The 56,495-nt window shown below is 67.4% G+C and carries 50 protein-coding genes (1 of these 50 only partly in view); 34 read left to right on the forward strand and 16 right to left on the reverse strand.

Annotated elements, in window-relative coordinates; all coding sequences use genetic code 11:
* The 8 genes in view from L880_RS0103785 to L880_RS34785 are tightly spaced (at most 28 nt apart) and all read left to right on the forward strand, a layout consistent with a single transcriptional unit that may run on beyond the window.
* A protein-coding gene (locus L880_RS0103785) for a SidA/IucD/PvdA family monooxygenase (RefSeq protein ID WP_027474535.1) crosses the window boundary here: on the forward strand, positions 1-1,136 show its 3' portion. Its footprint begins 403 nt before the window's first position; the window shows 1,136 of its 1,539 coding nt (coding positions 404-1,539); its start codon lies off the left edge, out of view; the stop codon is at positions 1,134-1,136.
* Positions 1,133-2,107: an ABC transporter permease gene (locus L880_RS0103790; RefSeq protein ID WP_027474536.1), complete on the forward strand. Its 975-nt coding sequence runs from the start codon at positions 1,133-1,135 to the stop codon at positions 2,105-2,107. Before L880_RS0103785 ends, L880_RS0103790 begins: the two co-directional genes overlap by 4 nt.
* Positions 2,104-3,033 (forward strand): ABC transporter permease, encoded by a 930-nt coding sequence (locus L880_RS0103795; protein WP_027474537.1) that lies wholly within the window; start codon positions 2,104-2,106, stop codon positions 3,031-3,033. Before L880_RS0103790 ends, L880_RS0103795 begins: the two co-directional genes overlap by 4 nt.
* Before the next feature lie 5 nt (positions 3,034-3,038).
* Positions 3,039-4,076, forward strand: a complete 1,038-nt coding sequence (locus tag L880_RS0103800; RefSeq protein ID WP_031255858.1) for an ABC transporter ATP-binding protein — start codon at positions 3,039-3,041, stop codon at positions 4,074-4,076.
* Complete coding sequence (locus L880_RS0103805) at positions 4,073-5,110, forward strand: ABC transporter ATP-binding protein (protein WP_245614922.1); 1,038 nt, start codon at positions 4,073-4,075, stop codon at positions 5,108-5,110. Before L880_RS0103800 ends, L880_RS0103805 begins: the two co-directional genes overlap by 4 nt.
* Before the next feature lie 28 nt (positions 5,111-5,138).
* Positions 5,139-6,707 (forward strand): ABC transporter substrate-binding protein, encoded by a 1,569-nt coding sequence (locus L880_RS0103810; protein ID WP_027474540.1) that lies wholly within the window; start codon positions 5,139-5,141, stop codon positions 6,705-6,707.
* A gap of 3 nt (positions 6,708-6,710) precedes the next feature.
* Positions 6,711-8,033: an acyl-CoA thioesterase/bile acid-CoA:amino acid N-acyltransferase family protein gene (locus tag L880_RS0103815; RefSeq protein WP_027474541.1), complete on the forward strand. Its 1,323-nt coding sequence runs from the start codon at positions 6,711-6,713 to the stop codon at positions 8,031-8,033.
* An 11-nt stretch (positions 8,034-8,044) separates the two neighbouring features.
* Positions 8,045-9,136, forward strand: a complete 1,092-nt coding sequence (locus tag L880_RS34785) for a CMD domain-containing protein (RefSeq protein ID WP_084460979.1) — start codon at positions 8,045-8,047, stop codon at positions 9,134-9,136.
* Positions 9,137-9,164: 28 nt separating this feature from the next.
* Here the strand turns inward: L880_RS34785 and L880_RS0103825 are convergent, their stop codons facing one another.
* Positions 9,165-9,473, reverse strand: coding sequence for a HigA family addiction module antitoxin (locus L880_RS0103825; protein WP_425389161.1), 309 nt, complete (start codon positions 9,471-9,473; stop codon positions 9,165-9,167).
* Positions 9,474-9,475: 2 nt separating this feature from the next.
* A complete protein-coding gene (locus tag L880_RS0103830) occupies positions 9,476-9,994 on the reverse strand; it encodes a MarR family winged helix-turn-helix transcriptional regulator (protein ID WP_027474544.1) in 519 nt (172 codons plus the stop codon).
* 147 nt (positions 9,995-10,141) lie between these two features.
* On the opposite strand from L880_RS0103830, the gene L880_RS0103835 reads away from it, so the two are divergent.
* The 6 genes from L880_RS0103835 (at position 10,142) to L880_RS0103860 (ending at position 18,302) form a co-directional block, all read left to right on the forward strand.
* Complete coding sequence (locus L880_RS0103835; protein ID WP_027474545.1) at positions 10,142-11,188, forward strand: cupin domain-containing protein; 1,047 nt, start codon at positions 10,142-10,144, stop codon at positions 11,186-11,188.
* Positions 11,189-11,236: 48 nt separating this feature from the next.
* Complete coding sequence (locus L880_RS0103840; RefSeq protein ID WP_027474546.1) at positions 11,237-11,947, forward strand: fumarylacetoacetate hydrolase family protein; 711 nt, start codon at positions 11,237-11,239, stop codon at positions 11,945-11,947.
* A 10-nt stretch (positions 11,948-11,957) separates the two neighbouring features.
* On the forward strand, positions 11,958-12,599 hold the full coding sequence (gene maiA / locus L880_RS0103845) for a maleylacetoacetate isomerase (RefSeq protein ID WP_027474547.1): 642 nt from the start codon (positions 11,958-11,960) through the stop codon (positions 12,597-12,599).
* A 68-nt stretch (positions 12,600-12,667) separates the two neighbouring features.
* Positions 12,668-13,678, forward strand: a complete 1,011-nt coding sequence (locus L880_RS0103850; protein ID WP_027474548.1) for a Bug family tripartite tricarboxylate transporter substrate binding protein — start codon at positions 12,668-12,670, stop codon at positions 13,676-13,678.
* A gap of 269 nt (positions 13,679-13,947) precedes the next feature.
* Positions 13,948-16,794: a methyl-accepting chemotaxis protein gene (locus L880_RS0103855; RefSeq protein ID WP_281174754.1), complete on the forward strand. Its 2,847-nt coding sequence runs from the start codon at positions 13,948-13,950 to the stop codon at positions 16,792-16,794.
* Positions 16,791-18,302 (forward strand): chemotaxis protein CheW, encoded by a 1,512-nt coding sequence (locus L880_RS0103860; protein ID WP_027474550.1) that lies wholly within the window; start codon positions 16,791-16,793, stop codon positions 18,300-18,302. The genes L880_RS0103855 and L880_RS0103860 overlap by 4 nt, the downstream gene beginning before the upstream one ends.
* 41 nt (positions 18,303-18,343) lie before the next feature.
* Here L880_RS0103860 and L880_RS0103865 read toward each other — a convergent pair whose 3' ends face one another.
* Positions 18,344-19,147, reverse strand: coding sequence for an IclR family transcriptional regulator (locus L880_RS0103865; protein ID WP_027474551.1), 804 nt, complete (start codon positions 19,145-19,147; stop codon positions 18,344-18,346).
* Positions 19,148-19,276: 129 nt separating this feature from the next.
* Between L880_RS0103865 and L880_RS0103870 the strand changes: the two genes are divergently transcribed.
* Genes L880_RS0103870 through L880_RS0103880 form a run of 3 tightly spaced genes read left to right on the forward strand, consistent with a single transcriptional unit; the run spans position 19,277 to position 22,637 of the window.
* A complete protein-coding gene (locus L880_RS0103870) occupies positions 19,277-20,275 on the forward strand; it encodes a Bug family tripartite tricarboxylate transporter substrate binding protein (protein WP_027474552.1) in 999 nt (332 codons plus the stop codon).
* A 48-nt stretch (positions 20,276-20,323) separates the two neighbouring features.
* Entirely contained in the window at positions 20,324-21,823 is a 1,500-nt protein-coding gene (locus L880_RS0103875; RefSeq protein ID WP_027474553.1) for a class I adenylate-forming enzyme family protein, read from the forward strand.
* A gap of 22 nt (positions 21,824-21,845) precedes the next feature.
* Positions 21,846-22,637, forward strand: a complete 792-nt coding sequence (locus L880_RS0103880) for a citryl-CoA lyase (protein ID WP_027474554.1) — start codon at positions 21,846-21,848, stop codon at positions 22,635-22,637.
* On the opposite strand, the gene L880_RS0103885 is transcribed toward L880_RS0103880, so the two are convergent.
* A complete protein-coding gene (locus tag L880_RS0103885; protein ID WP_027474555.1) occupies positions 22,610-23,203 on the reverse strand; it encodes a PadR family transcriptional regulator in 594 nt (197 codons plus the stop codon). The genes L880_RS0103880 and L880_RS0103885 overlap by 28 nt on opposite strands.
* A 127-nt stretch (positions 23,204-23,330) precedes the next feature.
* Between L880_RS0103885 and L880_RS0103890 the strand changes: the two genes are divergently transcribed.
* From L880_RS0103890 to L880_RS0103905, 4 genes are all read left to right on the forward strand, one after another.
* Positions 23,331-25,355, forward strand: a complete 2,025-nt coding sequence (locus L880_RS0103890) for an NADPH-dependent 2,4-dienoyl-CoA reductase (RefSeq protein WP_027474556.1) — start codon at positions 23,331-23,333, stop codon at positions 25,353-25,355.
* A gap of 19 nt (positions 25,356-25,374) precedes the next feature.
* A complete protein-coding gene (locus L880_RS0103895; RefSeq protein WP_043328411.1) occupies positions 25,375-25,815 on the forward strand; it encodes a nuclear transport factor 2 family protein in 441 nt (146 codons plus the stop codon).
* 98 nt (positions 25,816-25,913) lie between these two features.
* The gene (locus L880_RS0103900) at positions 25,914-26,162 is read left to right on the forward strand and encodes a type II toxin-antitoxin system Phd/YefM family antitoxin (protein ID WP_019576576.1); all 249 of its coding nucleotides are present in this window, start codon (positions 25,914-25,916) and stop codon (positions 26,160-26,162) included.
* On the forward strand, positions 26,159-26,578 hold the full coding sequence (locus L880_RS0103905; protein ID WP_027474558.1) for a type II toxin-antitoxin system VapC family toxin: 420 nt from the start codon (positions 26,159-26,161) through the stop codon (positions 26,576-26,578). The genes L880_RS0103900 and L880_RS0103905 overlap by 4 nt, the downstream gene beginning before the upstream one ends.
* 7 nt (positions 26,579-26,585) lie before the next feature.
* Here the strand turns inward: L880_RS0103905 and L880_RS36625 are convergent, their stop codons facing one another.
* From L880_RS36625 to L880_RS0103935, 6 genes are all read right to left on the reverse strand, one after another.
* Positions 26,586-28,118 carry a methyl-accepting chemotaxis protein gene (locus L880_RS36625; protein ID WP_043328413.1) on the reverse strand — a complete coding sequence of 511 codons (1,533 nt, stop codon included), beginning with the start codon at positions 28,116-28,118 and terminating at the stop codon, positions 26,586-26,588.
* A gap of 144 nt (positions 28,119-28,262) precedes the next feature.
* Positions 28,263-28,583 carry a type II toxin-antitoxin system PemK/MazF family toxin gene (locus L880_RS0103915; RefSeq protein ID WP_027474560.1) on the reverse strand — a complete coding sequence of 107 codons (321 nt, stop codon included), beginning with the start codon at positions 28,581-28,583 and terminating at the stop codon, positions 28,263-28,265.
* Entirely contained in the window at positions 28,577-28,831 is a 255-nt protein-coding gene (locus tag L880_RS0103920; RefSeq protein ID WP_027474561.1) for an AbrB/MazE/SpoVT family DNA-binding domain-containing protein, read from the reverse strand. The genes L880_RS0103915 and L880_RS0103920 overlap by 7 nt, the downstream gene beginning before the upstream one ends.
* A 159-nt stretch (positions 28,832-28,990) precedes the next feature.
* A complete protein-coding gene (locus tag L880_RS0103925; protein WP_027474562.1) occupies positions 28,991-29,881 on the reverse strand; it encodes a LysR family transcriptional regulator in 891 nt (296 codons plus the stop codon).
* Between the two features lie 6 nt (positions 29,882-29,887).
* Positions 29,888-30,199: a type II toxin-antitoxin system PemK/MazF family toxin gene (locus L880_RS0103930; RefSeq protein WP_245614924.1), complete on the reverse strand. Its 312-nt coding sequence runs from the start codon at positions 30,197-30,199 to the stop codon at positions 29,888-29,890.
* Positions 30,200-30,207: 8 nt separating this feature from the next.
* On the reverse strand, positions 30,208-30,423 hold the full coding sequence (locus L880_RS0103935) for an antitoxin MazE family protein (protein WP_027474564.1): 216 nt from the start codon (positions 30,421-30,423) through the stop codon (positions 30,208-30,210).
* 161 nt (positions 30,424-30,584) lie between these two features.
* Here L880_RS0103935 and L880_RS0103940 point away from each other — a divergent pair, with 161 nt between their 5' ends.
* From L880_RS0103940 to L880_RS0103990, 11 genes are all read left to right on the forward strand, one after another.
* Positions 30,585-32,084 carry a CoA-acylating methylmalonate-semialdehyde dehydrogenase gene (locus tag L880_RS0103940; RefSeq protein WP_425389162.1) on the forward strand — a complete coding sequence of 500 codons (1,500 nt, stop codon included), beginning with the start codon at positions 30,585-30,587 and terminating at the stop codon, positions 32,082-32,084.
* A gap of 101 nt (positions 32,085-32,185) precedes the next feature.
* Positions 32,186-33,346, forward strand: coding sequence for an acyl-CoA dehydrogenase family protein (locus L880_RS0103945; RefSeq protein WP_027474566.1), 1,161 nt, complete (start codon positions 32,186-32,188; stop codon positions 33,344-33,346).
* Between the two features lie 37 nt (positions 33,347-33,383).
* Positions 33,384-34,268, forward strand: coding sequence for a 3-hydroxyisobutyrate dehydrogenase (mmsB, locus tag L880_RS0103950; protein WP_027474567.1), 885 nt, complete (start codon positions 33,384-33,386; stop codon positions 34,266-34,268).
* Between the two features lie 116 nt (positions 34,269-34,384).
* Positions 34,385-36,598 carry a diguanylate cyclase domain-containing protein gene (locus L880_RS0103955; protein WP_084460981.1) on the forward strand — a complete coding sequence of 738 codons (2,214 nt, stop codon included), beginning with the start codon at positions 34,385-34,387 and terminating at the stop codon, positions 36,596-36,598.
* Between the two features lie 83 nt (positions 36,599-36,681).
* Positions 36,682-37,887, forward strand: a complete 1,206-nt coding sequence (gene dapC / locus L880_RS0103960) for a succinyldiaminopimelate transaminase (RefSeq protein WP_027474569.1) — start codon at positions 36,682-36,684, stop codon at positions 37,885-37,887.
* Between the two features lie 62 nt (positions 37,888-37,949).
* Entirely contained in the window at positions 37,950-39,107 is a 1,158-nt protein-coding gene (locus L880_RS0103965; RefSeq protein WP_027474570.1) for a PilT/PilU family type 4a pilus ATPase, read from the forward strand.
* Positions 39,107-40,279, forward strand: coding sequence for a succinyl-diaminopimelate desuccinylase (gene dapE, locus L880_RS0103970; RefSeq protein WP_027474571.1), 1,173 nt, complete (start codon positions 39,107-39,109; stop codon positions 40,277-40,279). The genes L880_RS0103965 and dapE overlap by 1 nt, the downstream gene beginning before the upstream one ends.
* Positions 40,276-41,199, forward strand: a complete 924-nt coding sequence (gene prmB, locus L880_RS0103975) for a 50S ribosomal protein L3 N(5)-glutamine methyltransferase (protein WP_027474572.1) — start codon at positions 40,276-40,278, stop codon at positions 41,197-41,199. Before dapE ends, prmB begins: the two co-directional genes overlap by 4 nt.
* A gap of 253 nt (positions 41,200-41,452) precedes the next feature.
* Positions 41,453-43,258, forward strand: coding sequence for a methyl-accepting chemotaxis protein (locus tag L880_RS0103980; protein ID WP_027474573.1), 1,806 nt, complete (start codon positions 41,453-41,455; stop codon positions 43,256-43,258).
* Between the two features lie 81 nt (positions 43,259-43,339).
* Positions 43,340-45,382: an ABC-F family ATP-binding cassette domain-containing protein gene (locus L880_RS0103985; RefSeq protein WP_027474574.1), complete on the forward strand. Its 2,043-nt coding sequence runs from the start codon at positions 43,340-43,342 to the stop codon at positions 45,380-45,382.
* Positions 45,383-45,440: 58 nt separating this feature from the next.
* A complete protein-coding gene (locus L880_RS0103990; RefSeq protein ID WP_027474575.1) occupies positions 45,441-45,929 on the forward strand; it encodes a hypothetical protein in 489 nt (162 codons plus the stop codon).
* A 36-nt stretch (positions 45,930-45,965) separates the two neighbouring features.
* Here the strand turns inward: L880_RS0103990 and L880_RS0103995 are convergent, their stop codons facing one another.
* From L880_RS0103995 to L880_RS0104015, 5 genes are all read right to left on the reverse strand, one after another.
* A complete protein-coding gene (locus tag L880_RS0103995; RefSeq protein ID WP_027474576.1) occupies positions 45,966-46,358 on the reverse strand; it encodes a VOC family protein in 393 nt (130 codons plus the stop codon).
* A 132-nt stretch (positions 46,359-46,490) separates the two neighbouring features.
* Complete coding sequence (locus tag L880_RS0104000) at positions 46,491-48,146, reverse strand: ABC transporter ATP-binding protein (protein WP_027474577.1); 1,656 nt, start codon at positions 48,144-48,146, stop codon at positions 46,491-46,493.
* Positions 48,143-49,231, reverse strand: coding sequence for an ABC transporter permease (locus tag L880_RS0104005; RefSeq protein ID WP_157462561.1), 1,089 nt, complete (start codon positions 49,229-49,231; stop codon positions 48,143-48,145). Before L880_RS0104005 ends, L880_RS0104000 begins: the two co-directional genes overlap by 4 nt.
* The gene (locus tag L880_RS0104010; protein WP_027474579.1) at positions 49,197-50,222 is read right to left on the reverse strand and encodes a microcin C ABC transporter permease YejB; all 1,026 of its coding nucleotides are present in this window, start codon (positions 50,220-50,222) and stop codon (positions 49,197-49,199) included. Before L880_RS0104010 ends, L880_RS0104005 begins: the two co-directional genes overlap by 35 nt.
* A 57-nt stretch (positions 50,223-50,279) precedes the next feature.
* The gene (locus tag L880_RS0104015) at positions 50,280-52,097 is read right to left on the reverse strand and encodes an extracellular solute-binding protein (RefSeq protein ID WP_027474580.1); all 1,818 of its coding nucleotides are present in this window, start codon (positions 52,095-52,097) and stop codon (positions 50,280-50,282) included.
* Positions 52,098-52,239: 142 nt separating this feature from the next.
* On the opposite strand from L880_RS0104015, the gene fabI reads away from it, so the two are divergent.
* Together fabI and L880_RS0104025 are read left to right on the forward strand one after the other, a co-directional pair.
* Entirely contained in the window at positions 52,240-53,043 is an 804-nt protein-coding gene (fabI, locus tag L880_RS0104020; protein ID WP_027474581.1) for an enoyl-ACP reductase FabI, read from the forward strand.
* A gap of 125 nt (positions 53,044-53,168) precedes the next feature.
* On the forward strand, positions 53,169-54,101 hold the full coding sequence (locus L880_RS0104025; protein WP_342669158.1) for a DNA ligase: 933 nt from the start codon (positions 53,169-53,171) through the stop codon (positions 54,099-54,101).
* A gap of 79 nt (positions 54,102-54,180) precedes the next feature.
* Here the strand turns inward: L880_RS0104025 and L880_RS0104030 are convergent, their stop codons facing one another.
* On the reverse strand, positions 54,181-56,451 hold the full coding sequence (locus L880_RS0104030) for an arginine/lysine/ornithine decarboxylase (protein WP_027474583.1): 2,271 nt from the start codon (positions 56,449-56,451) through the stop codon (positions 54,181-54,183).
* Positions 56,452-56,495 lie beyond the last annotated feature (44 nt).

A 56,495-nucleotide genomic window follows, 5' to 3' on the forward strand; every position in this document is an offset into this window, starting at 1 on the left:
TCCCGCGCCTGCAATGGGCCGACTACCTGCGCTGGTACCGCCAGGTGCTGGATCTGGAGGTGCTCAACCAGCACCGGGTGATCGATGTGCTGCCGCAGGCAGACGGCACGGTGCAGATCGAACTGCAAGACCAACGCCAGACACCTGCCCGCGCCCTGACCGTGCGGGCCCGTCACCTGGTGCTGGCCACCGGGCGTGACGGCCTGGGCGGCGCCTGGGTGCCCGCCTGGGCGCACCAGGTGCCGCGCGACCGCTGGGTGCATTCCTCCGACGTCTGGGACGGCGAGCGCATGCGCGGCCTTCGCGTGGCCGTGGTGGGCGGCGGCTCGTCGGCCATGGACGTGGCCGCCACGGCGCTGGAATCGGGCGCACAGCGGGTCGACCTGCTGATCCGCCGCGCTGATCTGCCGCGCATCAACAAGGGCAAGGGCGCCGGCCACCCGGGCATGGTGCATGGCTACCCGAGCCTGCCGGACGAGTGGAAGTGGCGCTTTCGCCACTACATCAATGTGCAGCAGGTGCCGCCGCCGCACGGCAGCACGCTGCGGGTGTCGCGCCACGCCAACGCCCACTTCCACCTGGGCACGCCCATCCACGGCGTGAGCCAGCGCAGCGACGGCTCGCTGCGGGTGGACACGGCCAAGGGCCCGCTGGCGGCCGATGTGCTGATCTTCAGCACCGGCTTTCGCACCGACTGGAGCCTGCGCCCCGAATACGCCCGCCTGGCGCCCCACGTGCGCACCTGGCAAGACCGTTTCACCGCCCCGGCCGGGCAGGAAGACAGCGAACTGGACCAATCGCCCGACCTGGGCCCGCTGTTCGAGTTCCAGCAACGCACGCCGGGCAGCCTGCCGGGCCTGGAGCGGGTGCACTGCTTCTGCTATGCGGCCGCCCTGTCGCAAGGCGCAGGTGCCGGCGACATCCCGCAAATCAGCGAAGGCGCCCAGCGCCTGGCGCGCGGCCTGGCCGCGCAGTTGCTGAGCGAAGACGCCGCACAGCACTTTGCCGCCATGGAAGCCTACGCCGACCCCGAGCTGGACGGCCAGGAATGGACCCCGGCCCCGGCTCTGCCGCCGTATCAAGAAGTGGACGAGGCGAGCAGCGTTGCCAACACCGCCACGGCGACCCCGGCATGAGCGGCTGGCTGCTGCGTCGCGTCGGCCAGGCCGCCTTGGTGGTGCTGGCCATGACGGTGATCGTGTTCGTGGGCCTGCACGCGGTGGGCAACCCGGTCGACATCCTGATCGGTGACGACCTGAACCAGCAGGAACGCCTGCAGGCCATCGCCCGCCTGGGCCTGGACCAGCCGCTGTGGCGGCAGTACCTGGCCTTTGTCGACGGCGCCCTGCATGGCAGCCTGGGGCGCAGTTTTGTGTACCAGGAAGACGCCTTCCACCTGATCCTGCAGCGCCTGCCCGCCACCCTGGAGCTGGCGGTGTCGGCCCTGCTGCTGGCGGTGCTGATCGGTGTGCCCCTGGGGCTGGTGGCCGGCATGTGGCCCGAGCACCCGCTCTCCAAGGCCTTGATGGCGGGCTCGATCGTGGGCTTTTCGCTACCCGCCTTCTGGGTGGCGCTGATGCTGATCATGGTGTTCAGCGTGCAACTGGGCTGGCTGCCGGCCAGCGGCCGCGGGGCCACCCGGGAGTGGCTGGGCGTGGCCTGGTCCTGGCTCACGCTGGACGGGCTGCAGCACCTGTTGCTGCCGGCCATCAACCTGGCGCTGTTCAAGATCTCGCTGGTGCTGCGCCTGACCCGGGCCGGCGTGCGCGAGGTGCTGCCGCAGGATTTTGTGAAATTCGCCCGCGCCAAGGGCCTGTCGCCCGCCCGGGTGCTGGTCTGGCACGTGCTGCGCAATACCCTGATCCCGCTGGTGACGGTGCTGGGCCTGGAGCTGGGCTCGACCATCGCCTACGCCGTGGTCACCGAAAGCATTTTTGCCTGGCCCGGTGCCGGCAAGCTGATCCTGGACAGCATCAACTCGCTGGACCGACCCGTGGTGGTGGCCTACCTGATGGTGGTGGTGCTGATCTTCGTCACCCTGAACCTGCTGGTGGACGTGCTCTACAAGCTGCTGGACCCGCGCGTGCGGCTGGAGGGCGCGGCATGAGCCTCATCCCATCCCAAGCGGCCGCCAAGCCCGCCGTACGCCCGCGGCGCGAGCACTCGATCTGGTGGCGCATGGCCGCCGACTTTGCGCGCTCGCGTATCGCCATGGCCGGCCTGCTGCTGCTGGCTGCCGTGCTGCTGGTGGCCCTGGTGGCCCCCTGGATCACGCCGCAGAACCCCTACGACCTGATGCAGCTCGACGTGCTGGACGCCCGCCTGCCCCCGGGCAGCCCGCAGGGCAGCGGCCAGTACACCTACTGGCTGGGCACCGACGGCCAGGGGCGCGACCTGTACTCGGCCATCGTCTACGGCCTGCGCATCAGCCTGCTGGTGGGCGTGGGCTCGGCGGCCGTGGCGGCGGTGGTGGGCACGCTGATGGGCCTGCTGGCCGCTTACGCGGGTGGGCGCATCGACGCGCTCATCATGCGCCTGGTCGACCTGCTGCTGTCTTTCCCCACCCTGCTGATGGCCTTGATGATCCTGGCCTGGACCGGCAAGGGCGTAGGCAATGTGGTGCTGACCCTGGTGCTGCTCGAATGGGCCTACTACGCCCGCACCGCCCGCGGCCAGGCCCTGGTGGAGGCGCGGCGCGACTACGTGGAGGCGGCGCGTGGCCTGGGTCTGCCCGACTGGCGCATCCTGCTGGGCCACATCCTGCCCAACTGCCTGCCGCCGCTGCTGGTGATCGGGGCGCTGCAGGTGGCCCGCGCCATCACGCTGGAGGCCACGCTGTCTTTTCTGGGCCTGGGGGTGCCGATCACCGAGCCCTCGCTGGGGCTGCTGATCTCCAACGGCTACCAGTACCTGCTGTCCAATGAATACTGGATCAGCGTGTTTCCGGGCCTGGCCCTGCTGGCCACCATCGTGGCCATCAACCTGGTGGGGGATCAGTTGCGCGATGTGCTCAACCCCCGCCTCATGAAGTGAACGCCATGGCTTCCAATCATTCGACAGACGCCGGCGACATCACGCTGGAGGTGCGCGACCTGCACACCTGTTTCCACACCCGCGAAGGGGTGCTGCCGGTGGTGGACGGGGTGTCCTTCACGCTGCGGCGCGGCCAGGTGCTGGGCCTGGTGGGCGAATCGGGCTCGGGCAAGTCGGTCACCGGCTTTTCCATCATGGGCCTGATCGACCCGCCCGGCCGGGTGGAAAGCGGGCAGCTGTTGTTCCAGGGCCGCGAATTGCGCGCGCTGAGCCCGCGCGAGCGGCGCAGCCTGCAGGGCGACCGCATGGCCATGATCTTTCAAGACCCCATGGCCACGCTGAACCCGGTGCTGGACATCGCCACCCAGATGATCGAGGCGGTGCAGGCGCACCGCCGCGTGAGCCGGGCCCAGGCGCGGCAACTGGCCCGCGACACCCTGGCCAGCATGGGCATTCCCAGTCCCGACGAGCGCCTGGACGCCTACCCGCACCAGCTCTCGGGCGGCATGCGCCAACGCGTGGCGATTGCCATCGCGCTGCTGCACGGGCCCGACCTGATCATTGCCGACGAACCCACCACCGCCCTGGATGTGACGCTGCAGGCGCAAATCCTGTCCGAGGTGCAGGCCCTGGTGCGTGAGCGCGGCACGGCGCTGATCTGGATCAGCCACGACCTGTCGGTGGTGGCCGGCCTGGCCGATCAGATCGCGGTGATGTATGCCGGGCGCATCGTGGAGCACGGCACGGTCGACCAGGTGCTGGACCACCCCCAGCACCCCTACACCCAAGGCCTGATCGGCAGCCTGCCCAGCGCCAACCAGCGCGGCACGCGGCTGCGCCAGATCAGCGGCATGGCCCCCAGCCTGCTCGACATGCCCGCCGGCTGCGCCTTTGCCCCGCGCTGCCCCCGAGCCAGCGCCACCTGCCAGCAAGCCCGGCCTGACATCAGCCAGCCGCGCCCCGAGGCGGCGGACCACGCCGTGCGTTGCCACCACCCAGGCGCCGCCCCTGCGGCCAGCCTCTCTCCCGAGGTCGCTGCATGAGCACACCGTCATTCAACATGCCTCTTGAGACTCCGCCGCCCCTGGTCGCCCTGCGCGACATCCGTCAGCACTTCGGCCAGCGCGCCCCGCGCGGCTGGCTGGGGCGTGGCCTGGACCGCCTGCTGCCGCCCGCGCCGCCCCGCATCACCCGCGCCGTGGATGGCGTGAGCCTCAGCGTGCAGCCTGGCGAGGTGGTGGGTGTGGTGGGCGAATCGGGCTGCGGCAAATCCACCCTGGGCCGCATCGCGGCCGGCCTGCTGCGCCCCACGGCCGGCGAGGTGCAGGTGCTGGGGCAATCGCTGGAGGGCCTGAACCCGGCCGAGCGCCTGGCCGCCCGGCTGCGCGTGCAGATGGTGTTCCAGGACCCCAACGCCAGCCTGAACCCGCGCCTGCGCGTGTCGCGCATCGTGGGCGAGGCGCCGCGCCACCACGGCCTGAGCGATGCCGCCGGGCTGGACGACTATGTCTGCGCCCAGTTGCAGCGTGCCGGGCTGGACCCCAGCCTGCGCCACCGCTACCCACACCAGTTCAGCGGCGGGCAGCGCCAGCGCATCGGCATCGCGCGTGCCCTGGCGGTGCAGCCGGCCATGCTGGTGTGCGATGAGGCGGTGGCCGCGCTGGATGTGTCGATCCAGGCCCAGATCCTGAACCTGTTCATGGACCTGCGCGACCAGCTGGGCCTGGCCTACCTGTTCATCAGCCACGATCTGGGCGTGATCCACCACCTGTGCGACCGGGTGGTGGTGATGTACCTGGGCCGGGTGGTCGAGACCGCCTCGGCCGAAGAGCTGTTTGCCCGGCCGGCCCACCCCTACACCCAGGCCCTGCTGGCCGAGATCCCCGACATCGCCCAGCGGCGCACCCGCTTCACCGCCCTGGCTGGCGAAATCCCCAGCCCGCTGGCACCGCCGCCGGGCTGCCATTTCCACCCGCGCTGCCCCCAGGCCACCGAGCGCTGCCGCACCGAAGCGCCCACGCTGCGGGGCATTGCGGTGCGCCATGAGGTGGCCTGCCACCTGCACGACACGGTCTGAACCACCCACCCCACCCGGAAAGACGCCCATGAAAACCACCCTCACCGCCTTGGCCCTGGCCGCCAGCCTGGCCGGCCATCTGGCCGGCGCGCAAACCCTGTCGATCGGCTACGCCGACCCCTTGTCCTCGCTGGACCCGCAGCTCAACAACCACGCGGGCGACCGCTCGCTGGCGCTGCACTTCTGGGATTCGATCATCAACTCGCGTGATGGCGGCAAGCTGGAGCCGGCCCTGGCCAGCAGCTGGAAGAGCCTGGACGAGCGCACCTGGGAGTTCAAGCTGCGCACCGACATCAAGTGGCAGGACGGCACGCCCTTCACGGCCGACGACATCGTGTTCTCGTTCCAGCGCGCCCGCAATGTACCGGGCAGCGTGGCCTCGTACACCGGGGCGCTGCGCTCGGTCGAATCGGCCACGGCGCGCGATGCCCACACCGTGGTCATCAAGACCAACACCCCCAACCCCATGCTGCCGCTGGAGATCGCCTCGGTCTACATCGTGAGCAAGCACGTGGGCGAAAAATCCAAGACCGAAGACTACAACGCCGGCCGCGCCATGGTGGGCACCGGGCCGTACAAATGGGTCTCACACGTGCCGGGCGACCGCACGGTGTTCGAGCGCAGCCCCGGCTACTGGGGCCCCAAGCCCGAGTGGGAGAAGGTGAACTACCGCTTCATCAACAATGGGGCGGCCCGCACGGCAGCCCTGTTGGCCGGCGATGTGGACGTGATCGACAAGGTGGCCGTCACCGATGTCGAGAAGCTGCGCAAGAACCCGGGCTTCAGCGTCTACACCTACCCGGGCCTGCGGGTGCTGCTGGTGCAGCCCAGCTTCCGCGCCGGGCCCAATGAGTTCATCACCGACAACGCCGGCAAGCCGCTGGCACAGAACCCGCTGCTCGATGTGCGGGTGCGCCAGGCCCTGTCGCTGGCCATCAACCGCAAGGCGATTGCCGACCGCATCCTGCAAGGCACGGTGACGGTGGCCAACCAGTGGATGCCCAAGGGCAGCTTCGGCTTCAACCCCGACATCCCCGAGATCGCCAACGACCCCGAGCAGGCCAAGAAGCTGCTGGCCGCGGCCGGCTTTCCGCAGGGCTTCCAGATCAGCATCCATGTGCCGGGTGACCGCTACCCGCAAGGCCCCGAGACCGCGCAGGCCGTGGCCCAGTTCTGGAGCCGCATCGGCGTCAAGACCAAGGTCGAGGTGGTGCCCTGGTCGGTGTATGCCGGCAAGGCCAACAAGAACGAATACGCGGTGAGCGTGCTGGCCTGGGGCAACGGCACTGGCGAGGCCAGCTACGGCCTGCTGAACGCCTTTGCCAGTGTGGACGCCAAGCGCGGCCGCGGCGCCTCGAACTGGGGCCGCTACAGCAATGAATCGGTCGACAAGTCGCTCGATGCCGCCACGGTCGAATTCGACGCCCGCCGCCGCGAGGCCATCCTGCGCCACTCGGCCAAGCTGGTGACCGACGATGTGGGCGCCATCCCGCTGTTCCATTACCAGAACATCTGGGCCGCCAAGAAGGGCCTGAAGGTGGTGCCGCTGCTGAGCGACCGCACCACCGCCATGCAGGTCAGCCGCGTGGGCAAGTAAGCCATGAGCACCCCCGCCCGCCTCCACATCAGCCCGGCCGAGGCGCTGATCGACGTGCCGCGCCAGATCCAGGTGCAGGGCCTGCGGCCCGGCGAAGCCATCACGCTGCAAAGCCGCACCGTGCGCGGGCCGGGTGTGGCCTGGGTGGCCACGGCACGCTACCAGGCCGATGCCGCCGGCCAGGTCGACCTGGGCCGCGATGCCCCGCTGCCCGGTTCGGCCTATGAAGGCGTGGACCCCATGGGCCTGATCTGGGCCCAGGCGCCCGAGCAGCCCGGCGCCTCGCGCGAGGTGTTTGGCACCGAGCCCGGGGCCGCGCTGCACACCCGCATCACCCTGCTGCGCGAAGGCCAGCCGGCCCTTGAGGCCTCTCTGGTGCAGCAACTGGCGGCCCCCGGCGTGCAACGCCGCGAGATCCGCGAGCAAGGCCTGGTGGGCAGCCTGTGGACGCCCGCCGGCCCGGGGCCGCACCCGGCGGTGCTGGTGCTCAACGGCTCGGGCGGCGGCATCAACGAAGCCCGGGGGGCGCTGTACGCCTCGCGCGGCTACACCGCCCTGGCGCTGGGCTACTTCAAGGCGCCGGGCCTGTCGGACTACATCTCGAACACGCCGCTGGAGTACTTCGAGACCGCCCTGCACTGGGTGCACCGCACCCTGCAGCCCGCCAACGGCTTTGTGGCGCTGAGCGGCCAGTCGCGCGGCGGTGAGCTGGTGCTGCTGCTGGGGTCGATGTTCCCCGAGTTGGTGTCGGCCGTGGTCGGCTATGTGCCCTCGGCCGTGGTGAACTGCGCCCAGAACGCCTGCGACCCCGCCCTGGGGCGCGAAGGCTGGGCCTGGCTGTACCAGGGCCGCCCGATACCCCATGTGTGGGAGAACAACCGCCATGCCACTTGGGCCCCCTGGGACGAGGGCCCCGAGCCGCGTCGGCACACGAATGCCTTGCTGACCTCGCTGCGCGACGCCGAGGCGGTGGAGCGCGCACGCATCCGGGTGGAACGCATCCGGGGCCCGGTGCTGCTGCTGACCGCGGGCGACGATGGATCCTGGCCCTCCAGCCTTTACGGGCGCATGGTGGCAGAGCACCTGGCGCAGGCCGGGCACCCCTGGCCGGTTCAACAACTGGACTGGCCCGGCGCGGGCCACAGCGTGCTGTTTCCGACCGTGCCCACCACCCAGCTGGTCTATGCCCACCCGGTGTCGGGCCGGCTCAGCACCACCGGCGGCAGCCCGGCCGCCAATGCGCAGGCCGACCAGGCCTCCTGGGCCGGCGTGCTGGCCTTTTTACAACAAGCCGTGGCGGCCCAGGCCGCCCACGCCCACCCCTGAGAAAGCCCCCTATGAGCACAGATCTGATCGACACCCTGGTGCCCCTGGCCCCGCAAGAGGCGCTGTATGCCACCCGCCACCAGCGCGACAAGGTGGTGGCCGCCACCCAGGGCAGCCACGAGGCCTTGTTCGACCCCGCCCTGCCCGGCCTCAGCCTGGGCGAACGGCTGCACGTGGCCTTGTCCATGGCGCAGACCGTGGGCCATGAAGGCCTGACGGCCCACTACGCCCAGGCCTTGCGCCAGCACGGGCCGGTGCAGGACTCGGGCCGCCTGGCCGCCGCCCGTGCCTTTGCCCACACGCTGACCGTGAACCCGGTGGCCGGCGACCGCGAGGCCCTGCTGAGCCTGCCGGCGGCGGGCTTCTCCACCCCCGAGGCGATTGCGCTGGCCCAGCTGATCGCCTATGTGAGCTACCAGGTGCGCGTGCTGGCCGGCCTGCAGGCCATGAAGGCCTTGGGCGCCACCGAGGCCCAGCCCCCGGCGGCCGACGAGGCCCCCTTTGTGCACCCGGCCAACCTGCCGGCCCCGGGCGAACCGCTGAACATCAAGGGCTTCACCAGCGCCACCCTGGGCTGGAAGGCCTGGCTGCCCGTGCTGGACCTGGCCCAGGCCACGCCCGAGCAGTTGGCCGTGCTCGACAGCAGCCACCCCAAGGCGCGCAGCTCCGACTACTACCTGCTGCTGAGCCAGCAGCCGCGCATCCTGCAGGAACGCTCCACGGTGTTCAACGCCATCATGTACGCCCCGGGCGGCCTGTCACGGGCCGAACGCGAGCTGGCCAGCGCCGTGGTGTCACGCGTGAACGGCTGCGTCTATTGCGCCTCGGTACATGCCCAGCGCTTTGAGCAGCTGACCAAGCGCAACGACGTGATCGCCCAGGTGTTCGAAGACCCCGACACCGCCGGCACCACACCGCGCGAACGCGCCATCGTGCGCGCCTCGATCGCCCTGACCCGCGCCCCCGCCGATTTCGGCCCGGCCGCCATCCAGTCGTTGCGCGACCAGGGCCTGAGCGATCTGGAGGTGCTGGACATGCTGCACGCGGTGGCCATCTTTGCCTGGGCCAACCGGCTGATGCTGAACCTGGGGGAGCCGGTTTGAGGGGGCGGTGAGTCTCGCTGTCGCGAGCTCACGCCGAGTGCGTTTCAGCGGCCACTGAATGCCGCTGGATGCTGGCCAGCACGTCGGCCATGTCCTGCCGGGCGAGCGTCAGGTCGTGATCCGTCTGCAGGTTGATCCAGCTTTGGGCATCGGTGCCAAAGAATGCCGCCAGACGCAGGGCGGTGTCGACCGAGATGCCGCGCAAACCCTTGACGATCTCGTTGATGCGGCGAGGGGGCACGCCAATCGCCTTGGCCAAGGCGTATTGGCTGATGCCCATCGGCTCCAGATAGTCATGCAAAAGAATCTCACCCGGATGGGGCCAGGGAATCTGCAAGATTATCTGGTGACTGCCGCTGAAGACCGCGCCCCCACCGCCGGCTCCAGCGGCACGCTGGGCGCGCGGCTGTATTCGTTGTTGCCGTCCACCAGCACCTTCAGCATCTCCATGAACTGCCCCCGTTGCTCAGGCGGCAGGGGCTCGAGCATGCGGGCCTGGGCGCGCAGCATGCCGGGCTGCACCTCGGCCAGCAGGGTGTCGCCCTCAGGGGTGAGGGTCAGCAGGCGCACACGGCGGTCGGTGGGTGAGGCATTGCGCAGCATCAGGCCACGGGCTTCCAGCCGGTCGATCACGCTGCCGATGGTGGAGGTGTCAAAGCCGATGGTGCGGGCCAGCGTGCGCTGATCCAGCTCGGGTTGGCGCTGCACGGCGGCCATGGCCGCGTACTGCACCGGGGTCAGGCCGTGCTCTTGCGTCTCTTCAAGAAACACCGCCACGGCGATCTGCTGCAGGCGGCGGATGTGGAAGCCGGGCAGGTCTTCCAGTTCGGGACGGGGGCTGGGCTGGGCAGCGGGCATCGGGAGAGGTACCTAGGGTTTGCACGAATGATCTGCGTCAAATTCTAACCCTACACTTTTCGTCAGCACACTGTTGATCAGTATGCATTTGAAAGAGTTGCGGCCTCTTGAAAACAGGCCGCCCACCTGCCCTGCCCGGAACCCGCCATGAACGAACTTGGACGCCTGGAAGACCTGCCCCAGGACTACCGCGACGCGCTGAAAGCGCAAAACCTGGTGCCCTTGTGGCCCAGCCTGCGGGCCGTGCTGCCGCCGGGCAAGCCCAGGCCCCAGACCCGCGCCACGGCCTGGTCTTACCAGGCCCTGCGACCGCTGCTGCTGCAGGCGGGCGAACTGACCCCGATCGAGAAGGCCGAGCGCCGCGTGCTGGTGCTGGCCAACCCGGGGCATGGTCTGGAAAAAATGCAGGCCAGTGCCGCCATGTACCTGGGCATGCAGCTGCTGCTGCCCGGCGAATGGGCGCCCTCGCACCGCCACACGCCGAACGCGGTGCGCATGATCGTTGAGGGCGAAGGCGCCTACACCACGGTCGATGGCGAAAAATGCCCCATGAGCCGGGGCGACCTGATCCTGACGCCCACCGGCCTGTGGCACGAGCATGGCCACGACGGCGACCAACCGGTGGTGTGGCTCGATGTGCTGGACCTTCCGCTGGTCTACTACATGGAGGCCTCCTACCACGTGGATGGCCCACGCCAGGCGGTGAAGCCGGGCCACGGCGAGCGCACCCATGCCCGCGGCGGCCTGCTGCCCACCCCCGTGTTTGAACGCAGCAGCAAGGCCTACCCCATGCTGCGCTACCCCTGGGTCGAAGCGCGTGCCGCGCTGCAGGCCTTGGCCGAAGACCAGCCGGCGCTCGAGGCCGTGCAGCTCACCTACACCAACCCAGCCACCGGGGGCCATGCCGAAAACATCCTGGGCTTTTACGCCCTGATGTTGCGCCCGGGCCAGACCCTGGCCTTGCCGGCACGTTCACCGGCGAGCGTGTTCCATGTGATCGAAGGTGCGCTGGAGGTGCAGGTGGAAGACCCGCACGCCCCCCAGCACTTCCTGCTGGCCGAGGCCGACACCTGCTGCGCGCCGGGCTACACCCCCATCACCCTGATCAACCCCCGGGCCGATGTCCCTGCCTTTGTCTTCATGGCCGACGAGTCGCCCCTGCACCAGAAGCTGGGCGTCTACGAGGTGCGTTGAACACGCCCTTCATCTACTTCACGCAACACACCCACCCAACGATCCGCCATGAGCTCCAACCCCTCCTACCTCTGGAACCCACCTCCCGTGATGTCCCTGCCCGTGCAGGGCAGCACCCAGCGCCTGCCGATCAACCGCCTGTTCTTCGTGGGCCGCAACTACCACGCCCATGCGGTGGAGATGGGCAAGCCGGTCGACAAGAGCGTGGAGCGCCCCTTCTACTTCACCAAGGCCCCGCAGACCCTGGTGCAAAGCGGCGCCACCGTGGCCTACCCACCCGGCACGGCCAACTACCACTTCGAGATGGAACTGGTGCTGGCCATTGGCAAGCCGGGTTTTCGGGTGAAGGCGGAAGACGCCCATGATCTGATCTATGGCTACGCCCCGGGCCTGGACATGACGCGCCGCGATCTGCAACTGGTGGCGCGCGACAAGGGCCGCCCCTGGGACCTGGGCAAGGACGTCGAAGACTCCTCGGTGTGTGGCGAGATCGTGCCCCGGCCGGGCCAGGTGATCGAGCGCGGTGAGATCGCCCTGAGCGTGAACGGCGAAAGCAAGCAGCAATCCGACGTGGACAAGCTGATCTGGAACCTGCGCGAAATCATCGCCGACCTGTCGCAGTTCTACCACCTGCAGCCGGGCGACCTGATCTACACCGGCACCCCCGAGGGTGTGGGCGCCGTGCTGCCGGGCGACCGCATCGAGGGCCATGTGGCCGGCGTGGGCCGTGTGGCCCTGACCGTCGGCCCCGCCGCCTGAGCGAGCGCACATGAAGCTCTACAACTTCTTTCGCAGCGGCACCTCGCATCGCCTGCGCATTGCACTGAACCTGAAGGGCCTGAAGCCCGACTACGTGGCCGTGGACCTGCGCCGTGAGGCGCACCTGGCCCCGGCTTTCAAGGCCCTGAACCCGCAGGGCCTGGTGCCTGCCCTGGTGCTGGACGACGAGCAGGTGCTGATCCAGTCGCCCGCCATCATCGAATGGTTGGAAGAAACCCACCCCACGCCGCCCCTGCTGCCGGCCGACACTGCCGGCCGGGCCCGTGTGAGGGCCCTGGCAGCCATCGTGGGCTGCGACATCCACCCGGTGAACAACCGCCGCATCCTCGAAGCCCTGCGCCACCGCTTCGGGGCCGACGAGGCCGCCATCAACACCTGGTGCGGCAGCTGGATCGCCGATGGCTTTGATGCGCTCGAAGCCCTGCTGGCGGCCGACACCCGGCGCGGCCGTTTCTGCCATGGCGACGCGCCCACACTGGCCGATGTCTACCTGATTCCGCAGATCGAAAGCGCGCGCCGCTTTCAGGTGGACCTGACGCGCTGGCCCCTGATCAGCGCCATCGACGCCGCCTGCGCACCGCTGCCAGCCTTTGCCGAGGCGGCGCCGGGCCGCCAGCCTGATGGCGGCTGAAGCCGGCTGATTCCGGCTGAAGCCGGCCAGCCCGTCCCCTCATCCCAGACACAAGAAAAGAGACAAACATGACCCGCTCCACCTCACTCGCCCTCTCACGCCGCGGCGCCCTGGGCGCCACCCTGGCCCTGACCGGCCTGTGCCTGAACCTGCCGGCCGCCGCCCAGAGCGGCACGGACTTCCCGACCAAGCCCGTCACCGTGTTCACCGCCTTCGCCGTGGGCAGCGGCCCCGACGCGGTGCTGCGCCTGGTGGCCAACCGGCTTTCGATCCAATGGAAGCAGAGCGTCACGGTGGACAACCGGCCCGGTGGCGGCGGCTTCATCGCCATCGAGGCGGCGCGCCGTGCCGCGGCCGACGGCTACAGCCTGGTGCAGCTCGACAGCGAACACCTGGCCGCCCTGCCCTACCTCTACAAGTCGCGCAACTTCGACACCCTCAAGGCCTTCGACCCGGTGGCGCCGCTGTTTCGCACGCCGTTCATGGTGGCCGTGTCCGCCCAGTCGCCCTGGAAGAACATGAGCGACCTGCTGGCCGCCGCCAAGGCCAAGCCCGGGGCGGTCAGTTACGGGTCATGGGGGGTGGGCAGCCCGGGCCACCTGGGGGCCGAGTGGCTGGAGTCGCTGACCGATGTCCAGATGGTGCATGCCCCCTACAAGGAGGTCAGCCAGCTCTACACCTCGGTGGCCAACGGCGATGTGGCCTGGAGCTTTGCCAGCATCCCGTCGAGCCAGGGCGTGTACAAGGCCGGCAAGCTGCGCTACCTGGCGGTGGCCGCGCCCAAGCGCATCCCCCAACTGCCCGAGGTGCCCACCGTGGCCGAAGCCGGCGGCCCGGCGGGCCTGGACGTGAACTCCTTTGTCAGCCTGCTCAGCCCCAAGGGCGTGCCGGCCGCGGTGCGCGCCAAGATCCATGCCGATGTGCTCAAGGTGCTGGCCGAGCCCGAGGTGCGCGAGCGTTTCAACACCTTTGCCTTTGAGCCACTCAACTGGTCGGTGGAAGAGATCCTGAAGAACGCCGAGGCCAAGTCACAGCAATACCAGGCCCTGATCAAGAAGGCCAACATCAGCCTGGATTGAGGGCCTTGAGCCCACTGCAGTGCCTTTGTGGCCTGCCGCCACCGGCCTGAACGCCTCCATCACGGATTGAGCAGCGAAAATCGGCAAATCCCGCAATGGCTTGCGGGACCTGTCCGCCCAATGAACCCATCCAGCAGGAGTAAACAAACAAAAAAACATCATTGAGGATATTTTTATTGATAAATATGAAGTCATCTGATAGATTCGCTCCAAAATGAAGATCCAGGTGCGTGGCGTTCGCCCCTGCGCTGTGATCGAAGGAGCACCGAATGTTCAAGAACGCTTTCTACGACTTGCTGACCGAAAAGCTCATGCGGGGTGAGACCCTCAGCCCGGCTGAGGCCCGCGAGTTGATCAGCCTGGGCAAATCGATTGACCAGGCCCAGTCGCTGGCCGAATTTGACCGGGAGGGCTTTCTGACCGAAGCCAACGATCATTTTCTGGCCCTGTATGGCTATGAGCTGAACGCACTCAAAGGCCAGCACCACCAGGTCATGTGCCCACCCGAGCTGATCGAAAGCCCGACCTATGAGCACTACTGGAAAGAGTTGCACGCCGGCCGCTCGGTGTGCGGTGAATTCGAACGCATCGATGCACAAGGGCGTCGTCTGCACATCTACGGCATCGCTGCGCCCGTGCTGGGCCAGGATGGAAAACCCGAACGCTTCATCAAATTTGCCCACGACATCACCAGCACACGGCTCAAGGCGATCGAGGCCGAGACGCGCATGCGGGCGGTCGATCAGACCCAGGCGGTGATCGAATTCAACCTGGAGGGAGAGGTTCTCGAGGTCAACGACCTGTTCCTGCAGGCCATGCAGTGCAACCGGCACGAGGTCATCGGCCAGAGCCACAGCCTGTTTTGTGACAAGGCCTATGTGGCCAGCCCCGAGTACCAGGCCTTCTGGGAGGCATTGCGCGCAGGCCAAGCCCAGAGTGGGTCTTTCCGCCGCCGCGATCTGAAGGGCCGCCCCGTCTGGCTGCAGGCCACCTACACCCCCATCCTGGGCCTCGACGGCAAGCCCGTGCGGGTGGTCAAGTTCGCCACCGACGTGACCCAGACCAAGCTCAAATCGCTGGAAGACGATGGCAAGGTCAGCGCCATCACGCGATCGCACGGCACCATCGAATTCGACATGGCGGGCCATGTTCTGACCGCCAACGAGCAATTCCTCAGCCTGATGGGCTATGCGCTGGACGAGGTGGTCGGCCAGCACCACCGCATGTTCGTCGACAACGACAGCTTCAATCCTGCAGCCTACCGTGCCTTCTGGCAGAAACTGGGTCAGGGCCAGTTCGAGGGTGGCGAATACCTGCGCATCGGCAAGAACCTCAAGCGGGTCTGGCTGCGCGCCACCTACAACCCGATCTTTGACCTCGATGGCCAGCCGATCAAGGTGATCAAGTTTTGCAACGATGTGACGGCCGAGAAGCTGGAAGCCCTCGACATCCAGGCCCGCATGGACACGCTGCAAAAGACCACCTGCGTGATGGACCTGGACGCCCAGGGCGTGATCCTCAGTGCCAACCAGCCGATGCTGAACGCCCTGGAGCTCCAGCGCGAGGACCTGATCGGCCGACCCAAAAGCGGCCTGCTGTTCGATGAGGACAAGCAAAGCCCCGCCCGCCAGGCCCTGTGGCCCACGCTGCGCCGTGGCGAGGGCTGGTCCGGCGAGTTGCGACTGAAAGGGCATGCCGAAAAGGAAGTCTGGCTGGCCGCCACCCTGACCCCGGTGCTTGGGCTCGATGGCCAGTTGGCCAAGGTGATCGTGCAGGCCAACAACATCACCGAGAGCAAGTCCCGGCAACTGGAAGCCGATGCCAAGCTGGTGGCCATTGACCGGGCCCAGGCGGTGATCGAGTTCGAGTTGGGTGGCAAGATCCTGACGGCCAACAAGAACTTCCTCGACCTGATGGGCTATGCGCTGGAAGACATCCAGGGGCGCCCGCACCGCATGTTTGTGGAGCATGACACCGCCAACAGCGCCGAGTACCACCAGCTGTGGGAGCGACTGGCACGCGGCGAATACATCACCGATGTGTTCAAGCGCATCGGCAACCAGGGGCGTGAGGTCTGGATCCACGCCACCTACAACCCCGTGTTCGACGCCCTGGGGCGGCCGGTGAAGGTGGTCAAATTTGCCTCGGACATCACCGCCTCCAAGGTGAGCAATGCCGAGCACGAAGCCAAGGTGGCGGCCATCGACAAGGGCCAGGCCGTGATCGAGTTCGACCTGGACGGCAACGTGTTGACCGCCAACCGCAACTTCCTGGCTGCCATGGGCTACACCCTGCGCGAAATCCAGGGCCAGCCCCACAGCCTGTTCTGCACACCGGAATACACGCAAAGCCTGGAGTACCGCGATTTCTGGCTGCGCCTGGGCGAGGGTCAGTTCCTGTCGGGGCGCTTTCACCGGGTGGGCAAGTTCCAGCGGGATGTCTGGCTGCAATCCACTTACAACCCCATCCTCGATCTGAACGGCAAGGTGGTGAAGATCGTCAAATACGCCTTCGACGTCACCAAAGAGATCCAGCTGGAACAAAGCATTGCCAAGCGGGCTGACGAGATGAACCAGCGCATCGAAAGCCTGCTAACCAGCATCCACCAGGTCACCGACAACACGCGGGTGGCCGCCGAGCGCGCCACCGAGACGGCACGGGCCGCCGAGCTGGGCCACGAATCGCTGCGCAAGTCCATCAGCGCCATCGACCGCATCGAAGCCAGTTCGGCCAAGGTGGGTGAGATCGTGCGCGTGATCAGCGACATTGCCAGCCAGACCAACCTGCTGGCCTTCAATGCCGCCATCGAGGCAGCCCGGGCCGGCGCCCACGGCGTGGGCTTCTCGGTGGTGGCGGCCGAAGTGCGCAAGCTGGCCGAGCGCAGCGCCGGGGCCGCCAAGGAGATCGCCACGCTGATCGAGCAGTCCTCCCGCGAGGTCAACGAAGGTGCCGAAGTGAGCCGGGCCGCCTCGACCAGCTTTGAAGGCATCCTGGGCAGCGTGACCCACACCGTGAGCCGGGTGGAAAGCATCGCCCAGGCGGCAGAAGCCCAGGCCCTGCTGGCCGATGGCGTGGCGACCCTGATCCATGAGCTGACCGCAGCCGCCAGCGCATGACCGACACCGCCCCTGACCCGCTGCATGTGGGTGTGTTCCACCTGGCTGGCATGCAGTTGGCCCTGCACCAGCACCATCTCAAGGAGGTGGTCCAGAGTGGGCCCCTGAGCGCGTTGCCCACCGAGTGCCCCAGCATCCTGGGCGCCTTCTCGCTGCGAGGTGTGATGGTGCCGGTGATGGACCTGCGGCTGGTGCTGCAACCCGGGACCCAGCCCTTGCCCGCCCCTTACGTGGTGGTCATCGAATGGGAGCAGCGCCTGCTCGGTCTGGCAACCGATGGGGTGGTGGGCGTCTATGCCTTGCCGCCAGAGCAATTGCGCCGGCTGGCCCCGGCTCCGGCGAACGACTCGGTCCTGGAAGGTGGTTTTGAGCGCCCCGATGATGGCAGCCAGGTCAGCCTTTTGAATGTGCAAAGCCTGATCCGCCAGCCCCATCTGCCCATGACCTGGCCGACCGGCAGCGGGCTCGCCGAGTTGTCCAGACCGCAGGGGACCGGGTCAGCGCCCGCCCAGGCGAGCACCGCCGCCACGGCGCTTGAAAATGCCCAGCCCCTGATGCTGTTCCGCTGCCAGGGTATCCCCATGGCGGTGGGCACCGAAGCCGTCCACACCACTGTGGTGAACCCGGAGTTGCTGGATGTGCGCAACGCCTCAGGCGCCTTTCTCGGGATGATGCGCTTCAATGGGCGGGATATCCCCGCCGTGCACCTGGGGCTGCTGTGCGGCCTGAGTGCCCAGCCGGGTCACGAGGCGAGCACCGATCAGCAAGCCTTTCTGGTGCCGACTTCGGGCGGGCTGGTGGCCTGTGTGGTCGACAGCATCACCGATGTGGCGGCGGCAGACAGCGGTCAATGCGTGCCCCTGCCGCCCTACAGTCTGGCGGGCTCGCACTTGTTTGCAGGCACCCTGCCGGTGGAGGCCCTGGTGTCCAGCCAACGCCTGCAAGACCAGACCACGATCGGTTTTTTCATGCTGCTCGACGCCCCAGCCTTGCAGACCGATGCCCGCGTGCTCGACCTGACACGCCTGAGCCGATCGGGCGATCAGCACCCACGAGGGATCGGGCCCCAGGCCGCCCCATCTCGCGACAGCGGGCCCTTGCTGATCTACCACCTGGGCGTCGATGTGGCCAGCCCATTGCCGCAGATCGCGGAAATCCTGCCCTGGGAGGCCGGGGCCGCGGTGCATGGCCTGGGTCAGGGCAGCCTGCTGATGAGCCGGGGCCGCGCCATCCCGGTGCTGGAACTGGCCCCGCTGCTGGGCCTGCCGGCGGATGAAGCCCAGCACGACACGGGGCAGGTGCTGGTGCTCGACGATGAGGGTCAGTGGCTGGGCTTCAGGGTGCCGGCACTGGTCAACATCGAAGCTGGGCGCCTGCCCGGTGCCCAGCGTGACGACCGGGTCATGGTCGGCACCGCCCCGCAGGAGCGGGTGTTGCGCCTGGTCGACCTGCACGCGCTGGCCCGCAGCCTGCGCCGCCCCCAGCCCCAGCCCCGGCTGAGCGCCTGAGCGCCTGAGCGCCAGGCCACCCAGGCACCCGGCCGCCCCCTTCACAAGCCCCCGCTCAGGTGCTGCTGCAGGGCCTCCTGCATCACCCGGGCCATCAGTTGCTGGCGGGCCTTGGGCAGGCGGGCCAGGGTGGTGGCCACGCTGATGCCGGCCACCGGCTCGCCCAGGGCATTGCGCACCGCACAGCCCACGGCCAGCACACCGCGCGTGGCGTGGTTGCCCACCACCGACCAGCCACGCTCGCGGCTGGCGGCCACCAGCAGGCGCAGGCGCTCGGGGCTCATGCCGCCATAGGCCAGCAACTGGTCGGCATTGGCCGCGATGCAGGCTTCGACCTCGGCCTCGGGCAAGGCCGACAACAGCGCCAGACCGGCCGCCCCCACCCCCAGTGGCTGGGCCGTGCCCACCTGGATCACCAGGATCTGCACCGGGTGGGTGCCCACATGGCGGGCGATGCAGCGTGACTGAGCCCCCTCACGCACGATGGCAAAGGTGGCATCGCCGCCACTGGCACTGACCTGGGCCAGCACCGGCTCCAGGCGCACGGCCCAGTTGGCGCTGCCGGGCTGCGGCTGCAAGGGCGCGAGGCGCAACCCGGGCTGGTAGCGATAGCGGCCCTGCCGGGCCACATAGCCCGCATCGATCAAGGGCCCCAGCAAACGGTAGAGCGTGGCCCGCTCCAGGCCGGTGGCACGGCACAGATCCACCACCCGCAGGCCTTCACGGCCCGCCGCCAACACCTGGTCCAGCACCTGCAGCCCGCGACGCAGTGTGCGGTTGCCAGCCTCTTCGGACACGGGGCCGTCCTGCCCCTGCGGGCTTTCAAGCCGCTTTCGCGAGCTCATTTCGTCCATTGGCTGAACGTTTTCATGCGTGCGTTTGGTGGACATTCAGAACAATCCGGTGTTGAGCCCAGCCGCGAAGTGTGCCCCAGACGCACCAGCGGCCCTTTTTTGACCCCTTGGAGACAAGACATGAAACCCAAGCCCTCTCGCCGTCGGGCGATCAGCCTGCTCGCCCTGGCCTGCCTGCCCGCCCTGGCCATCGCCCAGCCGGGTTCCCCCCCTTCCGCTGCGGCCTGGCCCGTCAAACCCATCCGCCTGGTGGTGGGCTATTCAGCCGGTGGGGCCACCGACCTGATCGCCCGCCAGGTGGGCATGCGCCTGAGCGAGCAGCTGGGCCAGCCGGTGACCATCGACAACCGCACCGGCGCCAACAGCAACGTGGGGGCCGAGGTGGTCAGCCACGCCCCGCCCGATGGCTACACCCTGTACGTGTTCACCATCGCCAACACCATCAACGCCACGCTGTACCCGCGCCTGGGCTACGAGCCGCAGAAAGACTTCGAGCCCATCGGCCTGATGGCCAGCATTCCCAACGTGCTGGTGGTCAACCCCAGCCTGCCGATCAAGTCGGTGGAGGACTACCAGCGCTTTGCCAAGGCGTCCAAGGACGGCATCACCTTTGCCTCGTCAGGCAGCGGCTCGTCGATCCACCTGTCGGGCGAGATTTTCAAGATGCAAAGCCGACTGAACCTGCTGCATGTGCCCTACCGGGGCAGCGCCCCCGCCATCAGTGACCTGATCGGTGGGCAGGTGCAGTCGATGTTCGACAACATGCCCTCGGCCCTGCCCCATGTGCGCGCCGGCCGGCTGCGGGCCATTGCCGTCACCAGCGCCCAGCGCTCACCGCTGCTGCCGGATGTGCCCACCCTGGCCGAATCGGGCTACCCCGGCTTTGAGGTGCAGTCGTGGTTCGGCCTGGCCGCGCCCGCCGGCACCCCGGCCGCCGTGCTGGAGCGCCTGAACCAGGCCCTGAACAAATCGCTGGCCCAGCCCGAGCTGCGCCAGCGCCTGCAGGAGATGGCGGCCACGCCCCTGCCGGGCACGCCGGAGCAGATGCGCAACACCATCGCCAGCGAAATCAAGCGCTGGCGCGACGTGGTCAAGGCCTCCGGGGCCAAGGCCGACTGAACCCGTTCACGAGCCCCGTTCATCGATCCCTGTTCACGAGAACCCAATATGTACCCCATCGATTTTTTCTGGCGCGCCGCCCGGCGTTGGCCCGAGCGCATCGCCATCGATGCCCCGGATGAGCGCATCGCCTATGCCGAGCTGGCCCGCCGTGTGCGCGCCCTGGCCGCCGCCCTGCAGGCCGCCGACCCGCAAGAGCAAAGCCGGGTGGCGATCTGCGCGCACAACAGCGCCGCGCACATCGTGGCCTTGCTGGCGGTGCTGGCCAGCGGCAAGATCTGGGTGCCCCTGAACCCCAAGAGCACCGCCCCCGAGATCCGCCGCATCGTGGACGCCACCGAACCCAGCGTGCTGGTGCTGGACGAGGCCGGCACCGCGCTGCTGGGGGACGCCCCGGGCCACCGCATCGCCCTGGCCGGGCCTGAACTGGCCGCCCTGATCGAGCGCCACGCCCAGGCCGCCGAGCCACGCTTCAACCAGCCCGAACAGGCCACCCAGGCCATCAAGTTCACCGGGGGCACCACGGGCCTGCCCAAGGGCGTGATGCAGCCCTACCGCGCCTGGATGGCCAACATCGTCAACCAGATCCAGGCCTGGGGCTTTGACGAGCACACCCGCTATGTGGTGGCCGCCCCGATCACCCACGGCACCTCCACCTACCTGCTGCCGGTGCTGGCCCAGGGCGGCTGCCATGTGCTGCTGGCCCAGGGCGGCGCCGAGGCGGTGCGCCAGGCCTTTCGCGAGCGCGGCGGCACGGTGTGCTTCATGCCGCCCACCCTGGTCTACATGCTGATGGCTCTGCCCGGCAGCAGCCGGGCCGACTACCCGCAGCTGCGCCAGCTGATCTATGGCGGCGCCCCCATGCCGCCCGAGAAGATCCGCGCGGTGCGCCAGTTCTTCGGCCCGGTGCTGGGCACCACCTACGGGCAGACCGAGGCGCCCCAGATCCTGACCGTGATGCGCCCCGACGACTTCGAGGACGAGCGCCGCTGGGCAGCCGTGGGCCGCACGGCCTGGTTCAGCGATGTGGCCATCATGTCGCCCAGCGGCGAGATCCTGCCGCCTGGCGAGATCGGCGAGGTGGTGGCGCGCGGCGACCTGCTGATGAGCGGCTACTGGCGCCTGCCCGACAAGACGGCCGAAACCCTGGTGGACGGCTGGCTGCACACCGGCGATCGGGGCCTGATCGATGAGCAGGGCTACCTGTTCCTGAAAGACAGGCTGCGCGACGTGGTGATCACCGGTGGCTTCAATGTCTACCCGGTGGACGTCGAGAACGCGCTGGGCCAGCACCCGGCCGTCCACGAGTGCGTGGTGTTCGGTGTGCCGGACGACAAGTGGGGCGAATCGGTGCAGGCCGCGGTGCAACTGCGCCCTGACGCCGGCCCGCCCCCCGCCGAGGCCGAGCTGATCGCCTTTGTGCGTGAGCGCCTGGGCCCGGTGCAGACGCCCAAACGCATCCACTTCCATGCCAGCCTGCCGCGCTCGCCCGTGGGCAAGGTGCTCAAGACCGAGGTGCGCCAGCAAGCGCTGAGCCCCACCCCCTGAAACATTTGCCCAAGGAGACCCCATGACGAACCCCACTGCACAGAACACCCCGACCACCCACCTGTGCCGCCACACCCTGACCAGCCTGCACTACCGCGAGGCCGATCTGGTGCAAGACCTGATGGGCCGCAAAGGCTTCACCGAGGTGATGCTGATGCAGATCCTGGGGCGGCCGCTGCGCCCCGTGGATGTGCGCATCACCGACGTGGTGCTGGTGGTGCTGATGGAGCACGGCCTGACCCCCAGCGCCATCGCCACCCGCCTGATCTACATGAGCGCGCCTGAGAACCTGCAAGGCGCCGTGGCCGCCGGCCTGCTGGCCGTGGGCAGCTCTTTCGTGGGCACCATGGAAAACGGCTCGCGCCTGCTGGACCGCATCCTGGCCGCCCCCGACGCCCAGGCCGAAGCGCTGGCCATCGCCCGCGAGCACCGCGCGCGCAAGCAGGCTGTGCCCGGCTTTGGCCACCACCTGCACAAGCCGGTGGACCCGCGCGCCTACAAGCTGATCGAGCTGGGCCGGGCCGAGCCCGAGCTCAAAGGCACCCACCTGGACGCGCTGATGACCTTGTCCCAGGCGGTGGACGAGGTCTGGGGCCGCCCGGTCACGATCAACGCCACCGGCGCCGTGGCCGCCCTGCTGGGCGAGCTGGGTGTGCCCACCGCCGTGATGCGTGGCTTTGCCGTGATCTCACGCGCCGCCGGTCTGGTGGCCCACATCGTGGAGGAGCAGAAGTCGCCCTCAGGCCGCTTCATCTGGGACACGGTGGAGCACGCCATCCCCTTTGTTCACGAGGAAGCCGGGCCTGGCGTCTGATCTGCTGCAGGGGAGCCCGCGCCGGCCTCAGGCTCTGGCTCGTTGAGGATGGCCAGGGCGCGCTCTGAGAACTCGCACCACATCGATTCCATCAGGATGCCCGCCTGCAGCACCAGGTGTTGCAGGCGCTGGGCCCGCTGGTGGTCGATGCCGGGCGCAAAGTCACGCTGCTCGATGGCCTGGTACACCGCCAACTGAGCCTGGTGCAGGGCCAGCCGGCGGGTGATTTCGTGCTGCAGGCCACAGGGGCCAACCGCCGCATCGGCCCGCAGGCGCACCATCAGTTCCTCACGCAGCGGCCGCGGGTCGGCCGGCTCGGCCACCCAGCGGCGCAATTCCTCGCGCCCGGCCGCCAGCACCTCATAGACCTTGCGCCCGCCCCGGGCGCTTTCATCGGCACTCGACTGCACCCAGCCCGCCTCTTCGAGTCGGGCCAGTTCGCGGTAGATCTGCTGGTGCGAGGCCTGCCAGAAATAGGCCATGGATTTGTCAAAACGCGCGGCCAGGTCAAAGCCCGAACTGGGGCGCTCGATCAGGGCGGTGAGCAAGGCATGGGGCAGCGACATGGGGAAGATTCTGCCTCAAGCCGGCCAGGGCATTGGCTTTGCAAGCATTTGTGCAACCGGTTGCACAAAACCTGGCTTTGCCTCTAGAATTTTATGCAACCAGTTGCAATTAAAACGGAGACACCCGATGAGCCACCCCTACCCCCACCTGCTGCAGCCCCTGGACCTGGGCTTCACCACCCTCAAGAACCGCGTGCTGATGGGCTCGATGCACGTGGGCCTCGAAGAGGTGCCGAACGGCTTTGAGCGCATGGCCGCCTTCTACGCCGAGCGCGCCCGCGGCGGCGTGGCCTTGATGGTGACCGGCGGCATTGCCCCGAACGAGGCTGGCCGCCCCATGAAGGGCGGGGCCAAGCTCAGCACCGAAGCCGAAGCCCTGCACCACCGCACGGTGACCGAGGCGGTGCACGCCGCCGGCGGCAAGATCGCGATGCAGATCCTGCACTTTGGCCGCTACTCGTACCAGAAGAACCTGGTGGCCCCCAGCGCACTGCAGGCCCCCATCAACCCTTTTGTGCCGCAGGCCCTGACGGGTGAAGAAGTCGAACAGACCATCGCCGACTTTGTGAACTGTGCCGCGCTGGCCCAGCTGGCCGGTTACGACGGGGTCGAGATCATGGGCTCCGAGGGCTACCTGATCAACGAGTTCATCGCCGCCCGCACCAACCACCGCACGGACGAATGGGGGGGCGCCTACGAAAACCGCATCCGCTTCGCCGTCGAGATCGTGCGGCAGGTGCGTGAGCGCGTGGGCCCGAACTTCATCATCATCTACCGCCTGTCGGCACTCGACCTGGTGGAAGGCGGCTCCACGCTGGCCGAGGTGATCACCCTGGCCCAGGCCATCGAGGCCGCCGGCGCCACGATCCTCAACACCGGCATCGGCTGGCACGAGGCCCGCATCCCCACCATCGCCACCAAGGTGCCACGCGCGGCCTACGCCTGGGTGACACAAAAGCTCAAGGGCCATGTGGGCATTCCGCTGGTGGCCACCAACCGCATCAACACGCCCGAGGTGGGCGAGCAACTGCTGGCCGCGGGCTGCTGCGACATGGTCTCGATGGCCCGCCCCCTGCTGGCCGACCCCTTCTTTGTGCAAAAGGCGGCCGACAACCGCGCCGACGAGATCAACACCTGCATCGGCTGCAACCAGGCCTGCCTGGACCACACTTTTGGCGGCAAGATCACCTCCTGCCTGGTCAACCCCCGGGCCTGCCACGAGACTGAGCTGCTCATCACCCCCAGTGCCCAGCCGCAGAAGATTGCTGTGGTGGGCGCCGGCCCGGCCGGGCTGAGCTTTGCCGTCACGGCCGCCGAACGCGGGCACCAGGTCACCTTGTTCGATGCGGCGGCCGAGATCGGCGGCCAGTTCAACATCGCCAAGCAGGTGCCGGGCAAGGAAGAGTTCCATGAGACCCTGCGCTACTTCAAGCGCCAGCTCGAGCTGAAGAAAGTGGACCTGCGCCTGAACACCCGCGTCGACGTGGCCGGCTTGCAGGCGGGCGGCTTCGATCAGATCGTGCTGGCCACCGGCGTGGTGCCGCGCACCCCGGCGATCGAGGGCATCACCCACCCCAAGGTGCTGGGTTACCTGGACGTGCTGCGCGATCACCGCCCGGTGGGCCGCTCGGTGGCCGTGATCGGGGCCGGGGGCATCGGCTTTGATGTGTCCGAGGTGCTGACCCATTCGGGCGACAGCGCCAGCCAGAACCCGGCCAAGTTCTATGCCGAATGGGGCATCGACCCCAGCTATGCCCAGGCCGGCGGTCTGGCCCGACCGCAGGTCGAGCCCTCGCCCCGACAGGTGCACCTGCTGCAGCGCAAGGACAGCAAGGTGGGCGACCAACTGGGCAAGACCACAGGCTGGATCCACCGCAGCGCCTTGAAGGCGCGCCGCGTGGCCATGACGAATTCGGTGGCCTACCAGAAGATCGACGACGCCGGCCTGCACATCACCGTAGATGGCCAGCCCCAGCTGCTGCCGGTGGACAACGTGGTGGTCTGCGCCGGCCAGGAGCCCCAGCGCGAGCTGTATGAAGGCCTGCAGGCCGCCGGCTGCCGCGTGCACCTGATCGGGGGTGCCGATGTGGCCGCCGAACTGGATGCCAAGCGCGCCATCCACCAAGGCACCACCCTGGCGGCCCAGATCTGAAAACCAACAGGAGACCAAGATGATCAACACCCTGACCCAGCTGAACCCCGCCGTGCGGGCTTCCCTGGCCCGCTGGCACACCATGGTGCAAGCCAAAAACCTCAGTGGCCTGAGCGCCTTGCTGCACCCCGACGCGGTGTTCCGCTCGCCCATGGCGCACACGCCCTACGGGCCCGCAGCAGCACTTGAACTGATCCTGGGCACGGTGATGCAGGTGTTTGAAGACTTCGCCTACCACCGCGAACTGGCCAGCGAAGACGGTCTGAGCGTGGTGCTGGAGTTCAGCGCCAACGTGAACGGCAAGGCACTCAAGGGCATCGACCTGATCCAGTTCGACGCCCAGGGGCTGATCACCGAGTTCGAGGTGATGGTGCGCCCGCTCAGCGGCCTGCAGGCCCTGGGCGCAGAGATGGGGGCGCGACTGGCGGCGCACTTGCCGGCGCACAAGCTGAAGACCTGAGTCACTGAAGAGCTGACGGGCGGAGGGCACCTCAGCCACCTCGACAGTCACCTGCCGATAAACTATGACCCTTCTGGTCAGATCACAAGGAGGCGCCCATGTCTGTCTGGCAAGTGCAAGAAGCCAAAGCCCGCTTTTCCGAAGTCGTCAAGAAAGCCGAAACCGAAGGCCCGCAAGACATCACCTTGCATGGGCGGCCGGTGGCGGTGCTGCTGTCGCAAAAGCAGTACGAATCGCTCTCAGGCCGCGATCAGTCCCTGGTCGAGTTCATGCGGCAGGCCCCGTTTCCCGACCTTGAGCTGGATCTGACACGGCAACAAGACACGGTGCCGGAGACCCCCTGGTGAGTTACCTGCTCGACACCAACGTGCTGTCCGAATTGCGGCGGAAAACCCCAGAGCCGGCCGTTGCCGCCTGGATGTCACAGCGCCCTGCCCGCTCGCTGTTCCTGAGCGTGCTCACGCTGGGGGAAATCCGCAAAGGCATTGACAGCCTGCAAGACATTCCGAAACGGCAGGTCTTGAGCGACTGGCTTGAAGCCGACCTCCCCGCCTACTTTCAAGGGCGCATCCTGCCCGTTGATCAGCCCGTCTGCGAACGGTGGGGCCGCTTGCTGGCAAGGGCCGGTCGCCCCTTGCCGACCATCGACTCGCTGCTGGCAGCCACCGCGGCCACCCACGGCCTGTGCATGGTGACCCGCAACACCCGGGATTTCGAAGGCCTGGGGGTGGATCTGTTCAACCCCTGGCAAAGCCCGGCCTGAGCCCACCTCAGCAGTGAAAATGCCCCACCGTGCCGGTCAGCCGCTGTGCCTGATCCTGCAGGCTGGCGGCAGCGGCGGAGCTCTGCTCCACCAGGGCGGCGTTCTGCTGGGTCATCTGGTCCAGCTGCGACACCGCGCTGCCGATCTCGCCCAGGCTGCGGCTTTGCTGGGCGCCGGCCTCGGAGATGTCCTGGATCATGGTGCTGACCTGCCCCACCGCACGCACGATGTCGTCCATGGTGCTGCCCGCCTGTTGCACCAGCTGGGTGCCGTTCTCGACCCGGCTGCCCGAGTCGGCGATCAGGGCCTTGATCTCACGGGCCGCCTGGGCACTGCGGCCGGCCAGGCTGCGCACCTCGCTGGCCACCACCGCAAAGCCGCGCCCTTGCTCACCGGCCCGGGCGGCCTCGACCGCGGCGTTAAGGGCCAGGATGTTGGTCTGGAAGGCAATGCCGTCGATGACGCCGATGATGTCCCCGATGCGGCGCGACGAATCGTTGATATCGGCCATGGTGCTCACCACCTGGGCCATCACCGTGCCGCCCCGAGTGGCCACGTCGCTGGCCTGCAGCGCCAACTGGCGGGCCTGTTGGGCAGCCTCGGCGTTGTGCTGCACGTTGTCGGTCAACTGCTCCATCGATGAAGCGCTCTCCTCCAGGCTGGCCGCCGCCTGTTCGGTGCGGTTGGACAGGTCCAGGCTCCCCTGGGCCACCTCGTCGGCCGCCTGGCGGATGGTGGACGCCCCTTGCTGAACCTCTTGCACCACCTCGCGCAAGGAGCGCTGCATGGTCTGCATCTGGCCCAGCAGGCTTTCGGCCGGGCCATCGAGCACGATGGGCTGATCCAGCCGGCCGGAGGCGATGCCCTGGGCAATGGTGGCCGCGTAATCCGGCTCGCCACCAAGCTGCCGCTGCAGCACGCGGTGGGTGCGCCAGCCCAGGCCCAGCAACACCGCCAGCACCAGCCCGCTCAGACCCAGAAAGCGCAACAGGTAGCTGCGGTAGAGCGCGTCGATGTCATCGATGAACACCCCGTTGCCGATGACCCAGCCCCAACGCTCGTCCAGAATGGCCCCCAGCAACTTGGGCACCTCGCTCTTGTCGGTGGCAGAAGGCCGGGCCACATAGGCGGTCATGAACACCTGGCGGGCTTTGCTGAGGCCATCGCGGTAGATCTCGGAGGTCAAGCGGCCGTCTTCGGTGCGTGAACCCTTGTCGACCTGGCCCACACGCTTGGGATCGGCGTGCACCAGCATCACGTTGTCGAGGGTGCGCACAAACAGGTAGTCGTCCTGAAAGCGCATGCCTGACAAGGCCTCACGGGCCTGCGCCTGGGCCTGCTCGCGGCTCAATTTGCCCGCGCCTTCCAATTGCTGGTAGTGCGCCACCACGCCCTGGGCCAGGCGGGCTACCTTCAGGATCTGCTCCTGCTTGCCCTCCACCAGGGTCTGGCGCAGGGCCTGCAAGCCCATGGCACTGATCAAGGCCATGCCCAGCAGCGAGGCCAGGCTCATGAGAAGGATTCTCTGGCGGGTTTTCATGGCCGAGGTTCCTGTCTTCTTTTGGGGTGACACGCGCCGCAACACCGCGGCGCGTTGTCACAAGATGTCACGACCGAGGCCGCCTGTCCACTGGAGGCAAACCCTCACAGAGCGTCCACACAGCGGTCTTCAACAGCGCGAGCCCTACGCTGTGAACACTTCGCGCAGTGTGGACAACACTTGGGTCAAGGTCTCGGGCGACACGGCGCCCAGCCGCTTGACCAGACGCAGCTTGTCCACCGTGCGCAATTGATCCAGCACGATCAAGCCCTGGGTGCCGGCGTGGACCAGCGGCCCCCGAAACGGCGCAGCAAACCCCTTGGAAGTCATCGGTGCCACGATGACGGTGCGCAGGTGGTCGTTCAACTCGGCGGGGGACACCACCACACAGGGACGGGATTTCTGGATCTCACTGCCCACCGTCGGATCGAGGTTCACCAGCCAGATGTCTCCGCGCTTCACCAGTCCAGCTCCGCGTCTTGCGCGTTGCCGAACTCCCCCATGAGCAGTGAGTCATCGCCATGGGCTGCCACTGCCGCTGCGGCCTCCGACCAGCCTGCACGAACCGCCTTGCCCGGCTTGCGCAGGACGATGGCCCCGTTTTCCACCTCGATGCTGGCGGTGGCCAAGCCTTCCAGGCCCGCCTGGATCAACAAGGGCTTGGGCAAGACCACGCCTTTGCTGTTGCCGATGGTGCGTAGGGTGACTTCCATGTGCTTCTCCCGCCTTTGTTCACCGCGTCCATTTACCGCGTCTGTTCACCGCGTCTGTTCACCGCTTCAATTCAGTTGCAACAATGTCATTCCTTGAGCCACCCTGCCTCCAGACGCGGCATCGACAGCCAGCAGCCATGGATCGGGATCAGAACACTGTCAGGAAGGATTGATCCAATCCTGCAAACCCTGCACCGTGTCGCGCAAAAAAGCCCAGGTGGCCTGCATGCGCGCCTGGTGCTTGGCCTCGGCGGGCATGGACATCCAGAAGGTGCGGGTGAAACGCGCCTGCCCCGACAGCACAGGCACCAGCGCCGGGTCGCGTGCGGCCACAAAGGCAGGCAGCACGGCCAGGCCGGCGCCGGCCTTCACCGCCTCGTACTGGGTCAGGATGCTGGTGCTGCGCAGGGCAAAGCGCTCGGGGCGGTACAGCTCATCGAGCAACTGCAGCTCCTTGGTGAAAAGCAGGTCGTCCACATAGCTGATGAAGGTGTGCGAGCGCAGGTCGTCGCGGCTTTCGATGGCCGGCTGACGGGCCAGGTAGTCGCGCGAACCGTAGAGCTGCAGCACGTAGTCGGTCAGCTTGGTCACCACCACCGGGCCCCGCTTGGGCCGCTCCAGCGAGATCACGATGTCGGCCTCGCGCCGCGACAGGTGCACCAGGCGCGGCAGGGCCAGCAGGTCGATCGACAAGGCCGGGTACTGCCGGCTGAGCCGCGCCAGTTGGGGCGCCAGCACCACGGTGCCAAAGCCTTCGGTGGTGCCCAGCCGCACCTGCCCTGAAGGGCCTTCGGCCGCCGACAGCGAGGCGCGCTCCACCTGGGCCACAGCCGCCTCCATGGCCTCGACCTGGGGCAGCAGTTGCCGGCCGGCCTCGGTCAGCCGGTGGCCGCCGGCCTCGCGGGCAAACAAGGGCGTGCCCACCTCTTTTTCAAGCGCCTGCAGGCGCCGCGCCACCGTGGTGTGGTCCACCTCCAGTCGCCGCGCGGCATTCACCAGGGTGCCGGTGCGGGCCAGTTCGAGGAAATAACGCAGGTTGTTCCAGTCCATGGCGACTCAGGAGGCGATGCCTAAAAAAACGGCCAGCAAACGGTCCACGAGCACCAGACGCTCCGACTCCAGGCGACCAAAGACGGGCCCAAGCCGCTCACGCGCCACGGCCACCGGCTTGTCGATCATGACCTGCGATGCCTTGTTCAGGCCGTTTGCCAACGAAGGCTGCACATCCACTCGCAGCAAGGAAGCGTCGACGCAACTGCCGGTGATCGGCAGCACACAGATCGAACCATGCCCGGCAAAAAAATCCGACTGGATGACCAAGGCAGGCCGCGGTTTACCCAGATCGCCCTGCAAGGCGACCGTGACCAAGTCGCCTCTCACGCAGTCCAGCCCTCGGTGCTGGCAGAAGCCTCCAGGGATGCCTGCAGATCAGCTTCCTCCAGAACCTGCGCCACCAGGGCACTCTGACGCAGGCACTCCTGCGCAAACCCTTGTGCCCGTGTGTCAGGCACCCACAGTTGCACGGGGCGCAGGCCCGCCCGGCGCAGGGCCTCGCGGCGCTTTTGCACCCGTTCGTTCACGGATTGGCTCATGGGGAACTCCAGAGTTACATGTAACAGCCTAAAGCAATGCGGCATCGATCTCAAGCAATCTGCATTTTCGCAATGCTTGGGCGCATTTTTATGCATTGATAAAACAAATTCGCAACGCTAGCATGCGCCATCCAATCATGACTATGTACCAGGAGACCTCCATGACCGCCCCCACCGTCAAGCTGCTGATCAACGGCGAATTCGTCGAATCCAAGACCACCCAGTGGCGCAATGTGGTCAACCCGGCCACGCAAGAGGTGCTGGCCCGCGTGCCCTTTGCCACGCCCGACGAGATCAACGCCGCCGTGGCCAGCGCCAAGACCGCGTTCAAGACCTGGCGCAAGACGGCCATCGGGGCCCGGGCCCGCATCTTCCTGAAGTACCAGCAGCTGATCCGCGAGAACATGGCCGAGCTGGCCGCCATCCTGACCGCCGAGCAAGGCAAGACCCTGCCCGATGCCGAGGGCGATGTGTTCCGCGGCCTGGAGGTGGTGGAGCACGCGGCCGGCATCGGCAACCTGCAACTGGGCGAGCTGGCCAACAACGTGGCCGGTGGCGTGGACACCTACACCCTGCTGCAGCCGCTGGGCGTGTGCGCCGGCATCACCCCGTTCAACTTCCCGGCCATGATCCCGCTGTGGATGTTCCCGATGGCGATTGCCACCGGCAACACCTTCATCCTCAAGCCCTCCGAGCAAGACCCGATGGTCACCATGCGCCTGTGCGAGCTGGCCCTGCAGGCCGGCATCCCGGCCGGTGTGCTGAACGTGGTGCACGGTGGTGAAGAGGTGGTCAACGCCATCTGCGACCACCCTGACATCAAGGCCATCAGCTTCGTGGGCTCGACCAAGGTGGGCACCCATGTGTACAACCGGGCCAGCCTGGCCGGCAAGCGGGTGCAGTGCATGATGGGCGCCAAGAACCACGCCATCGTGCTGCCCGATGCCAACAAGGAGCAGACCCTGAACGCGATTGCCGGCGCCAGCTTCGGTGCCGCCGGTCAGCGCTGCATGGCCCTGTCGGTGGTGGTGCTGGTGGGTGAAGCCCGCCAGTGGGTGAACGACCTGGCCGACAAGGCCAAGACGCTGAAGGTCAACGCCGGCACTGAGAAAGGCACCGATGTGGGCCCGCTGGTGTCGTGTGCGGCCCGCGACCGGGTGGAAAGCCTGATCGAACGCGGTGTGGCCGACGGCGCCACCCTGGTGCTGGACGGCCGCAAGCCCCAGGTGCCCGGCTTCGAGCAAGGCAACTTCGTGGGCCCGACCATTTTTGACGGTGTGAAGCCCGGCATGGCCATCTACGACCAGGAGATCTTCGGCCCGGTTCTGTGCCTGGCCAGGGCCGACACCCTGGACGAGGCCATCGAGCTGATCAACAGCAACCCGAATGGCAACGGCACCGCCATCTTCACGCAAAGCGGTGCCGCGGCACGCAAGTTCCAGGAAGACATCGACGTGGGCCAGGTCGGCATCAACGTGCCGATCCCGGTGCCCGTGCCCATGTTCTCGTTCACCGGTTCGCGCGCCTCCAAGCTGGGCGATCTGGGCCCCTACGGCAAGCAGGTGGTGCTGTTCTACACCCAGACCAAGACCATCACCGCGCGCTGGTTCGACGACAGCACCGTCAGCCAAGGTGTCAATACCACCATCAGCTTGAAGTGAGACCACCCTGTTGGAACTTCCTCACAGGAAAACGCCGGGCCGCCCCAAGTTTTCCTGTCCCCCTCGGGGTAAAACCGTATTTTGGGTTCTGAAAGTCTTCCATGGATTTTGAACTGAGCGAAGAGCAGCGGGCCTTTGCACAAACCGCACGCGACTTTGCCGAGGCCGAGTTCGCGCCGCACGCGGCGCACTGGGACGAGGCCGGCATCTTTCCCAAAGAGGCCATCGCCAAGGCCGGTGAGCTGGGCTTTTGCGGCCTGTACGCCCCCGAGGCCGCGGGCGGCCTGGCCCTGCCCCGGCTGGATGCCACCCTGGTGTTCGAGGAGATGGCCGCGGTCGACCCGTCCACCACGGCCTTCATCAGCATCCACAACATGGCCACCTGGATGCTGGGCACCTGGGCCACGCCCGCGGTGCGCGAGCACTGGGGGCCCCTGCTGTGCAGCGGCCAGAAGCTGGCCTCATACTGCCTGACCGAACCCGGTGCCGGCTCGGACGCCGCCTCGCTCAAGACGCGGGCCGAGCGGGTGGGCTTCGAGTATGTGATCAACGGCGGCAAGGCCTTCATCTCGGGGGCGGGCAGCACCGACGTGCTGGTGCTGATGGCCCGCACGGGCGGGCCCGGCGCGGGTGGCGTGTCGGCCTTTGTGGTGCCGGCCGATGCCCCAGGCATCAGCTACGGCAAGAAGGAGCACAAGATGGGCTGGAACAGCCAGCCCACGCGCACCATCAGCTTCGACAATGTGCGCATCCCCACCGACAACCTGCTGGGCGCCGAGGGCGAGGGCTTCAAGATCGCCATGAAGGGGCTGGACGGCGGGCGCATCAACATCGCCACCTGTTCGGTCGGTGCGGCCCAGGGGGCCCTGACCCAGGCCCAGCGTTACATGCAGGAGCGCCAGCAGTTCGGCAAGCCGATTGCCAGCTTCCAGGCCCTGCAGTTCAAGCTGGCCGACATGGCCACCGAGCTGGTGGCAGCGCGCCAGATGGTGCGGCTGGCGGCCAGCAAGCTCGACGCCGGCGCCCCCGACGCCACCACCTATTGCGCCATGGCCAAGCGCTTCGCCACCGATGTGGGCTTCACGGTCTGCAACGAGGCGCTGCAACTGCATGGCGGCTATGGCTACATCCGCGAATACCCGCTGGAGCGCCTGCTGCGCGACGCCCGGGTGCACCAGATCCTGGAGGGCACCAACGAAATCATGCGCGTGATCATTTCGCGCCGCATGCTCGACGGCGACGCCCCGGACGCCATCCGCTGACCCCCGACAACACCACCACCTCGACGGAGACATCCACATGAAAATCGCCTTCATCGGCCTGGGCAACATGGGCGGCCCCATGGCCCTGAACCTGCTCAAGGCCGGCCACGCCGTGCAGGCTTTCGACCTGTCCAGACCCGCCTGCGACAAACTGGCCGCCGAGGGCCTGCCGATCGCGGCCAGTGCCGCCGAGGCCGTGCGCGGCGCGCAGGCCGTGATCAGCATGCTGCCCGCCAGCCAGCATGTCGAATCGCTGTACCTGGGCGAGGCCGGGCTGCTGAGGCTGTTGAGTCCGGGCACCCTGGTGATCGACTGCTCGACCATTGCCGCGGCCAGCGCCCAGAAAGTGGCCCAGGCGGCCGCGGCGCTCGGCCTGCCCAGCATCGACGCCCCGGTGTCGGGCGGCACGGGTGGCGCCATTGCCGGCACCCTGACCTTCATGGTGGGTGGCGACGATGCAGCCCTGGCCCTGGCCCGGCCCCTGCTCGAAAAAATGGGCGCCAACATCTTCCACGCCGGTGGCGCGGGTGCCGGCCAGACGGCCAAGATCTGCAACAACATGCTGCTGGGCATCCTGATGATCGGCACCAGCGAAGCCCTGGCCCTGGGCGTGGCCAACGGCCTGGACCCCAAGGTGCTGTCCGAGATCATGCGGCGCAGCTCGGGCGGCAACTGGGCCCTGGAGAAGTACAACCCCATGCCCGGCGTGATGGAGACGGCCCCGGCCTCCAAGGGCTATGCCGGCGGCTTCGGCACCGATCTGATGCTCAAGGACCTGGGCCTGGCACAAGAGAACGCCACCGCCGTCAAGGCCAGCACCCCCCTGGGCGGCCTGGCACGCAGCCTGTACGCCGCCCACAGCCTGGGCGGCCAGGGAGCGCTCGATTTCTCGAGCGTGATCCGCTTGTTCCAGAAGGCTTGAAGCCCCACGTGAGCGGCCTGGCGACGGAGCGCCAACAACTGTTCAATACAAGTCAAAGGCAGCGCTGACATCGAGGGTCCACTTCTAAAGTGGGCCCTCTTTCATTGCGCTGCCTCATGTCCGATCACCCTCCCCGCCCCCAGCCCGAAGCTGATATCGCCCGTCAGGACACGGTCCTGATGATCTGGATCACCGGCTTGCTGATGGTTTCGTCATGCCTGGCCATGAGCTATGTGTACGACACCCGGTTCTTCGAAGAGATCGCCCGCATCCGCCTGGCCATCCTGCTGGTGCTGCCCAGCTGCCTGCTGCTGGTCAACCTGGGGCAGAGCCAGGCAGCGGCCCAGGTGCTGATCTGGGGGCAATGGCTGATCTCTCTGGAGGTGGTGTTCCACAACGGCGGCCTGAACGGGCCCCTGATCCTCAGCTTCCCCATCCAGGTGGCTTGCGCCGCCTGGTTGCTGGGGCCCCGCAGTGCCCTGGCCGTGGCCCTGCTCAACACCGGCTACATGCTGGCCCTGCCGTGGTTCGAGGCACGGGGCTGGCTGCCCCGGCCGCGCTTTCAGCGCGAGCTGGCCCCCCACCTGGTGGTGATCACCAACATGGCCGTGGCGCTCACCGTCGCCTGGCTGTCACGGCGCAGCTACCAACGCCAGTTGCTGCAGGCCCAGGCCGCCCGCCAGGCCTGGCAGGCGCAAGATGAAGAGTTGCACAAACTGGTCAGCCTGATCGAGCAATGCCCCATCGGGATCGTGATCACCGACACGCAGCGGCGCATCGAGTACGTCAACCCGGCCTTCATCGGCCGGGCTGGTTTGAACGCTGTGGCGTTCCGCAACCTGCCGGCCGACCTGCTCTCCACCTCAGGCCTGAGCGCCCAGCAACGCAGCAGCCTGCAGCAGGCCATGGCCCAGGGGCAGACCTGGCGAGGTGAGCAATCCGTGCTGCTGCCCGACGGTCGCCGGGTGCTCGAAGACATCGAAATCGGGCCGATCCGGCGCGCCAATGGCGAGATCAGCCACTGGTTCGAACTCAAGAAAGACATCACCGCCAGCCGCTGGGCCGCCGACCAGATCGAGCGCCTGGTGTATGTGGACACCCTGACCGGCCTGCCCAACCGCGCCGCCCTGCAAGATCGCCTCCTGCTCCAGGCGGCACAGGGCCGTGGCTGGAACCTGCTGATGTTCAAGCTCGATGGCCTGGGGCAGCTCAATGAAATGCGCGGACCGCAAGCGGGCGATGCCTGCTTGAAGCAGCTCGCTCAGGCCTTGCGCCTGCACCTGCCCGAGGCAGGCTCTGATGTGTTTCGCCTGGGCGGCAGCGAATTCCTGACCCTGCTGCCGGCCCACCTGACAACGCCCGAGGTCGACGCCTGCGCCGCACGCGTGCACCAGGCTGTGACGGGCTACACCGGCCACCCCACACGTCCCCTGAGCGAGGTCCGACTGTTGCTGGCGGCCACCATGCTGACCGGCGACGAGGAAGACCCACTCACCCAGGGCCTGCGCCGTGCCAGCCTGGCCGTGCGCCAGGCCCGCCATGAAGCCCCGGGCCGCCCCTGCTGGTATGCCCCCGGGCTGGGCCAGCAGGCCAGGCAAAGGCTGTTGGCCCGCATGGATCTGGCTGTCACGGCCCTGGCCCCCTTGCTGAGCCTGGACCTGCGTCATCGCCAACGGCCCGACGGCCAGGGCTGCGGCCATTGGGCTGCGCTGCGCTGGGCCCCCGGATCGGGCCCGCGGGCGCCCCTGCAGGAGGTGGCGCGCCGGGCTGATCTGAGCTTTGAGCTCGATGAAGAACTGATCGCCCAGTTGGGCCGATGGCAGCAGCGCCAGGCCGCCCCAGTCAGGGATGGCCCCGGCGCACCGCCGCTGACACTGGCCTTGCTCACCCCTTTGCTGAGGCAGGACAACGCGGCGCAGTGGCTGCAGGACGGCCTGCAACGCCACCTGGTGCAGCGGCAGGGGCTGGGCCTGGCGCTGAGCACCCACGACCTGGGCTGGGCCGCAAGCGACCCCACCAGCGCCCTGCGCCGCCTGCACCGCCTGCGCGAAGCAGGCTTTCGCCTGTGCCTGCAAGATGTCGGGCTGGGCTACCCCGGTGTGCTTGAACTGCCCGCGTGGCCGGTGCATGAATGGCAGTTGGCCCCCAGCCTGCTGAGCCCACCCCAGGGCGATGGCACCGCCCAGGCCTTGCTGCAAGCCGTTCTGGCGGCTGCGCGGCGGCTCGCCATGCCGCTGGTGGCCGAGGGTGAGGTACCCGGCAGCCTGCTTGAGCAAGCCCCCCATCTGATCCGGCAAACCGCCCTCGGTCGGCCGACAGCGGCCCGTTGAAATGGGCCCGGTGCTCGGGCTCCAGGGTGATTTCAGGCCGGGTTCGGGCAGGGACAGGCGGCACTCCGGGATAATGTGGTTCCATGAACCCACTGCTCTCCAAACTGCAGCCTTACCCGTTCGAGCGGCTGAGGCAACTTTTTGCCGGCGTCACGCCCAGCCCCTACCACAGCCCGATCAGCCTGGGCATTGGCGAGCCCAAGCACCCCACGCCCGAGTTCATCAAGAGCGCCCTGGTCAACAGCCTGGAGGGCCTGGCCGGCTACCCGGCCACCGCCGGTGAGCCCCGCCTGCGCGAGGCCATGGCCGCCTGGGTCAAGCGCCGCTACGACCTCGACCTGAACCCGGCCACCCAGATCCTTCCGGTGAACGGCTCGCGTGAAGCGCTGTTTGCCTTTGCCCAGACCGTGATCGACCCACGCTGGCCCACGCCGGCGGTGGTCTGCCCCAACCCCTTCTATCAAATCTACGAAGGCGCGGCCCTGCTGGCCGGGGCCGACCCCTACTTCGCCCCCAGCGACCCCGCGCGCAACTTTGCAGTCGACTGGGACAGCGTGCCGGCCGACACCTGGGCCCGCACCCAGCTGTTGTTCGTGTGCTCGCCCGGCAACCCCACCGGTGCGGTGATGCCTCTGAGCGAATGGCAGAAGCTGTTCGAGCTCAGCGACCGCCATGGGTTCATCATTGCCTCGGACGAGTGCTACAGCGAGATCTACTTCCGCGACGAGCCCCCGCTGGGCGGCCTGGAAGCCGCCAAGAAGCTGGGCCGCGACGATTTCCGCAACCTGGTGGCCTTCACCAGCCTGTCCAAGCGCAGCAACGTGCCCGGCCTGCGCAGCGGCTTCGTGGCCGGCGATGCGGCCATCCTCAAGCAGTTTCTGCTCTACCGCACCTACCACGGCAGCGCCATGAGCCCGGTGGTCCAGGCCGCCAGCATCGCGGCCTGGAACGATGAAACCCATGTGGTCGAGAACCGGGTGCTGTATCGCAAGAAGTTCGCCCAGGTCACCCCCATCCTGGCCGGCGTGCTGGATGTGGCGCTGCCCGATGCCGGTTTCTACCTCTGGGCCCGGGTGCCCGAGGCGCTGGGCCTGAGCGACACCGGCTTCGCGCGCGAATTGCTGGCTCAATACAATGTGACGGTGCTGCCCGGCAGCTACCTGGCGCGTGAGGTGGGCGGGTTCAATCCTGGCACCCAACGCATCCGCATGGCGCTCGTGGCCGATGCGGCCGAATGCGTCGAAGCGGCGCTGCGCATCGTCAACTTCGTCCAGTCGCGCAGCCGCTGAACCCTGCGTCCTCGGGCTGCCACTCCACCCTGCACTTCGAAAGCCAGTCCATGAGCGCCAACATGAGCATGATGGAACGCATCCTGCGGTTGATGGGTGAAAAGGGTGCGTCCGACGTCTACCTGTCGGCCAATGCCCCCGCCCTGATCCGCATCAACGGCACCTGCGTGCCGATCAACAACCAGCTGCTGCCTTTTGACGCCCCGCGCAGCCTGCTGGCCGAGATCCTCCCGGCCAGCAACATGGAGGAGCTGCAGGAGACCGGTGAGCTCAACGTGGGCTACGCGCTCAAGGGCATCGGGCGCTTCCGCATCAGCGCCATGCGCCAGCGCGGCAGCGTGGCCGCCGTGATCCGCTACATCAGCCACGAGATCCCCAAGCTGGCCACGCTGAACCTGCCCGACATCCTGACCGAGCTGATCATGGAAAAGCGCGGCCTGCTGCTGGTGGTGGGGGCCACGGGCTCGGGCAAAAGCACCACGCTGGCCTCGATGCTGGACAACCGCAACGAGCACAGCACCGGCCACATCCTGACCATCGAAGAGCCGATCGAGTTTCTGTTCAAGAACAAGAAATCGATCATCAACCAGCGCGAGGTGGGCACCGACACCCAGTCGCTGCAGGTGGCGCTCAAGAACGCGCTGCGCCAGGCCCCCGACGTGATCCTGATCGGCGAAATCCGCGACCGTGAAACCATGTCAGCCGCGCTGGCCTATTCGCAGTCGGGTCACCTGGTGCTGGCCACCATGCACGCCAACAACAGCTACCAGGCCCTGAACCGCATCCTGAGCTTCTACCCGGTCGAGGTGCGCCAGACCCTGCTGGTCGACCTCAGCTCGGCGCTCAAGGCCATCATGTCGCAGCGCCTGCTGCGCAGCAACCACGGCGGCCGCATCCCGGCCTGCGAAGTGCTGCGCAACACCAAGCTGATCGCCGACCTGATCGAAAAAGGCGACTTCAACGGCATCCAGGAAGCCATGGAGAAATCCATGGCCGAAGGCTCGCAGACCTTCGAGGAAGACATCGCCCGCCTGATCCATGCGGGCCTGGTCGACCGCAAGGAAGGCATGGCCCATGCCGATTCGCCCACCAACCTGATGTGGCGCCTGCAAAACGACTTCGACCAGTCCGGCAAGGCCGCGGCCGAGGCCGCCAAGTCCCGGGCCGAGCCCGAGGACGAACCCTCATTCACAGAAATCGTCCTCGACGTGAAGCACTGATGTCCCGCACCCTGCACCTCACCGAACAACTGATCTCGCGCCCCTCCGTCACGCCCGACGACGCCGGCTGCCAGGCCCTGCTGCGCGAACGCCTGGAGGCCCTGGGCTTTGCCTGCGAAACCCTGGTCAGCGGGCCGGAGAACTTCCGCGTCACCAACCTGTGGGCCAAGCGCCCCGGCGCCACGCCCGACGCACCCACCCTGGTCTTTGCCGGCCACACCGATGTGGTGCCCACCGGCCCGCTGGAACAGTGGAAGAGCGACCCCTTCACCCCCACCCACCGCGACGGCCGGCTGTACGGGCGCGGGGCCAGCGACATGAAGACCTCGATCGCCGCCTTTGTGGTGGCCACCGAAGAGTTTCTGGCGGCCCAGCCCCAACCGAACCTGGCCCTGGCCTTGCTGATCACCAGCGACGAGGAAGGCCCCTCGGTCGACGGCACCGTCGTGGTCTGCCGCACCCTCAAGGAACGCGGCGAAAAGCTCGACTTCTGCATCGTGGGTGAACCCACCTCGGTGCAGCGCACCGGCGACATGATCAAGAACGGCCGCCGCGGCACCATGAGCGGCAAGCTCGTCGTGAAGGGCGTGCAAGGCCACATCGCCTACCCGCAACTGGCACGCAACCCCATCCACCAGGCCTTGCCGGCCCTGGCCGAGCTGGCCGCCATCGAGTGGGACCGGGGCAACGCCTACTTTCCCCCCACCAGCTGGCAGATCAGCAACATCCACGGCGGCACCGGCGCCACCAATGTGATTCCCGGGCAGGTGGTGATCGATTTCAACTTCCGTTTCTCCTCCGAATCCACCGCCGAGGCGCTGCAGCAGCGCCTGATCAGCGTGCTGGAGCGCCATGAGCTGGAGTACGAGTTGCAATGGACGCTGGGTGGCCACCCCTTCCTGACCACGCCGGGCAGCCTGGTGACGGCCATCCAGGGCGCCATCCGCGACGAGGTGGGCATCGAGACCGAGCTCTCCACCACCGGCGGCACCAGCGACGGGCGCTTCATTGCCCAGATCTGCCCTCAGGTGATCGAATTCGGCCCCCCCAACGCCACCATCCACAAGATCGACGAGCACATCGCCGTGGCCGACATCGAACCCGTGAAGAACATCTACCGCCGTACCCTTGAGAACCTGAATGCCAGCCTGGCAAGCGGGGCCGCAGCGTGAGCATCGCCAACCCGCCCCTAGCCCAGAACACTGTGCTGGGCCTGATCGAGCAGGCCCGGCAACAACTGGAAGCCGCCGGCGTGGCCTTTGGCCACGGCACCACCAACGCCTTTGACGAAGCCGCCTGGCTGGTGCTGTGGCAACTGGGCCTGCCCCTGGACAGCCCCCTGGGCGGCGAGCCCGAGGGCGAACCCTCGGTGGCCGATCAAGTGGTGCTGCCTGAAGACGCCGCCCGTGTGCAGGCGCTGATCGAGCGCCGCATCAGCAGCCGCCAGCCCGCGGCCTACCTGACCCGCGAGGCCTGGCTGCAAGGCGTGCCCTTTTATGTGGACGAGCGTGCCATCGTGCCACGCAGCTTCATTGCCGAGCTGATCGCCGACGGCAGCATCGACCCCTGGCTGGATGCCAACACCCACCGGGTGCTCGACCTGTGCACCGGCAACGGCAGCCTGGCCGTGCTGGCCGCCATGGCCTGGCCCGAGATCGTGGTGGAAGGCGCCGACCTGTCGCCCGATGCGCTGGCCGTGGCCCGCATCAATGTGGACCGGCATGGCCTGCAGGACCGCATCACCCTGAAGACCAGCGACGGCCTGAGCGCCCTACCCGGCCCGTATGACCTGATCCTGTGCAACCCGCCTTACGTCAACGCCCAGAGTATGGCCGAGCTGCCTGCCGAGTACCTGGCCGAGCCCGAAATGGCCCTGGCCGGCGGCAGTGATGGCATGGATTTCATCCGCCAGTTGCTGCGCGATGCCCCGGATCGGCTCAGCGAGCAAGGCGTGCTGGTGCTGGAAATCGGCAACGAGCGGGCCTACTTCGAGGCCGCCTTTCCCGACCTGCCCGTGTTCTGGCTGGAAACCAGTGCCGGCGATGACCAGGTGCTGCTGGTCACCCGCGAAGCCTTGAGCCCGGCGGACTGAGCCAGGTCAAGCCGCCCTGGCCGGGGCGGGCTAAGGGCAAAGCCGTAGGCAGTTGTCACAGGGATGTGTCAAACTTTGTCACATCTGACAACAACCAGAGACGAGCCGCCCCTCAACGCAGCTGGAACCCGCCCTAGCTTGGAGATCTCGGCTGCTGAGCCCTTGCGGGGGCGCCTCGACCAGACCGGCCAAGCCATCGGATTGCAGCCTGCGCGCTGGTGCACGCCCGGCTCAAGCCCATGAAGGACCGGCCATGTTCCACAGCATCCGCCACAAGCTGATCGCCACCAGCGTGCTCATCGTGAGCGCTGCCATCGTGCTGGTCAGCGCCGTCAGTTATTACTTTGCCCGCGGTTTCATCCTCGATGACCTGAACGAGCAACTGACGCGGATCAGCCAGTCCGAGGCGCGGCAACTGGGCCAGTGGGCCCTGGCGCAAAAGCAGATCGTCGAGGCCCTGGCGCCCGCCGTGGACAGCGCCGACCCCAACCCGGCCCTGCAGCAGGCCCTGGTGTCGGGCAAGCAAGACCTGGCCTACATCGGCAGCGCCGACAAGAAGATGGTGTCGGTGCCCAGCCGCAACCGCCCGGCCGACTACGACCCCACCTCCCGCGCCTGGTACAAGCTCGCCGACCAGAGCGGCAAGGCCATCCTCACCCCGCCCTACATCGCCGCCTCCAGCCAGAAGCTGGTCGTCACCTTTGCGTACCCGGTCAAGGCCGGTGGCCAGACCCGGGCCGTGACGGGGGCCGATGTCACGGTGGAAGACGTGGTCAAGGGCCTGGGCCAGATCCACCCCACCCCCAGCGGCTTCGCCTTCCTGCTCGACAAGGAAGGCCGCATCCTGGCCCACCCCGACAAGCAGCTGATCCTCAAACCGGTGGGCGAGCTGTCCAAGGCCATCACCCCCGATCTGCTGGGCCGCGCCAGCCAGGGCGAGCACGAGCCCGAGGTGGCCGACATCGGCGGCGAAGCCTACCTGCTCAAATCGGCCCCGGTGCCCGAGACCGACTGGGTGCTGGTGACCGCAGCCCAGCGCCGCGAGGCCTTGAGCCGGCTTGACCGCCTGCTGCTCAGCGTGGCGGGCGCCCTGGTGGTGGTCGGGGTGCTGGCCGGTCTGCTGGCCATGTGCACCGTGCACGCCCTGCTGGGCGGGCTGACCCGCGTGCGCAACGCCATGCGCCAGATCGGCTCGGGCACGGGCGACCTGACCCAGCGCCTGCCCATCAAGGGCCGCGACGAGATCGACGAGATCGCCACCGCTTTCAACGACTTCGTGGGCAAGATCGAGGCCGTGATGCGCGACGTCAGCCACACCAGCGAATCCATCGCCACGGCCTCCAGCGAGATCGCCCTGGGCTCGCAGGACCTGAGCAGCCGCACCGAACAGACCGCCAGCAACCTCGAAGAGGCGTCAGCCTCCATGGAGCAACTGACACAACTGGTCAACCACAGCGCCCAGAACGCGACCCATGGCCGCGATCTGGCCACCCGCTCGGTCGACATGGCCGACCGAGGCGGCCTGGTGATGGGCCAGGTGGTGGAGACCATGAGCGACATCTCGAACAGCTCACGCCGCATCTCGGACATCACCTCGGTGATCGACGGCATTGCCTTCCAGACCAACATCCTGGCCCTGAACGCGGCCGTCGAGGCCGCACGGGCCGGCGAGCAAGGGCGCGGCTTTGCCGTGGTCGCCTCCGAGGTGCGCTCGCTGGCCAGCCGCTCGGCCGAGGCCGCCAAGGAGATCAAGACCCTGATCGGGGCCAGCGTGGAGCGGGTGGAAGACGGCGGCCGCCTGGTCGGCGAGGCCGGACAGGCGATGACCGAGATCGTGCAGAGCGTGAAGCAGGTCACCACCATCGTGCAGGAGATCAGCGCCGGCACCACCGACCAGAGCCGCGGCATCGGCGAGATCAACGCCGCCGTGGCCCACCTCGACCAGATGACCCAACAGAACGCGGCCCTGGTCGAACAATCGGCCGCCGCGGCCGAAAGCCTGAAGGAACAGGCCGCCCACCTGGCCGCCGTGGTGGCCACCTTCAAGATCAGCCGCTGAGCCTGCGCCGGCAGGGCATGGCCCGGGCATGCGAAAATCGCAGGCTTTGCCTTCCAACACCGGCACCGGCCGGGCCTTGCCATGATCACGCTCAAGAACATCGTCTTGCGACGCAGCGCCAAAGTGCTGCTCGACAAGGTTTCCGTCACCCTCAACCCGGGGGAGAAGGTAGGCCTGGTCGGTCGCAACGGGGCCGGCAAGTCCACCCTGTTTGCCTTGCTGAACGGCAGCCTGCATGAAGACGGCGGCGATTTCTACATCCCCGCCCAATGGCGCATGGCCCAGGTGGCCCAGAACATGCCCGAGACCGACGAGAGCGCGACCGAATTCGTGCTTGACGGCGATACCCGGCTGGCCGAGCTGCGCGCCCAGTTGCGGGCCCTGGAAGCGTCGGATGCCTCGTACGACGACCACGACCACGGCATGGCCATGGCCCAGCTCTACACCGACCTGGCCGACGCAGGCGACCACGATGCCGTGCCGCGCGCCCAGTCGCTGATCCTGGGCCTGGGTTTTCAGAGCCACGAACTGGACCGGCCGGTGAACAGCTTCTCGGGCGGCTGGCGCATGCGCCTGCAACTGGCCCGGGCGCTGATGTGCCCCTCCGACCTGCTGCTGCTGGACGAGCCCACCAACCACTTGGACTTGGACGCCCTGGTCTGGCTGGAAGCCTGGCTCAAGCGTTACGCGGGCACCATGATCGTGATCAGCCACGACCGCGAGTTTCTGGATGCCGTGACCAACGTCACCCTGCACATCGACAACGCCCAATTGGTGCGCTACGGCGGCAACTACAGCGCCTTCGAAACCCTGCAGGCCCAGCAGATGGAGCTGCAGGCGGCGGCCTTCTCCAAGCAGCAGGACAAGATTGCCCACCTGCAGAAGTTCATCGACCGCTTCAAGGCCAAGGCCAGCAAGGCAAAGCAGGCGCAAAGCCGGGTCAAGGCCCTGGAGCGCATGGAGAAGATCGCGCCCATCCTGGCCAATGCCGAGTTCACCTTCGAGTTCAAGGAACCGACCAACCTGCCCAACCCCATGCTGGCCATCAGCGATGCGGCCTTCGGCTACCAGACCGACGAGGGCGACAAGTACATCCTCAGCGGCGTCAACCGCTCGGTGCTGGCTGGCCAGCGCATCGGCATCCTGGGCGCCAACGGCCAGGGCAAATCGACCCTGGTCAAGACCATCGCCCGCGAGATGAAGCCTCTGGGCGGCACCGTGACCGAAGGCAAGGGCCTGTCCATCGGCTACTTTGCCCAGCAGGAGCTGGACGTGCTGCGCAGCGGTGAGAACCCCCTGGAGCACATGATCCGCCTGGCCAAGGAGCTGGGTCCGAACGCCCGCGAATCCTCGCGCGAGCAAGACCTGCGCAACTACCTGGGCACCTTCAATTTCAGCGGCGACATGGTCAAGCAGGCCGTGGGCACCATGAGCGGCGGCGAAAAAGCCCGCCTGGTGCTGGCCATGATCGTGTGGCAGCGCCCCAACCTGCTGCTGCTGGACGAACCCACCAACCACCTGGACCTGGCCACCCGCGAGGCCCTGTCGGTGGCCCTCAATGAGTTTGAAGGCACCGTCATGCTGGTCAGCCACGACCGGGCCCTGCTGCGCTCGGTGTGCGACGAGTTCTGGCTGGTGGGCCGTGGCGTGGTCGGCCCCTTCGATGGCGATCTGGACGACTACCAGCGCTACCTGCTCGACGAATCCAAGCGCCTGCGCGAAGTGGCCAAGGAAACCCAGCGCACCCTGGAGGCCGAGGCACAGGCCAGTCAGGCGGCGGCTGCCGAGGCTGCCCGCGCCGCCGAAGCGGCTGCCCAGGCCAGCAAGACCCCGGCCCCGGCCATCGCCTCACGCGATCAGCGCAAGCTCGATGCCCAGGCCCGCCAGGCCCTGGCCGAAAAGACCCGCCCCCTGAAGAAAGAGCTGGAGCAGGTGGACCAGCGCATGGCTCAACTGGGCCAGGACAAGACCACCCTCGAAGAACGCCTGAGCACCCCCCTGCCCCCGGCCGAGATTGCTGAAAGCGGCAAGAAGCTGAAGGCCATCAGCGATGAGCTGGAGCGGCTGGAAGAGCGCTGGCTGGAGTTGAACGAACAAATCGAAACCCTGACGCAGGCGGCCTGAGGCGGGGGTATGGCTTCGGTCGTCGCACAATGGCGCCAGTGACCTGCCTGGAGCCCCCATGCCCGACAAGACCCTGGCCCTGACCCACGGCCAAGCCGACCTGCAGCGCGCCGTGCTGAACAGCCGGCGCTTGCTGAAAAAGCGCGCGCTCTGGGCCGCAGCGGTCGCCGCCCTGCCCGTACCGGGCCTGGATTTCGCGGTGGATGCCGCCTTGCTTTCGCGCCTGATTCCCCAGATCAGCCATGAGTTCGGCCTGTCGGGGGTGCAACTGGACCGCCTGTCGCCGGATCGTCGCGAGCAGGTGCAAAAGGCGGTCGCCGTGGTGGGGTCTTTGCTGATCGGGCGCTTTCTCAGTGCCGAGCTGATGCTGACACTGGCCGCCAAGGCCGGTCTGCGCCTGACCGCAGGCCAGGCCGCCCGCTATGTGCCCATTGCCGGCCAGGCCTTGTCGGCCGCCATGGGCTATGCGGCCGTGCGGGCCCTGGGCGAGCAGCACATCCGCGAATGTGTGCTGGTGAGGCAGGCGCTGCCACCAGCACCTGGATAAGCCGTCAAAGACGGCTGCGGTCAGCTCACCTGGCGCTTATTTGGGGCGGTACAGGGCACAGAGCTTGTGACCGTCCGGATCACGCACATAGGCCAGGTACATCGAGCCCATCTTGCCTTCACGCAGACCCGGTGGGTCTTCGATGGAGATGCCGCCATGGGCCACGGCGGTGTCATGGAACTGCTTGAGCTGTTCCGGCGAGTTGCACTTGAAGCCCAGGGTGAAGCCGTTGGACGCAGTGGCAGGCTGGCCGTCGATGGGCTCACTCAGACCAAAGGTGCTGCCGTCATGGCGGTAGAACAGGCGGGTCTGGCCGGTGGCGTTCACATTGCGCATCGGCTCGCCGGCGCCCAGCACGCCGAGCACCGCGTCATAGAAACGCTTGGACCGTTCGATGTCGTTGCTGCCGAGCATCACGTGGTTCAACATGGGAATCTCCTTTTGGTTTTCACGGGGGTGAGGGATGCTAGCGCAGGAAATCGGCCTGGCCGGGCCCGCTGGAGTCGCCTGCGCGGCAGGCGGCACTGGCCAGGGATCCACCGCCGCTCGGTCCAGCGCCACTCAGTCCAGCGCCGCGTGCACCAGCGTGCGGGTGTAGTCGCTTTGCGGCTGCTCCAGCACCTGGGCCACGGGGCCGGATTCGACCACCTGGCCGTCCTTCATCACCAGCACCTCGTGCGCCATGGCACGGATCACGGCGATGTCGTGGGTGATCAGCAGGTAGCTCAGACCGCGCTCGCGCTGCAGCTGCTGCAGCAATTGCAGCACCTGCTTCTGGATGCTCACATCGAGCGCGCTGGTGGGTTCGTCCAGCACCAGCAGGCGCGGGCCCACGATGAGAGCCCGGGCGATGGCCAGGCGCTGGCGCTGCCCGCCCGAAAATTCATGCGGGTAGCGAGCCAACAGGCCGGGGAACTGCGCCTCGCCCAAGCCCACATCGGCCAGCGCCTGGGCCACGCGGGCACGGCGTTGCGCCACGCTCAGGCCGGGCTCGTGCACCCGCAGGCCTTCGCCCACGATCTCCTCCACCGTGAGCCGGGGCGACAGCGATGAAAACGGGTCTTGGAACACCACCTGCACCTGGCGCCGCAAGGCCCGGTGGGCCGGCGTGTTGCGCGTGCCCAGGCCTTGCCAGCCCTGCTCGCCCGCGGCGCCAAAGCGCAGCGTGCCCTGGCTGGGCAGCAGGCCCAACACGGCTTGGGCCAGGGTGGACTTGCCCGAGCCCGACTCGCCCACCACGCCCAGGGTGCGGCCCTGGGGCAGGCTGAAGCGGGCCCCCTGCACCGCCACGAACTCACCGCGCCCCCACCAGCCGCGCCAACCCGGCAGGGCCACCGGGTAGACCACGCGCAGGGCCTCGGCCTGCAGCTCTGTGGGGGGAGCCGGCTCGGCAGGATCGGCCTCCAGCACATCGCGGCGGGGCAGGCTGTCGAGCAGCTTGCGGGTGTAGGCGTGCTGGGGCTGGGCAAACACCTCGTTGACGGCGCCCTGCTCCACCAGCACGCCGTTTTCCATCACCGCCACCCGGTCGGCAAAGCGGCGCACCATCTGCAGGTCGTGGGTGATCAGCAGCACGGCCATGCCGGTGCGGCGCTGCAAGTCGGCCAGCAGATCCAGGATCTGCGCACGCAAGGTCACGTCCAGCGCCGTGGTGGGCTCGTCGGCCAACAGCAGGCGGGGCTCGGTGGCCAGGGCCATGGCGATCATGGCGCGCTGGCGTTGGCCGCCCGACAACTGGTGCGGGTAGCTGCGGGCCCGCCGTTCCGGCTCGGGGATGCCGGTGTCGGCCAGGGCTTTCACGGCCAGGGGCCAGGCTTGTTGGCGGTTCAGGCCCTTCTTGAGTTGCAGCACCTCCACGATCTGCTCGCCCACCGTGAACAGCGGGTTGAGGGCGGTCATGGGCTCCTGGAAGATCATGGCGATGTCGTCGCCGCGCAGGCCTTGCAGCTCACGCTCGGGCAGGCTCAGCAGGTCGCGCATCGGGGCGCCGGGGGCGGTGTCGCGCAGCAGCACACAGCCCTGGCAGCGGGCATGGGCGGCCAGACGCAGCAGGCTCAGCGCGGTGACCGATTTGCCCGAGCCGGATTCGCCCACCAGGGCCAGTTTCTCGCCTGCGGCCAGGTTGAAGCTGATGCCATGCACCACCTCCTTGCCATCAAAGGCGATGCGCAGGTCCTGCACCTGCAACAGGGGTGCGTCCGTGGTCGGGGTGTTCATGCCTGGGCCTCCGCCTGACGCGGGTCGAGGGCATCACGCAGCGCGTCGCCCATGAAGGTGAGCAGCAGCAGGGTGATCACCAGCACGCCAAAGGTCGACAGCGAGATCCACCAGGCGTCGATGTTGCTTTTGCCCTGGCTCAGCAATTCACCCAGCGAGGGCGTGCCGGGCGGCACCCCCAGGCCCAGAAAATCGAGCGAGGTGAGTGCCAGGATGGCCGCACTCATGCGGAAGGGCAAAAAGGTGACCACCGGGGTCAGGCTGTTGGGCAGGATGTGGCGCCAGATGATCTGGGTGTTCGACACCCCCAGGGCGCGGGCGGCCTTGACGTAGTCGAGCTGCCGGTTGCGCAAGAATTCGGCGCGCACATAGTCCGACAGGCCCATCCAGCCGAACAGGCTGAGCAGCACCAGCAGCAGGGCCACACTGGGCGCGAACACCGCGCTGAAGATGATCAGCAGGTACAGCTCGGGCATGGAGCCCCAGATTTCGATGAAGCGCTGGAAGGCCAGGTCGGTGCGCCCGCCAAAATAGCCCTGCACCGCCCCGGTCAGCACCCCCAGCAGCACCCCCGACACCGTGAGCGCCAGGGCAAACAGCACGCTGACGCGAAAGCCGTAAATCAGCTGGGCCAGCAGGTCACGCCCCCGGTCATCGGTACCCAGCCAGTTGTCGCGGCTGGGGCCGGAGGGGTTGGGCTCCTTGGCGAAGTAGTTCAGGGTCTTGGGGCCGTAGGGGTTGGGCGCAAACACCGCCCAGTTGCCGGGCTGGGCCAGTTGCTGGCGGATGAAGGGGTCGAGGTAATCGGTGGGGGTTTCGAAGTCGCCGCCAAACACCTTCTCGGGGTAGTCGTTCCACATCGGGAAGTAGGTCTGGCCGGCATAGCGCACCACGAGCGGGCGGTCGTTGGAGATCAGCTCGGCGCCCAGGCTCATCAGCACCAGGGCCGCGAACAGCAGCAGGCTCCAGTAGCCCAGGCGGTTGCGCTTGAAGCGCAGCCAGGCGCGGCGCGAGGGGCTGAGGCTGGCAGGCGCAGACACGGTGGGTGATTCAATCGAATTTGACACGGGGGTCCACCCAGACATAAGACAGGTCAGAGATCAGCTTGGTCACCAGGCCGATCAGCGTGAACAGGTACAGCGTGCCCAGCACCACCGGGTAGTCGCGCCGGATCACGCTCTCATAGCTCAGCAGGCCCAGACCATCGAGCGAGAACAGGGTCTCGATCAGCAGCGAGCCGGTGAAGAAGGCGCCCACAAAGGCCGCCGGAAAGCCGGTGATGATGGGGATCAGCGCGTTGCGGAACACGTGCTTCCACAGCACCTGGCGCTCGCTCAGGCCCTTGGCACGGGCGGTGATCACGTACTGCTTGCGGATCTCTTCAAGAAAGGCGTTCTTGGTCAGCATCGCCGTCACGGCAAAACTGCCCAGCACCATGGCCGTCACCGGCAGTGCGATGTGCCACAGGTAGTCGGTGATGCGCGCTGGCCAGGTCAGATCGGCCCAGTTGCTGGAGGTCAGCCCGCGCAGCGGGAACCACTGCAACTGCCCGCCAAAGATCACCAGCAGCGCCACCCCCAGCACAAAGCCCGGAATGGCATAGCCTACCAGGATCAGCAAGGTGGTCACCAGGTCGAAGCGCGAGCCCGCACGCACGGCCTTGGCCACGCCCAAAGGCACGGCCACACCGTAGCTGATGAAAAAGGTCCACAGGCCCAGGCTGGCCGAAACGGGCAGCTTGTCGAGGATCAGCTGCCACACATCCTTGTTCTGGAAAAAGCTCTTGCCCAGGTCGAAGCGGGCAAACTGGCCCAGCATTTGCACAAAGCGTTCGGCTGGCGGCTTGTCAAAGCCGTACAAGGCCTTGATCTGCTCCAGCCGCTTCGGGTCCACCCCCTGGCTGCCCCGGTAGCTGCCGCCGCCCTCGGCGCCACGTTGGGCGCCCGCCTTGGCCTCGGCCAGGTACTGCTCGACCGGCCCCCCGGGCACGAACTGGATCACCGCGAAGGTCAGCAACAGCACCCCGAACAGGGTGGGCACCATCAGCAGCAGGCGTTTGACAATGTAGGCAAGCATGGGTGGGCTGGTGGGTGACGGGGGTCAGGGCTTCTGGGCGGGGTTTCAGGGCGGGTGTCAGGGTTGGGGTGCCGGCGCTGGCCGGGCCCACCAGGTGTCGATCACCCACTCTTCACCCGGCGCATAAGGCGGCATGGTGGCCGGGCCCTGCAGGCGCCAGGCATCAAACACCAGGCGATGGGTGACGGCGGTGTACTGCGGGATCAGGTAGTGGCCATGCATGATCACGCGGTCCAGGGCACGGCAGGCCGAGTGCAGCTCGGCCTCGCTCTTGGCGGCGGTCATGCGGGCGATCAGGGCATCGACCGCCGGGCTCTTGACGCCGGCCATGTTGCCCGAATCCTCGGTGTCGGCGGCCTTGCTGCCGAACAGGTCGGCGTACTCCTGCCCCGGGGTGTGGGTGCCGGGCACGGCCAGGGTGATCAGGTCGAAATCGAACTTCTGGATGCGCTGCAGGTACAGCGCAAAGTCTACCGAGCGGAAGTTGAGCTTGACGCCCAGCTTCTCCAGATTGCGCCCCCAGGAAGCAAAGGTGGCCATCTTGCCTTCACTGCTGTCCAGGTACTCCAGCACCAGGGGCTCGCCCTGGGCATTGCGCAGCGCGCCGTCGCGGTACTGCCAGCCCGCCTCGGCCAGCAGGGCCTGGGCGCGGCGCAGGTTGCCGCGCAGCGACTGCTCGCCATCCGTGCGCGGCGGCTGCGCCATGGGGCCGAACACGGTGGCCGGCAGTTGCGCACGCCAGGGCTCCAGCAAGGCCAGTTCGTCGGGGCCGGGGCTGCCGGTGGCCGCGCAGGCCGTGTTGCCGAACAAACCGGTCACGCGCTGGTAGCTGCCATAGAACAACTGGCGGTTCATCCATTCGAAATCGAGTGCCAGCCCCAGGGCCTGCCGCACGCGGATGTCATCCAGCGGCTTGCGCCGGGTGTTGAGGAAAAAGCTCTGGAAGCCCGAGGGCAGCTGGTGCTTGAACTCGCGCTTGACCAGCTCGCCCGAATCGAAGCGCTTGCCATTGACGCGGCGCGCCCAGTCGCCAGCCGAATAAAAGCGCATCAGGTCGAACTCGCCGGCCTTCAAGGCCTCAAGCCTGGCCGTGTTGTCCTTGTAGATCTTGACGGTGATGCGGTCGAAGTTGTCGCTGCCGCGCTTGACGTTGAGGTCGCGCGCCCAGTACTGCGGGTCGCGCACATAGCTGATGTCCTTGCCGAAGCGCACCGGGCCGATGCGGTAGGGGCCGCTGCCGATGGGGATGTCGGTCACCACCTCGCTGAAGCGCTTGCCGGCCCCCCATTGGTGGCTGAACACCGGCAGGCTTCCCACGGTCAGGGGCAGTTCGCGGTTGGGCTTCTTGAAGCGGTAGCGCACGGTGCGCTCGCCCAGCACGTCCAGGCCGGCCACGTCTTCGAGCGTGGTCTTGTAGGCGGGCGAGGTGTCCGGGCCCATCAGCATGTCGTAGCTGTACTTCACGTCGCGGGCCAGCACCGGGTCACCGTTGTGGAAGCGGGCCTCGGGGCGCAGCTCAAAAGTGGCGCTCAAGCCATCCGCGGCCACGCTCACATCGCCGGCCAGCAGGCCATAGCCCGTGCCCACCTCGTCCATCGCGCCGGTGAGCAGGCTGTCGAACATCAGCGCACTCAGGTAGGCCGGGGCCGAGCCTTTGAGGGTGAAGGGGTTGTACTTGTCGAAGGTGGAGGCGCGGCTGTTGCTGACCAGGCGCAGCTCGCCGCCCTTGGGCGCCTGGGGGTTGACGTAGTCGAAATGCGCAAAGCCGGCCGGGTACTTGGGTTGGCCCCACAGGGCGTAGGCCTGGCCGGCCCCGGCCGGGAAAGCACTCAACGCCGAAGCGGCAAGCAGGAAGCAAAAGCTCAAAGCACGCATGAGACAATTCTGCCCTAGTCCGGGTGCTGCTTCAGGCAACCGGGCCTCTGCCGGCGCCACCGCCACCAGGGGCCTGCCGAGCCGCCCCGGCCCATGAACCCCGCCCGGCACCGCTGCCCGGGCCCCGATCTGGAGAACAAAAATGGGATTTCTCACCGGCAAGAAACTGCTGATCACCGGCGTTCTGTCCAACCGTTCGATCGCCTATGGCATTGCCAAGGCCTGCCATGCCCAAGGGGCTGAACTGGCATTCAGCTATGTGGGCGAGCGCTTCAAGGACCGCATCACCGAATTTGCCGCCGACTTCGGCTCGAACCTGGTGTTCGACTGCGACGTGGCCGACGACGCCCAGATCGACAAGCTGTTCACCGACCTGTCTGCCCACTGGCCCCAATTCGACGGCTTTGTGCACGCCATCGGCTTTGCCCCGCGTGAGGCGATTGCCGGCGACTTTCTCGATGGCCTGAGCCGCGAAGCCTTCCGCATCGCGCACGACATCAGCGCCTACAGCTTCCCGGCCATGGCCAAGGCCGCCCTGCCCTACCTGAACGACAAGTCGTCGGTGCTGACCCTGAGCTACCTGGGCGCCCTGCGCACGGTGCCCAACTACAACACCATGGGCCTGGCCAAGGCCAGCCTGGAAGCCTCGGTGCGCTACCTGGCCGAGTCGCTGGGCAGCCAGAACCGTGGCCTGCGCGCCAACGGCATCTCGGCCGGCCCGATCAAGACCTTGGCCGCCAGCGGCATCAAGGGCTTTGGCAAGATCCTGTCGGTGGTGGCCGAGAACTCGCCGATCCGCCGCAACGTGACCATTGACGACGTGGGCAATGTGGCCGCTTTCCTGCTGAGCGACCTGGCAGCCGGTGTGAGCGCCGAAATCACCTATGTGGACGGTGGTTTCAGCCAGGTGGTCGGCGGTATCGCCGAGCCCGCCGTGGCCGGCTGAGCGCCAAAATCCAAGGCGGCCCCAGCGCCGCTCTGCCGCGCCCGGGCAGAAGCCCACCGCGCCCGTGCCCTGCCGGCACCGGTGCGGTGCCGATCGACACGGATCCCTTCGCACCGGACGCTGCCATGCCCTCTGCCTCTTTCCTCCCCCCAGCCTGCGGCCCTGCCGCTGTCTCACGCCATCCGGCCCGACGCCAGACTTTGCTGGCACTCGCAGCGCTGGGCTCGATGGCCCCGCAGGCCCGGGCTCTGAGCCCGCAACCGGCCCCCGGGCCGCTCATGAAGGCGGGCCGCTACCAGGCAGGCCAGCCGGTGGACGGCTTTCTCGTCAGCGAAAAACTCGACGGTGTGCGAGCGCGCTGGGACGGCCAACAACTCTGGACCCGCAGCGGCCGCCGCATTCTTGCACCGGCCGACTTCACGGCGGGCTGGCCCTCCCTGCCCCTGGATGGCGAGTTGTGGGCCGGCCGGGGCCAGTTTCTGCGCGCCGTGGCCGCCGTGCGCGAGGGCGCAGGCAGCGAGGCCTGGGCCGGTCTGCGCCTGATGGTGTTCGACACCCCCGACCCGGTGCGGCCCTTTGGCGGCCCGAACGGTCGTCTGGCCTTGTTGCAGGAGACGCTGACTGCGCCGCGCGCGTCGGCGCCGACGGGGCTCCAGGCCCTGCCCCAGCACCCGGTGAGTTCGAGCGCCGATCTGCAATCCTGGCTGGACGAGGTGGTGGCCGCCGGCGGTGAGGGCTTGATGCTGCACCGCGCCAGCAATCTGTACCGCTCGGGCCGCTCCAACGACCTGCTGAAGTACAAGCCCTTTCTGGATGCCGAAGCCCGCGTGGTGCAGATCCTGCCCGGCAAAGGCCAGTGGCAGGGCCTGGCCGGCGCCTTGCTGGTGCAGACCACCGACGGCCACCGTCTGCGCCTGGGCAGCGGCCTGTCGGAGGCCCAGCGGCGTGAGCCGCCGCCTGTGGGCAGTTGGGTCAGTTTTCGCTACCAGGGCCTGCACCCGGGCGGCATGCCGCGCTTTGCCAGCTTTGTGCGCGTGATCCCCGACATCGACCTCTGACGCGCCCCGCCATGCAAAAGGCCCTGGCCTCCATCTCGGAGGCCAGGGCCTTTTTCAGATGCGGCGCGGCCGCCTGGCCTCAGGCGCCTTCCTTGACGCAGTCGGCAAAGTAACGCACGTGGCCGCTGGCGTCTTCTTCCTCGACCAGACCGTGGATGTCGGTCTCGAAGCCCGGGCACTGGGCGTTGAACTCGCGCGAGAACTTGAGGTAGTCGACGATCTTCTTGTTGAACACTTCGCCCGGGATCAGCAGCGGGATGCCCGGCGGATAAGGCGTGACCAGGCTGGTGGTGATGCGGCCTTCGAGGTGGTCGATCTCCACGCGCTCGGTCTTGCGCTGGGCGATGTAGGCGAAAGCGTCCGAGGGCTTCATGGCCGGGGTCAGGTCGCTGAGGTACATCTCGGTGGTCAGGCGGGCGATGTCGTACTTGGCGTAGAGCTCGTGCACGTGCTGGCACAGATCGCGCAGGCCCATGCGCTCGTAGCGGCGGTTCTTCTGGCAGAACTCGGGCAGGATGCGCCACATCGGCTGGTTCTTCTCGTAGTCGTCCTTGAACTGCTGCAGCGCGGTCAGCAGCGAGTTCCAGCGGCCCTTGGTGATGCCGATGGTGAACATGATGAAGAAGCTGTACAGGCCGGTCTTCTCGACGATCACGCCATGCTCGGCCAGGAACTTGGTCACGATGCTGGCCGGGATGCCGGTCTTGGCGAACTTGCCGTTCAGATCCAGGCCGGGCGTGACGATGGTCGACTTGATGGGGTCGAGCATGTTGAAGCCGTCGGCCAGCTTGCCGAAACCGTGCCACTTGGTGGACTTGGCGTCGGCCTTGATGATCCAGTCGGTGGCGCGGCCGATGCCGTCGTCCACCAGCTTGTCGGGGCCCCAGACCTTGAACCACCAGTCCTTGCCGTACTCGTCATCGACCTTGCGCATGGCGCGGCGGAAGTCGAGCGCTTCGGCAATGCTTTCTTCCACCAGTGCGGTGCCGCCGGGCGGCTCCATCATGGCGGCGGCCACATCGCAGCTGGCGATGATGCTGTACTGAGGGCTGGTGCTGGTGTGCATCAGGTAGGCCTCATTGAACAGGTGGCGATCCAGCTTGGTGTTCTGCGAGTCCTGCACCAGCACGTGGCTGGCCTGGCTGATGCCGGCCAGCAGCTTGTGGATGGACTGGGTGGCATAGACCACGCTTTCCTTCGGGCGCGCGCGCTTCTTGCCCATGGCGTGGTAGGGGCCGTAGAAGGGGTGGAAGGCCGCGTGGGGCAACCAGGCCTCGTCAAAGTGCATGTTCTCGACGTAGCCGTCGAGCATGCCCTTGATGGTCTCGGTGTTGTACAGCACGCCGTCGTAGGTCGACTGGGTGATGGTCAGGATGCGCGGCTTGACCTTCTTGGCGTCCACGCCCTTGAGCAAGGGGTTGGCCTTGATCTTGGCCTGGATGGACTCTTTGGTGAACTCGCTTTGCGGGATCGGGCCGATGATGCCGAAGTGGTTGCGCGTCGGCTTCAGGAACACCGGGATGGCCCCGGTCATGATGATCGAGTGCAGGATGGACTTGTGGCAGTTGCGGTCCACCACCACCACATCGCCGGGCGCCACGGTGTGGTGCCACACCATCTTGTTGCTGGTGCTGGTGCCGTTGGTCACAAAGAAGCAGTGGTCAGCATTGAAGATGCGGGCCGCATTGCGCTCGCTCTCGCCGATGGCGCCGTTGTGGTCCAGCAACTGGCCCAGTTCTTCCACCGCATTGCACACGTCGGCGCGCAGCATGTTCTCGCCGAAGAACTGATGGAACATCTGGCCCACCGGGCTCTTCAGGAAAGCCACGCCACCCGAGTGCCCCGGGCAGTGCCAGGAGTAGGAGCCGTCTTCGGCGTAGTCGAGCAAGGCCTTGAAGAACGGGGGCTGCACGCCCTCCAGGTAGCTCTTGGCCTCACGGATGATGTGGCGTGCCACGAATTCGGGGGTGTCCTCGAACATGTGGATGAAGCCATGCAGTTCGCGCAGGATGTCGTTGGGCAGGTGGCGCGAGGTCTTGGTTTCGCCATAGATGTAGATCGGCACATCGAGGTTCTTGCGACGCACCTCGTCGATGAAGCTGCGCAGATTGACCACGGCCGGGTCCAGGTCGGGGCCTGGCGTGAACTCTTCGTCGTCGATCGACAAGATGAAGGCACTGGCCCGGCTCTGCTGCTGGGCGAACTGGCTCAGATCGCCGTAGCTGGTCACCCCCAGCACCTCGAATCCCTCGGACTCGATCGCCTGCGCCAGGGCGCGGATGCCCAGGCCCGAGGTGTTTTCAGAGCGGAAGTCCTCATCGATGATGACAATGGGGAAGCGAAATTTCATGCAGACCTCCGGGAGCGGGGATGGGGGCTAAAAAGGACGTGGAT

This window comes from Curvibacter gracilis ATCC BAA-807, from assembly GCF_000518645.1.
GTDB classification, from domain to species: Bacteria; Pseudomonadota; Gammaproteobacteria; order Burkholderiales; family Burkholderiaceae_C; genus Curvibacter; species Curvibacter gracilis.

What these genes read in the sequence shown, in the direction of transcription:
- L880_RS0103790 (WP_027474536.1), top strand. Translation starts at nt 1,133, where the DNA reads ATGAGCGGCTGGCTGCTGCGTCGCGTCGGCCAGGCCGCCTTGGTGGTG.
- L880_RS0103795 (WP_027474537.1), top strand. Translation starts at nt 2,104, where the DNA reads ATGAGCCTCATCCCATCCCAAGCGGCCGCCAAGCCCGCCGTACGCCCG.
- L880_RS0103800 (WP_031255858.1), top strand. Translation starts at nt 3,039, where the DNA reads ATGGCTTCCAATCATTCGACAGACGCCGGCGACATCACGCTGGAGGTG.
- L880_RS0103805 (WP_245614922.1), top strand. Translation starts at nt 4,073, where the DNA reads ATGAGCACACCGTCATTCAACATGCCTCTTGAGACTCCGCCGCCCCTG.
- L880_RS0103810 (WP_027474540.1), top strand. Translation starts at nt 5,139, where the DNA reads ATGAAAACCACCCTCACCGCCTTGGCCCTGGCCGCCAGCCTGGCCGGC.
- L880_RS0103815 (WP_027474541.1), top strand. Translation starts at nt 6,711, where the DNA reads ATGAGCACCCCCGCCCGCCTCCACATCAGCCCGGCCGAGGCGCTGATC.
- L880_RS34785 (WP_084460979.1), top strand. Translation starts at nt 8,045, where the DNA reads ATGAGCACAGATCTGATCGACACCCTGGTGCCCCTGGCCCCGCAAGAG.
- L880_RS0103830 (WP_027474544.1), bottom strand. Translation starts at nt 9,994, where the DNA reads ATGCCCGCTGCCCAGCCCAGCCCCCGTCCCGAACTGGAAGACCTGCCC.
- L880_RS0103835 (WP_027474545.1), top strand. Translation starts at nt 10,142, where the DNA reads ATGAACGAACTTGGACGCCTGGAAGACCTGCCCCAGGACTACCGCGAC.
- L880_RS0103840 (WP_027474546.1), top strand. Translation starts at nt 11,237, where the DNA reads ATGAGCTCCAACCCCTCCTACCTCTGGAACCCACCTCCCGTGATGTCC.
- maiA (WP_027474547.1), top strand. Translation starts at nt 11,958, where the DNA reads ATGAAGCTCTACAACTTCTTTCGCAGCGGCACCTCGCATCGCCTGCGC.
- L880_RS0103850 (WP_027474548.1), top strand. Translation starts at nt 12,668, where the DNA reads ATGACCCGCTCCACCTCACTCGCCCTCTCACGCCGCGGCGCCCTGGGC.
- L880_RS0103855 (WP_281174754.1), top strand. Translation starts at nt 13,948, where the DNA reads ATGTTCAAGAACGCTTTCTACGACTTGCTGACCGAAAAGCTCATGCGG.
- L880_RS0103860 (WP_027474550.1), top strand. Translation starts at nt 16,791, where the DNA reads ATGACCGACACCGCCCCTGACCCGCTGCATGTGGGTGTGTTCCACCTG.
- L880_RS0103865 (WP_027474551.1), bottom strand. Translation starts at nt 19,147, where the DNA reads ATGAGCTCGCGAAAGCGGCTTGAAAGCCCGCAGGGGCAGGACGGCCCC.
- L880_RS0103870 (WP_027474552.1), top strand. Translation starts at nt 19,277, where the DNA reads ATGAAACCCAAGCCCTCTCGCCGTCGGGCGATCAGCCTGCTCGCCCTG.
- L880_RS0103875 (WP_027474553.1), top strand. Translation starts at nt 20,324, where the DNA reads ATGTACCCCATCGATTTTTTCTGGCGCGCCGCCCGGCGTTGGCCCGAG.
- L880_RS0103880 (WP_027474554.1), top strand. Translation starts at nt 21,846, where the DNA reads ATGACGAACCCCACTGCACAGAACACCCCGACCACCCACCTGTGCCGC.
- L880_RS0103885 (WP_027474555.1), bottom strand. Translation starts at nt 23,203, where the DNA reads ATGTCGCTGCCCCATGCCTTGCTCACCGCCCTGATCGAGCGCCCCAGT.
- L880_RS0103890 (WP_027474556.1), top strand. Translation starts at nt 23,331, where the DNA reads ATGAGCCACCCCTACCCCCACCTGCTGCAGCCCCTGGACCTGGGCTTC.
- L880_RS0103895 (WP_043328411.1), top strand. Translation starts at nt 25,375, where the DNA reads ATGATCAACACCCTGACCCAGCTGAACCCCGCCGTGCGGGCTTCCCTG.
- L880_RS0103900 (WP_019576576.1), top strand. Translation starts at nt 25,914, where the DNA reads ATGTCTGTCTGGCAAGTGCAAGAAGCCAAAGCCCGCTTTTCCGAAGTC.
- L880_RS36625 (WP_043328413.1), bottom strand. Translation starts at nt 28,118, where the DNA reads ATGAAAACCCGCCAGAGAATCCTTCTCATGAGCCTGGCCTCGCTGCTG.
- L880_RS0103920 (WP_027474561.1), bottom strand. Translation starts at nt 28,831, where the DNA reads ATGGAAGTCACCCTACGCACCATCGGCAACAGCAAAGGCGTGGTCTTG.
- L880_RS0103925 (WP_027474562.1), bottom strand. Translation starts at nt 29,881, where the DNA reads ATGGACTGGAACAACCTGCGTTATTTCCTCGAACTGGCCCGCACCGGC.
- L880_RS0103935 (WP_027474564.1), bottom strand. Translation starts at nt 30,423, where the DNA reads ATGAGCCAATCCGTGAACGAACGGGTGCAAAAGCGCCGCGAGGCCCTG.
- L880_RS0103940 (WP_425389162.1), top strand. Translation starts at nt 30,585, where the DNA reads ATGACCGCCCCCACCGTCAAGCTGCTGATCAACGGCGAATTCGTCGAA.
- L880_RS0103945 (WP_027474566.1), top strand. Translation starts at nt 32,186, where the DNA reads ATGGATTTTGAACTGAGCGAAGAGCAGCGGGCCTTTGCACAAACCGCA.
- mmsB (WP_027474567.1), top strand. Translation starts at nt 33,384, where the DNA reads ATGAAAATCGCCTTCATCGGCCTGGGCAACATGGGCGGCCCCATGGCC.
- L880_RS0103955 (WP_084460981.1), top strand. Translation starts at nt 34,385, where the DNA reads ATGTCCGATCACCCTCCCCGCCCCCAGCCCGAAGCTGATATCGCCCGT.
- dapC (WP_027474569.1), top strand. Translation starts at nt 36,682, where the DNA reads ATGAACCCACTGCTCTCCAAACTGCAGCCTTACCCGTTCGAGCGGCTG.
- L880_RS0103965 (WP_027474570.1), top strand. Translation starts at nt 37,950, where the DNA reads ATGAGCATGATGGAACGCATCCTGCGGTTGATGGGTGAAAAGGGTGCG.
- dapE (WP_027474571.1), top strand. Translation starts at nt 39,107, where the DNA reads ATGTCCCGCACCCTGCACCTCACCGAACAACTGATCTCGCGCCCCTCC.
- L880_RS0103980 (WP_027474573.1), top strand. Translation starts at nt 41,453, where the DNA reads ATGTTCCACAGCATCCGCCACAAGCTGATCGCCACCAGCGTGCTCATC.
- L880_RS0103985 (WP_027474574.1), top strand. Translation starts at nt 43,340, where the DNA reads ATGATCACGCTCAAGAACATCGTCTTGCGACGCAGCGCCAAAGTGCTG.
- L880_RS0103990 (WP_027474575.1), top strand. Translation starts at nt 45,441, where the DNA reads ATGCCCGACAAGACCCTGGCCCTGACCCACGGCCAAGCCGACCTGCAG.
- L880_RS0103995 (WP_027474576.1), bottom strand. Translation starts at nt 46,358, where the DNA reads ATGTTGAACCACGTGATGCTCGGCAGCAACGACATCGAACGGTCCAAG.
- L880_RS0104000 (WP_027474577.1), bottom strand. Translation starts at nt 48,146, where the DNA reads ATGAACACCCCGACCACGGACGCACCCCTGTTGCAGGTGCAGGACCTG.
- L880_RS0104005 (WP_157462561.1), bottom strand. Translation starts at nt 49,231, where the DNA reads ATGTCTGGGTGGACCCCCGTGTCAAATTCGATTGAATCACCCACCGTG.
- L880_RS0104010 (WP_027474579.1), bottom strand. Translation starts at nt 50,222, where the DNA reads ATGCTTGCCTACATTGTCAAACGCCTGCTGCTGATGGTGCCCACCCTG.
- L880_RS0104015 (WP_027474580.1), bottom strand. Translation starts at nt 52,097, where the DNA reads ATGCGTGCTTTGAGCTTTTGCTTCCTGCTTGCCGCTTCGGCGTTGAGT.
- fabI (WP_027474581.1), top strand. Translation starts at nt 52,240, where the DNA reads ATGGGATTTCTCACCGGCAAGAAACTGCTGATCACCGGCGTTCTGTCC.
- L880_RS0104025 (WP_342669158.1), top strand. Translation starts at nt 53,169, where the DNA reads ATGCCCTCTGCCTCTTTCCTCCCCCCAGCCTGCGGCCCTGCCGCTGTC.
- L880_RS0104030 (WP_027474583.1), bottom strand. Translation starts at nt 56,451, where the DNA reads ATGAAATTTCGCTTCCCCATTGTCATCATCGATGAGGACTTCCGCTCT.